This is a genomic window from Methylobacterium aerolatum (assembly GCF_022179085.1).
GTDB classification, from domain to species: domain Bacteria; phylum Pseudomonadota; class Alphaproteobacteria; order Rhizobiales; family Beijerinckiaceae; genus Methylobacterium; species Methylobacterium aerolatum.
Genome location: NZ_BPQE01000011.1, coordinates 54,910 through 112,049, shown reverse-complemented (window position 1 = coordinate 112,049; position 57,140 = coordinate 54,910). Strand labels below are relative to the sequence as shown.

Below are 57,140 nucleotides of genomic sequence, written 5' to 3'. Positions count from 1 at the left end.
GGCTTCCTCGGCATCGGCGCGAAGTACGTCGCCATCGATCCGTCGGCGGTGAAGGTCAGCCGGGGCGACAACGACACCCTGAAGGCCGTGATCGACACCACCAAGGATCAGCTCCGGGCCGCGCCGGAATACATCTACCTCGGCAAGGAGAAGCCGAAGGACGCACAGGCGACCACGCCGGCCACCGCTCCGGGCCGCCCGCAATAGGGCGAAACGCCCGGCGTCGACGCGCCCGCTTGCGGGGTGGGCGCGTTCGGTGCACTTCCCCGGCCTGTCCGTGCCGGGGTTCCTTTGCACATGCGCCGCGCCCTCCTTCCGCTCCTCGCCTTCAGCCTCGGGCTCGTCGGCATCACGGCGGCCGCCTTCATCATGCTGCGGCCCGAGGCCGTGCCGGTGGCGACCGCCGCCGTGGGCGGCCCCTTCACGTTGACCGATCAGGACGGGCGCACCGTCACGGAGAAGGACTTCGCCGGGGCGACGCACCTCGTCTTCTTCGGCTTCACCCACTGCCCCGACGTGTGCCCCACGACCCTTCAGCAGATCTCCGACGTGCTGGCGGCGCTGGGGCCGAAGGGCAAGGACATGAAGGTCGCCTTCATCACCGTCGATCCCGAGCGGGACGACCCGGCGAGCCTGAAGACGTACCTGTCGAGTTTCGACCCGCGCATCACCGGCTTGACCGGCACACCCGAGCAGGTCTCGGCGGTGGAGAAGTCTTTCCGCGCCTATGCCCGCAAAGTGCCGGACAAGAACGGCGAGTACGTGATGGAGCACACGGCCATCGTCTACGTGATGGACGCGAAGAACCGCTTCCTCGGCGCCCTCGACATCTCCCGCACGCCCGACAAGACGGCGGCCGAACTGTCCAAGCGGATGTGACGTCCGCCTTCGTCATTGCGAGCGCGGAGAAGCAATCCAGGGAAACGCCCCATCCATCGAGGTTTGGCTGCACTGGACTGCGTCGCTGCGCTCGCAATGACGGCGAGGGGTTCAGGGCCGATCGGTGCCCGCCTTCAAGAACGCGATCAGCCGCGCGGCCCCCTCCTCCGGCGGGCCGGAATTGTCGATGGTCAGGTCAGGCGCGACGCTCATCGTCCGGGCGAGGCGAGCCGCGAGGTCGCCGTCCTCCGCCCGGCCGCGGGCGGCGAGGCGGCGGGCCAGGATGTCCGGCGGCGCCGTGACGGCGACGACCGTGGTGCCGGGAAAGCGCGCCCGTGCCTCCTCCACGATCCGGCGGGAGACGTTGCTCACCACGATGCGGCCGTCGCGGGCCAGCACGCCCGCCTCGTCGGGCAAGGCGTAGCCGAGGCCGTGTGCCCTCCAGCTCAGCGCGAACCGCCCGGTCGCCTCGCCCTCGGCGAAGGCGTCCTCCGCGAGGGCGATGTTGTCCTCGTCGGCGGAGGGGGGCCGCGTGACGAGGCGGCGGGGGAAGACGAAGCGTCCGTCCCCCGCCAGGGTGTCCCGCGCGAGGCGGATCAGGGTGTCCTTGCCCGCCCCGCTCGGACCGACGATGAGGACGAAGGGCATCAGGCCACCCGCATCCCGGCGCGCCACACCTCGCGCATGACGGGCAGGCCGTCCGCGAGGCGCACCCGGGCGAGGTCGGCGCGCAGGCCCGGCCGCAGGGCGCCCCGGTCGGTCAGGCCGGTGGCGCGGGCGGGGTTGGCGGTCACCGTCGCGACGGCGGCGGGCAGGCCGATGCCGGGTACCCGCTCCGGAATCATGAATGCCGCCATGGCGAGGCTCGCGGGCACGTAATCCGAGGACAGGATATCGAGGAGGCCGGCCTCCGCGAGGTCCTGCGCCGCCACGTTGCCGGAATGCGAGCCGCCGCGCAGGAGGTTGGGCGCCCCCATCATCACCGTGATGCCCCGGCCGTGGGCGGCCTCCGCCGCCTCGCGGGTGGTGGGGAACTCGGCGAGCGTCACGCCCTCGCTCGCCGCGAGGCCGACATCGGCGAGCGTCGTGTCGTCGTGGCTCGCGAGCGGAATGGCCTTCGAGCGGGCCAGGGCCACGAGGGCCGGACGGTTCACGGCGTTGAGGGCCGTGCCCTTCTCGATCTTCCAGGCGGTGGCCTTGCGCACCTCGTCCAGCGAGCGCCCGCCCCGCGTGGCGTAGGTCTCGTACTTGCCGATGTCCCGGAACTGACGCTGGCCCGGCGTGTGGTCCATCAGCGAGATCAGGTCGATGCGGTGGCGCTCGGCGAAGGCCTCGACCGTGGGGATCACGTCCTCGGAGGGCAGTTCGCAGCGCAGGTGGGTGCGGTGGTCGGCCCGGAGCAGATCGCCGCTGCGGGCGGTGTCGAGGGCGTCGGCGAGGGCATCGAGTTCGGAGCCGAGGCCGCTGCCGTCGGGGTCGCTGCCGGCGCGCAGCGAATCGAACACCGTGGTGATGCCGGACGCCGCGATCTGCGCGTCGTAGGCGAGCACGGCGCCCAGCGGGTGCCAGCGCACCTTCGGCCGGGGCGCATAATGGCTCTCCAGATGGTCGGTGTGCAACTCGACGAGGCCGGGGATGAGGTGGTCGCCGCCGAGGTCGAGGCCGCGCTCCGGCGCCTTCCCCTCGCCGATCTCGGCGATGCGCCCGTCCACCACCGCGAGCCAGCCGTGCTGCACCCGGTCGGGCAGGACGAGGGCGGCGTTCTCGATCGTGAAGTCGGTCATGGGAGTCCCGTTGCCTCTCTCCTCCGTCATTGCGAGCGGAGCGGAGCAATCCAGGACGGCGGGGCACCGCCGACCATGGCGCCTCCCTGGATTGCTTCGCTCCGCTCGCAATGACGACGTGTCATGTCCCTGGCCTCACGCCGCCCGCGCGGTGCCGAATTGCGTGACGTCGATGATCCGGCCGCCGATCGCCTCGCGCATCCCGGCATCGTGGACGATGCCGAGGATCGCCGCGCCCGCCGCCCGGCGCTCCGCGATGAGTTCCGCCACCACGGCGCGGTTGGGCGCATCGAGGGAGGCGGTGGGCTCGTCGAGGAGCAGGATCGGGCGCGGCGCGATCAGTCCGCGGGCGATGTTCACGCGCTGCTGCTCGCCGCCGGAGAAGGTGGCAGGCGGCAAATTCCACAGCCGCTCCGGCAGGTTGAGCCGGGCGAGCAGATCGCCCGCCCGCGCGCGCGCCTCGGCGTCCGGCAGGCCGCCCTCGCGGCCCGCCGCCTCAACCACGTCCCGGGCGGAGACACGGGGGATGACCCGCAGGAATTGCGAGACGTAAGCGATGGTCCGCTGCCGCAGGGCCAGCACCTCCCGGGGGGAGGCCGAGGCCACGTCCACCACCCGCCCGCCGTCGCGCACGAGGATCGCGCCGGAATCGCAGCGGTAATTGCCGTAGGCCATGCGCACCAGGGAGGATTTTCCGGTGCCGGAAGGTCCCCACAGCACGGCGCATTCGCCGGGGGCGACGGAGAAGCTCGCGCCCGCCACCACCGGCAGCACGGTGCCGCCGCGCAGGTGCAGGGTGAAGCTCTTGGCGACGTCGCGGAATTCGAGGGCGGCTGTCATGCGGCGAGCACCGAGGAGACGAGGAGTTGGGTGTAGGCGTCGGCGGGGTCGTCCAGAACCTGATCGGTGAGGCCGGTCTCCACCACCCGGCCCGCCCGCATCACGGCGATGCGGTGGGAGAGGAGCCGCGCCACGGCGAGGTCATGGGTGACGATGATCACCGCCAAGCCCAGCTCCCCGGACAGCCGCCGGATCAGGTCGAGGAGGCGCGCCTGCACCGACACGTCGAGGCCGGAGGTCGGCTCGTCCATCAGCACGAGGCGCGGCGCGGTGACGAGGTTGCGGGCGATCTGCAGGCGCTGGCGCATCCCGCCGGAGAAGCGCGTCGGCGGATCGTCGATCCGGTCGGCGGCGATCTCCACCCGGTCGAGCCAGTTGAGGGCGCGGGTGCGGATATGTCCGTAATGGCGCTCGCCTAGCCCCATCAGTCGCTCGCCCACGTTGCCGCCGGCCGAGACCCCCATGCGCAGTCCCTGCGCCGCGTCCTGGCGGACGAAGCCCCAGTCGGTACGGGACAGCGCCCGCAATTCGGCGGGGCCGATCTCGTGGAGCGCCCTCACCCGGCCCTCCCGGTCGCGGTAGCGGATCTCGCCGGAATCCGGGGCCAGCTCGCCCGCGAGCATCGAGAGAAGGGTGGATTTGCCGGAGCCCGACTCGCCTACGATCGCCAGCACCTCGCCTTCGGTGACGTCGAGATCGACGCCGGCGCAGGCCGTGCGGCCACCGTAGGTCTTGGTCAGGCTTTGGGCGGAGAGCAGGGGCGTCATCGCGCGTCCTCCCGGCGGGTCTCGCAGGCATCGGTGTCGGAGCACACGAACATCCGGCCGCCCGCGTCGTCGGTGACGACCTCGTCGAGGTAGTGCCCCTTGGCGCCGCACAGGGCGCAGGGCTCGCTGAAGGTCTGCACGCGGAACGGGTGATCTTCGAAATCGAGGCTCCTGACCGTCGTGTAGGGTGGCACGGCGTAGATGCGGCGTTCGCGGCCCGCACCGAAGAGTTGCAGCGCCGGGCAATCGTCCATCTTTGGGTTGTCGAACTTCGGCGTCGGCGACGGGTCCATCACGTAGCGGCCCGCAACCTCGACCGGGTAGGCGTAGGTGGTCGCGATGTGGCCGTGGCGGCTGATGTCCTCGTAGAGCTTCACATGCATCAGGCCGTATTCGGCGAGCGCATGCATCTGGCGCGTCTCGGTCTCGCGCGGTTCGAGGAAGCGCAGGGGCTCGGGGATCGGCACCTGATAGACCAGCGTCTGCCCCTCGGTGAGGGGGGCCTCCGGGATGCGGTGGCGGGTCTGGATGACGGTGGCCTCGGCGGTGCGGGTCGTGGTGGCGACGCCCGCCGTCCTGGCGAAGAAGCGGCGGATCGAGACGGCGTTCGTCGTGTCGTCGGCGCCCTGGTCGATGACCTTGAGCACGTCCGACCGGCCGAGGATCGCCGCCGTCACCTGCACCCCGCCCGTGCCCCAGCCGTAGGGCATCGGCATCTCGCGGGAGGCGAAGGGCACCTGATAGCCCGGCACGGCCACCGCCTTCAGCAGGGCGCGGCGGATCATCCGCTTGGTGCCCTCGTCCAGGTAGGCGAAGTTGTAGGTGGCCGGCGCCGACGACTTCCCTCCCCCCTCTACGGGGGAGGGTGGCCCCCGGAGGGGGTCGGGAGAGGGGAGCGACGGTGCAGGACGAAGCTCATCGCCGTCCGCCGCGCGACGCCCTATCCTCAAGCCGGGCTCCCCTCTCTCCCCCTGCTGCGCAGGGTACCCTCCCCCGCAGAGGGGGGAGGGAGAATCGTGCGTGTCGCTCATTCCGCAGCCTCCCGCGCGTCCTCGAACTCGGCCCGCATCCGGCGAACCAGCTCCAGCTCGGCCTGGAAATCGACGTAGTGGGGCAGCTTCAGGTGCTCCACGAAGCCCGTCGCCTGGAGGCTGTCGCAATGGGCAAGGACGAATTCCTGGTCCTGGGCCGGGCTTACGATGGGCTCGCCCAGCTCCTCCGCCCTTAGCGCCCGGTCCACGAGGGCCATGGCCATGGCCTTGCGCTCGCTTTGGCCGAAGGCGAGACCGTAGCCGCGGGTGAATTGCGGCGGCACCGCGCGGGAGCCCTTGAACTGGTTGACCATTTGGCACTCGGTCACCGGCACCGTCCCCAACGGGACGGGGAAGCCCAGTTCCTCCGGCACGAACTCCACCGCCACATGGCCCACCCGCACCTCGCCCACGAAGGGGTGGGTGCGGCCGTAGCCGCGCTGGGTCGCGTAGCCGAGGGCCAGGATGAAGCCCTCGTCACCCCGGGCGAGCGCCTGGAGCCGTGTGGCCCGGTCGCAGGGATAGTCCACCGGCTCGCGGGTGATGTCGCCGAGCGGCGCGCCGTCGTCCGGCGGCGAGGATTCGATCAGACCGTCACGGCCGAGGAGATCGGTGACGCGGGGCGTGAGGGCGGCATCGGCGCGGGGCTCGGCCTCGGCGGCGGGCTCGGGGTCGCCTTGCTCGGCGAGGGCGAAATCCACGAGGCGATGGGTGTAATCGAAGGTCGGCCCGAGCACCTGCCCGCCGGGCAGATCCTTGAAGGTCGCAGAAATGCGGCGGGTCAGCGTCATCGCTCCGGTGTCGAGGGGGACCGAGGCGCCGAAACGCGGCAGCGTCGTTCGGAAGGCGCGCACGAGGAACACCGCCTCCACCACGTCGCCCCGCGTCTGCTTGAGGGCCAGCGCCGCGAGGTCGGGATCGTGGAGCGAGCCCTCGGCCATCACCCGATCGACCAGCAAGGCCATCTGCTCGCGGATCTGCGCGACGGTGAGTTCCGGCACCGTGGGGTCGCCCCGGCGGACCTCCGCGAGGAGCCGGTGCGCGTTGTCGATGGCGGCCTCACCGCCCTTCACGGCCACGTACATGGCTTATGGCTCCACGAGGGTCGAGCGCGGCAGCCCGGCGACCCGGCCGGGAGCGGTGAGAAGGGCGTCTATCCCGAGGGGAAAGGCGGCATGGTTCTGCCGCAGCGCCTCGGGCCAGCCCGCCGGCATCGGCGCCAGGGCGATCGAAGCGGTGCCCCGGATACCAGGCCCCGCCAGGCGGAGATGAGATCCCGCCAAGCGCAGGCCATCGCCATCCTCGATCCGGTCGAGGGCGAGGATCACGGTCGTCGAGGTGTCCGGGTAGGCGGGCGTGCCCTGCCCGAAGGCGGCGAGCGGCGGACAGTGCGCGGGCTCGCGCACCAGGGCGAAGGCGGCGTGGGCCGGATCGCCCGTGAGCGGCGCGCCGGTGTGGAAACGCAGATATGCGGCCACATCCGGGGCGTCGGCGAGGACGGGGTCGAGCCAGACGGGCGTGTCCCGGTCGGTGAGCGCCAGGGCAATGGCGGCGAGTTCCGGCGTCAGCGGCGCGGGCGGGTCGAGGCGGGCGGGGATCGGCTGGATCGTTCCCGGCCGGGCCAGGGCGTCGAGCACGGCGCGGAAGACACCCTGCGCATCGTGGACGGGGTCGGCGAAGCCGGGGCGCAGCATCTCAGTCCTCCCCGCGGGCCAGCGTCAGGAAATCGACCCGCGTCGCCGCCGTGCGGCGGGCCTGCGCCACTGTCGCCTCAGCGGTCCGCCGGGCGATCCCGGCCAGGGCCGCCTCGACGCCCCGGCGGTCGCCCTCGCCCTGCCACAGGGCATCGAGGATGGCCGCGACGCGGGCCCGTCGACGGTCGCGGCCGAGATGGTAGGCGAAGCCGGTGCGGCCATCCGCCAGCCGCACCGCCGCGCGGGTGACGCTGACCTCACCGAGGTTGAAGGGCCGCCCGTCGCCCCCGATCCGGCCCGTAGCCATTACCAGCCCAACTTCCGGCAGGCGGATGTCCTCGGCCTCGGGCTCGCCGCAGGCCGTGACCGCCTCGGCCAGTTCCGCCTCCGTGGCGGCGGCGCAGAGCGCCATCACCGCCCGGCGGGATTCGATTTCGGGGTCCTGCACGGTTCCCCGGTTCCTGTCCGGCATCGTCGCCTCCGATGTTGTCTATAGGTATAGACAACTAGCGCCGCCGCTTCAAATGAAGTTTGTATGACGGCCGGACGGGGGCTACGCCTCGCTCCCGTCCCGGGCTGCCGAGCGAAGGTGTCCCACGCCTCTCGCTCATCGCGAGTGGAGCGGAGCGGTCCGGGGAATCACCCGGTTTCGAGGCGTCCCGTGTCCCTCGATTGCCTCGCTGCGCTTGCAATCACGGATCGGCTAAAGGGTGGGACATCGGGCGATGGCCTCACAGTGCAGGAGCTGATGTGCACGAGTCGATCGACGCGTTGAGCCGGGGCGGCGGCTTGGCCGCTTGGCGGCAGATCGCCGACGCCCTGGAAGGTGAGATCGCCACGGGAGACCTCGCGCCGGGTGCGCAATTGCCCACCGAGGCGGCGCTCGCCGCACGGTTCAGCGTCAACCGCCACACCGTCCGCCGGGCCCTCGCGACCCTGGCCGAGCGCGGTCTGATCCGCGCGAGCCAGGGGCGGGGCACCTTCGTGGAGGCCGCCCCCCTCGCCTATCCGATCGGCCGACGCACCCGCTTCTCCGAGATCGTGACGGGCGCCGGGCGCGAGCCCTGGGGCGACCTGATCACCCATCGCGAGATCGCGGCCCCGCCCGAGTGCGCGGCGATGCTGGCGGTGCCGGAGGGCGCGCCGCTCCTCGAACTCCTCACGGTCCACCGGGCGGACGGCGTGCCGCTCTCGACCGCGCGGACATGGTTGCCGCTCCCCCGCTTCGCCGGCTTCGCGCCCGCCTACGAGCGATCCGGCTCGATCACCCGGGCGCTCGCCGCCTGCGGCGTGCCGGACTACACCCGCGCCTCCACGCGCATCCGCGCCCGCCTCGCCGACCCGGCCGAGGCCGCGCGGCTCGACCTGACGCCGGGGCGGGTCGTCATCGTGGTGTCGAGCGTGAACGTCGATGGCGAGGGCGTCCCGGTTCAGGCCAACCGCGCGGTCTTCGCGGCCGACCGCGTGGAGGTGGTGGTGGGAACCTGACCGGCCGTCCTCGCGAGCGCCGCGCAGGGGTCCGGGACTACGCCGCGTTCGCCGGCCTCCCGCCGCCCCGGATGTCGTCGTAGCGCTCGGGCGGAGGGGGGGCAGGACAGCTCACCGCCCTGGGCCGCCGATGATCGCCCGGCGCAGGCGGCCGGAGACCCCGTCGATCACCGCGACGGTGACGAGGATCATCAGCACCAGGAAGGCCACCTGCTGCAATTCCAGCACCCGGATCAGTTCGGTGAGGTACTGGCCGATGCCGCCCGCACCCACGATGCCGATGATCGTTGCCGAACGGGTGTTCGACTCGAAAAAATACAGCACCTGGCTCGCCAGCACCGGCAGCACGCCGGGTATCAGTCCGAAACGGATGCGGTGGAGCGCGGAGCCGCCCGAGGCCACGACCCCCTCGCCGGGGCGCCGGTCGCCCGTCTCGATCGCCTCCGAGAACAGCTTGCCGAAGGCGCCGAAATCGGAGCACGCGATGGCGAGCGCCCCGGCGAAGGGGCCGAGCCCCACTACGTTGATCCAGATCAGGGCCCAGATCAGCACGTCCACCGAGCGCATTACGTCGAGGCCCCGGCGGACGGTGAAGCGGGCGAAGGGGTTAGGCACCACGTTGCGGGCAGCGAGGAAGGCGACCGGAAAGGCGAGGAGCGCCGCCGCGAGGGTGCCGACGAAGGCGATTCCGAGGGTCTCGGCCAGGGCCTGGAGGAAGACGCCGAAGCGGCCGCCTGCGCTCGGCGGCAGCATCTCCAGGGCGAAGCCGCCGAGCCGCCCAAGGCCATTCAGGATGCGGACCGGCGAGAAGTCGAGCGCCCACAGTCCGTAACCCGCCAAGCCGACGACGCCCGCGAGCGTCCCGGCGACCCGGAGGCGGCCGGCCCAATCGGTGCGGAACTGCTCGGGGTGGCGAAGACGCAGGGCATCGAGGTCGGCCAGGGCCGTGGCGCGCAGGGTGCCGGGGCGGCGCTCGCTCATCGCATCCCCTCCCCGCCGATCAGGTGATGGCGCAGCTTCTCCGTGGAGAGATCGATGGCAAAGACGGTGAGGACGATCATCAGCAGAATCGCGCTGACATCCGAATAGTAGAAGTTGCGGATCGCGATCAGCAGTTCCTGCCCGATCCCGCCCGCGCCGACGAAGCCCATCACGCCCGCGCCACGCACGTTGATCTCGAAGCGCAGCAATCCGTAGGAGGCGAAGTTCGACAGAACCTGCGGCAGCACGGCGAAGCGGACGGTCTCGACCCAGCTCGCCCCGGTGCCGGTGAGCCCTTCGACGGGCTTCATGTCGATGTTCTCGACCACCTCGGAGAACAGCTTGCCCAGCGCCCCCGTGGTGTGGATGGCCAGCGCCAGCACGCCGACCATAGGGCCGAGGCCGAAGGCGATGACGAAGATCAGCGCGAAGACGATCTCGGGCACCGTCCGGCAGATTTCGAGGAAGCGCTTGGCCGCGAAACGGATCGCGGAGCTGCGCACGAGGTTGCCCGCCGCGACGAAGCAGAGCACGAAGCCGCCGAGCGCCCCGAGCAGCGTGCCGAGATAGGCCATCATCAGGGTTTCGCCGAGCAGGGAGAGCCATTTCGGCAGGCCCCAGTACCATTCCGCCAGATCCGGTCCGATCCGGTCCGGCCGCAGCACCGGCACGATCTGCTGGATGTAGGCGGTGAACTTGCCGAAGTTGGCGGCGAGCACCAGCGGCCGCACCTCGGCTGCATGGCAACTCAGCGCCAGCGCCACCGCCAGCAGGGCGAGGCCGAGCATCGTCCGGCGGCGTGCATCCGCCCGCGCGGCGGCGTACCTCCCGGCCAGGGCGGCGGCTCGTTGGGGTGGGAGAGCTGTCAGGCGGCGCAAGGCTCGCTCACGGTGTGCGGGTGAAGCTCCCCTCCCCACGAGGGGGAGGGGCAAACCAGGCTCAAGACTTGCGCCGCTGCTCGTCGTTGAACTTCAGCATGTCGATGATGGGCTGGTAGTCCTTGAGCGTGACGGGTGTGAGCCCCTGGTCCTTGCCGTCGGAGAGCCGGTCGAAGGCGGCCTTGTCCTTCATGGGCAGTTCCTCGAAGGCGGTGCGGATCCGCGTCTTCAGGTCCTCCGGCAGGCTGTCGAGCATGGCGAACGGACCCTCGGGGAGGAAGTCCGACTTGAACACGACCCGGAAGTCCGATTGCTTCATCGGAGTGCCGTCGGCGTTCTTGAGCAGGCCCTTCGTCGCCATGCGCGTCACGACGGTGTCGGTCTCGGAGTTCCAGAGGTTCGCGGCGGCGTCGGCGGTGCCCTGGGTCAGGGCGAGGACGGCGTTCTCGTGGCTGCCGGCGAAGAAGGTCTTGCCGAAATGCTTCTCGACCTCGAACCCTGCCCGCTTCAGGAAGAAGCGCGGCGCTTGGTTGCCGGAGGTCGAGTTCGGATCGACGAAGGCGAGGTTCTTGCCCTTCAAGTCCTCGATCGTCTTGTAGGGGCTGTCGGCCTTCACGTAGATCACCGAGTAGTATCCGGAGGCGCCGGTCTCGTGTTTCTGGTTGACGATCGGGTCGATCTTAACGCCGGTCATCACGGCGCGGGCGAAGGAGGCCGGACCGTAGAACGCCACCTGGATGTTGCCGGCGCGCTGGCCCTCGATCACCGCCGCGTAATCATTGGCGACGCGCAGCTTCACCGGCACGCCGAGGCTCTTGGTCAGGTAGTCCGTCAGGGGGGCGTACCGGTCGGTGGTGCCGGAGGCGTTCTCCACCGGGATCACGGCAAGCGTCAGTTCGGGATACTGCGTCTTCCAGTCGTCCGCCGCGCGGGCCGCGCCGCCGAGGAGCCCGAATGCCAGGGCGCCGGCCATCATCCGTCTCGTGATCATCGTTCGTCTCCGTTCGCAGGTCGTCGCCCCGGCTCCGACCGGGCGCGTCACGGGGCGTTTTCTCTGGGCGAACCGGCGTCTGGCGGCCGGATCGTGGGGCCTCAGCCGCCGATGGCGGCCTCGCGCACGGCGGCGGCGGCCGGAGCGGGCAGACCGGGCAGGGCCGCCGCCTGCTCGGCACGGCGCTGCGGCTCGTCGTCCAGCACCTCGCCGGCCTCCAGGCCGTAGAGGCGGCGGGCGACCTCTTCGGTCAGGTCGAAACCGCTGCCGTCGAAGACCACGCGGCCCGCGACCAGGCCGACGAGGCGGTCGCAATAGGCGCGGGCGAGGTCGAGGGAGTGGAGGTTGCACACCACGGTGATGCCGTAGCGCTTGTTCACGTCGGAGAGCGCGTCCATCACCAGCCGCGTGTTGCGCGGATCGAGGGAGGCGACGGGCTCGTCCGCCAGGATGATCTCGGGCTCCTGCACGAGGGCGCGGGCAATGGCGACGCGCTGCTGCTGGCCGCCGGAGAGCTGGTCCGCGCGGATGCCCGCGAACTCGCCCATGCCGAAGCCGTCGAGGGCGGCGAGCGCCATGGCCCGGTCGGCCTCCGGCCAGAGCCGCAGGAGCGAGCGGTGGCTCGGCACATGGCTGAGGCGGCCCATCAGAACGTTGGTCATGACGTCGAGGCGGCCGACGAGGTTGAACTGCTGGAAGATCATCGCGCACCGCGCCCGCCAATCCCGCAGGCGGCGGCCGTTCAAGGCGGTGACGTCCGTCGCGCCGAACAGGATGCGCCCGGAGGTAGGCTCCGCGAGGCGGTTCAGGAGGCGCAGCAGGGTCGACTTCCCGGCGCCCGACCGCCCGATGACCCCGACGAAGCTGCCGGGCTCGATGCGCAGCGACACGCCGTCGAGGGCGCGGCGGTCACCATACTGACGCGTCAGGTTTTCGACGACAAGCATCCAGGCATCCGCTGAAGCAACGCCGCCCGTAGACACAGCTTGCACGACATTTGAATGACGATTGCCGGCGAAGTATTTTTGGGTTTTTTGGCCCCGCGAACCCCTCCGTCATTGCGAAGACAGTGAAGCACTCCAAGGATGCGGAACCTCGTGGGCGACGGCGCCTCCCTGGATTGCTTCGCGTTGCTCGCAATGACGGCCGTATCAGTCGTCGCCTTGGCCGAAGGGGGCACGCGCCAGGAGCCGGAACGGTTTGCCCTTCTCCTGGCGCAGGACGCCGAGCGCGGCGATGGTGAGCGGACCGGCGCCACTTCGCGCGTAGGCCTCCGCCAACCGGGTCCGCCACCCGTTCAGCGCATCCTCCGGCAGCGCGTCGGTCAAGGTCATGTGGAAACGGAAGTCCTCGAACACGTGCGGGTAGCCCCAGCGATCGAGGAGCGCCCGTCCCCGGGAGGTCAGTTGCTCCGGCCTGCGCTTGGCGATCTCGGCTTCCGAGAGGGGCGACCGCAGGGGATCGAGGGCGGCGACGCATTCCGCGGCCAGCAGGCCCAGCGCCGGAGGTGCGGCCACCGGCACCAGGGCCAGGAAGCGGCCCAGCGCGGCGACGGTGAGTTCCCCCACCGCCACGGGCGGGTGGGCGGCGGCCAGCCGACGGACCGCGCCGAGGAGGTCGCCCTCACCGATACCGGGCGCGAGGCGCATCGGCGCCTTCAGCGTCGCGTGAAAGCCGTAGACGCGGGGCGCGGTGGTGATGCCCGCGAGACCGGGCAGGTCCGGCGGATGGGCGACGGCCTCGCCGGTCACGTTGTCGATGCCGAGCACCGACCGGCCGAAGGTCTCCAAGGCCGAGCCCGGCTCCGGCAGGGCATAGATCGCGTAGCGGGGTTCGCTCATATCGCTCCCGGACCGGTGGTCACGCCGTCATGGCGTCACTGCGGTGTGTCACGCGGCGCCCGCAGCAAGGCCTGCCCCATGCGCAGCCGCGCGCCCTCGCGCAAGGCCGGTTCGAGGGTATAGCCGGGGGGCGCCAGCACGACGATGGTCGAGCCGTGCTCGAACCAGCCCATCTCCGCGCCCCGCGCGAGGTCGGCACCGCTGGCGATGGTCCGCCCACCCGTGGCCCGCAGGTCGCCGCCTTCGGCCAGGAAGCCGAGCTTCAGCCCGGCGACGAGGATCGCCGCCACGGGCACCAGGGTCATCGCCGCGCCGTCGGGCAGGCGCACGCGGATCACCGCCCGCTCGTTGCGGCAGAACAGGGCTTCCACCCGCTTCAGGGCGATGGGGTTCACGTTCCACGTATCGCCCCAGAGATGGCGGACCGACTCGACCCGCAGGTCGGCGGGGGCGTGGAAGCGGTGGTACATGCCGGCCGTGAGCCGCAGCGTCGCGTAGGCGCAGCCCTCGTGGGCGCGGGCGAGCGCCTGATCCTGCACGAGGTCGGCCAACCGGTAGGAGCTGCCCTTCACCTGCAGCACCTGCCCCGCCTCCACGATCCCGTGAGCGCCGAGGATCGCATCGCAGGGGCTCACCGCGACCGCCGGATCAGGGTCCACGCTCCTGGCACCGGGGCGCAATTCGCGCACGAAGGCCGCATGCAGGCTCGCGAAGCGCTGCTCCTTCGCGTCGGAGAGATCGACATCGCAGAACAGCCGCCACAGGGCGATGGAGGCATCGCGCACCCATGGCTGCTCGATCCGGCTGATCCGGCCCATCGCCTGCGTCGCGAGGCGGCGGGGCAGGCGGTTGGTGAGGAGGAAGTTCAGGTCCTCCTGCGCGCCGAGGCGGCCGAGGGTTGTGCGGAGCGTCATCATCCCGTGAACCAGTCCGGTTAGCCGCGTCCGCCATGGACGCGCTTCTCACATCCGTCTCGGCCGCCGCAGCGGTCGCCCTCGCCCTGCCGTTGACGGTACGGCGCTTGCAGCTCTCGCGGGCGAAACACCCTTCGCTCACCGGCCACGCCCGGATGGCGAGGCGAATCGCCCGCCAGATCCCGGCTTATGCCTACGATTCACGACAGTTCTTCCGCGCCGACGACGCGCCGGAGGCCGTCGCCGCCGCCCGCGAGGCCGGCTTCGCGCGGCTCTCGGACCTGTTCCGCACGCGCTTCGCGACGAGCCGGGCCGAGACGGAAGCCGCGCGGGCCGGACTGTCCGACTTGCAGTTCACCGGCCTCTACAGGGTGCCGTTCCAGTTCGCCGGGCCGGTGCGGCAGAACCTCGGCAGCGGCGCCTTCATGGCCGCCTCGAACGGGGTGACGATCACGGACCTCGACGGCAACGTCTTCTACGACCTCGCCGGGTCCTACGGGGTGAACCTGTTCGGCGTCGATTTCTATCGGGAGTGTCTGGAGGACGGGGCGGCCCGCGTCGCGGATCTCGGGCCGGTGCTCGGCGCGCTCCACCCGGTTGTGGCGGGTAACGTCGCCCGCCTGAGGGCCGTGTCGGGCCTCGACGAGGTGTCGTTCCATATGTCCGGCACCGAGGCGGTGATGCAGGCCGTGCGCCTCGCCCGCTACCACACCGGCCGGCGGCGGATCGTCCGGTTCTGCGGCGCCTATCACGGCTGGTGGGGCGACGTGCAGCCGGGCATCGGCAACCCCGTCGCCGCCAACGACACCCTGACCCTCGCCGAGCTCTCGGACCGGACGCTGCAGGTGCTCGCCACCCGGCGCGATGTGGCCTGCGTCCTCGTGAACCCGCTCCAGGCCATGCACCCGAATGCCGGCGCGCCCTCCGATTCGGCCCTCGTCGACAGCGCCCGGCGCGCACAGTTCGACCGCACCGCGTACACCGAATGGCTCGCGAGGTTGCGGGAGGTCTGCACCCGGCGCGGCATCGTCCTGATCCTCGACGAGGTCTTCCTGGGTTTTCGCCTCGCGAAGGGTGGGGCGCAGGAGTATTTCGGTGTGAAGGCCGACCTCGTGACCTACGGCAAGACGCTCGGTGGCGGCTTGCCGGTGGGCGTGCTCTGCGGCCGGGCCGACCTGATGCGCCGCTTCCGCGAGGACCGGCCGGTGGACATCTGCTTCGCGCGCGGCACCTTCAACGCGCACCCGCAGGTGATGGGGGCGATGAGCGCCTTCCTCGACCGGCTGGAGACGCCGACAGTCGCCGCCCTCTACGATCGCCTCGACGCCACCTGGGACGGGCGGGCCGCGACACTCAACCGGCGCCTGGAGGCGGAGGGGCTGCCCGTCCGGGTCGCCAACTTCCAGACGGTCTGGACGGTGCTCTACACACGGCCGTCCCGCTACAACTGGATGCTGCAGTTCTACCTGCGGGCGGCGGGGCTGCACCTGTCCTGGGTCGGCACCGGCCGCCTGATCTTCAGCCTTGCCTACACGGAGACCGATTTCGCCACCGTCTCCGAGCGCTTCACCGCCGCCTGCGCCGCCATGCAGGCCGACGGCTGGTGGGACGGGCCGGAGACCACGAACAAGGCCATCCGCCGGGGGGTGTTGAAGGAAGCCCTGCGGGTGCGCCTGGGGCTGGCGCCGCGGGGGTAAGTTTTCTGGCTGACTTCGCGAGCGTGAGCGAAGCGATCCAGGGCGGCGCCCCGTTCTGAGGCGTCCCGCATCCCTCGATTGCCTCGCTTCGCTCGCAAAGACGAAGAAGGCACCGCCCCCCACCTCTACGGCAAGGGGCGGTGCCGGACTCTCAGGCGTGGTGCTCGGCCTGCTCTTCCTCGTCGATGATCTGGCCCTGAAGCAGCTTCATCGGCGCCCTGTGGTAGAGCTTGATGTCGTGGAACGGGTCGGTCAGGATCTTGGTCGCCCAGACGATCCCGGTCTGCACACTCTGCTGGAGGCAGAGTTGGCCGACGCGGAACAGCAGGCCGCCGAGCGCCAGCCACAGCCAGATCCAGCCGACATTGTGGATGACGCCGCTCAGGTCGGCCGCCGGGGTGAGCAGGCCGAAGAGGCTCGGGTCAAAATAAAGCGGCGCGGGCGACAGCACCCAGATCGACAGCAACACGACCTTGCGTTGCAGGTTGTAGCCGACCTTGATCTCTTCCTTGTGCTCGTGCGTCGCGTGGTTGACGTGGTCGTAGCCCTTCGGCTCGAAGAACAGGTGCCCCGCTTGGCGGCTGGTCATGGCGAGCAGCCAGCCGACCAGGGCCGCCTTGGCGGGGTCCTTGAAGGCCAGCGCGTAGGCCGCCAGGAAGCAGATGGCGCTGACGACGTGCAGGCTCTGGTTGATCAGGTTGTGATGGTAGTAGCGATGGTCGTCCCAGCGCTGTACGCGCAGCGCCTCACGGAAGCTGGCCATGGGTCGAAACTCCGGTCTGTCGGGGCGGTGAAGAGGGTGGGACGGGCGGTTCAGCCCGTCTTGCGCATGCGGATGAGGGAGAAGTGCCCGAGCGGCGGCAGCTCGCGCCGCTCGACGATGGCGATGCCCGGCGCGGTGGCGGCCCAGTTGGCGTAGCGCGCGAAGGAGAATTCGGTCCGCCAGCCGAGGCGGCTGGTCAGCGGCATCAGGGTGTGCTCGATGGCCCGGCGCAGGCCGCGCTCGGCACCGATGCGAGTGGTGATGACGATCTCGCCGCCGGGCCGCAGGACGCGGGCGAATTCGTGGAGGGCGGCCTCGGGGTTGGGCACCGCCGTAACGACATACTGCGCCACCACCACGTCGAAGGAGGCGTCCGGCAGGTCCAGGCGCTCGGCATCCATCACGGCCAACCGCTCGACGTTGCGCAGGCCGAGGCGGTCGACGCGGTCACGGGCCTTCTCCAGCATCGGCGCCGAGATATCGATGCCGAAGACGCTGCGGCACTTGGCATAGGCCGGGAGCGACAGGCCGGTGCCGACGCCGACCTCCAGCACCCGCCCCCCGACCCGCACCGCCGCCGCCGCGGCGAGGCTGCGCCCGCGGGCGAAGACCGGGCCGAAGACGAGGTCGTAGACCGGCGCCCAGCGGCCATAGGCCCGCGCCACCCCGTCGCGATCGAGCGCCACGCCGAGCGATCGCTCCCGGGAGGAATCCCGGCTGTCCAATCCGAGTGCCACGTGTCGAAACCTTCCCTCAGGCGGTGGCGGCGGGCGTCCCATGCCCTCGCCTCCCGGATGCCGGCTTCGGCGGAGAGACAAAGCGGGCCGACCCCGTGAGATCCGAAGCCGACAGTCGATGTATGGTTGATTTTTGTAGCTTCTGTGACACCGTGCACGGCCTGCCGCACTATTCGATGAGGCGTTGCGAAATTTTACTAGCCGGCTCAAGGATCGATTACGGTCCTATGGCGAGCACATCGACGCAAATTGCTCCAATTGAGCGGCTACATCCGCGCCTCAGCCGGCAAAAGACTAGACGCCGTCATTGCAAGCACAGCGAAGCAATTCAGGGACGCGCGATAGGCGGAGATGGTCCGCTCCGCTCGCAGTGACGGGGGCGGGCGCTACAGCGTCAGCACGTCCACCGCCGCGCCGAGCCGCGCCTGCGCGATCTCGGCCACATGGCGATGGTGCGTGAACAGGATCGGCTGTACCGCCCCGCCGATCGCCGCCAGCGCCTCCAGCCCGTGGGCGGTGCGGGCGTCGTCGAAGGTGGAGAACAGGTCGTCGCCGATGAAGGGCGCGGGCTCGGCGCGGCCGGCATAGTCCTCCAGATGGGCGAGCCGCAGGGCGAGGTAGAGCTGGTCGCGGGTGCCCTCGCTCATGGCCTCGATGGAGACAAGACCGCCGCCGCCCGTGCCCGAGGCGCGGCGGCCGACGAGGCGAGGCGTGTCGTCCTCGTCGTAGCTCTGGGCGAGCCCGTCGAAGGCGCCGCCGGTCAGGCGAGTGAACAGGGCGCCGGCGCGGGTGATGAGCGGATCCTGCTGGCCGGCCCGGTGCTTGGCCACCGCCGCGCCGAGCATGAGCCCGGCCAGCCGCAGCACCGCCCAGGAGCGGGCGGAGTCCTGCATCTGCGCCTCGGCGCCCTTGCGCTCGGCGAGCGCCAGCTCCGCGCCGGTGCCGCCCTCCAGTTCGGCCCGCTTGGCGAGGTCGCGCTCCCGGTCGGAGTAGACGACGCGGCTGCGCTCCTCGATCTCCTCCGCCTCGGCGGCGAGGCGAGCGAGCCCGGCCTCGATGGCCTCGGGCGGCGTCTCGGCCAGGCCGGCGCGCAACTCCGCCTCGGGCAGGCCGTCGCCCGCCGTGGCGAGGTCCCGTGTCCGCAGCCGGGCGAGATCGGCCCGCAACCGGGCGCGCCCGTCGAGGCGGGCGTGCAGGGCCGCGAGATCCTCCAGGGAAGTCTCCCCCGCCCCCGGCAGACGCTCGGCGAGCAGGCGGGTGAGGCGGTCGCGGGCGGCGACGGCGTCGCGCCCGGCTTCGTCGGCCGCGTGCCCGGCGCCCTCCGCGAGGCGGGTCAGCTCCGTGCGGCGCACCGCCTCGGCCTGCGCCGCCTGGAGCCGGGCGTGCAGCGTGCGGATGCCCGCGCCGGGGGACATCGCCGCGAGATCGGGGGCGAGATCCGCGACGAGCCCCGCGACCGCGGCATGGAAGGTGTCGCGGTCGCGTCCGAGCCCCCGCACCCTCCGGGTGAGTTCGGTATGGCGTGCGAGGGCGTCGGGCACCTCCCGCCACGCGGCCAGGGCGCCCTCGGCCTCGTCGAGACCCGCGCCGCCGGGCAGGGCCAGCAGACCCAGCACCTCGTTCCAGGCCGCCCGCCATGCGGCGCGGCGGGCCTCCGTCTCGGCCCGCGCGGCCTCCTGGCGCTCCACCGCGAAGTGGGCGGCGGCCAGCCGCCCGGTCGCCTCGCGCCCCGCCTCCCACCGGGTGGCGAGGTCGGCGACGTGCCGCTCCAGGCCGTCGAGCAGGGCGGCGGGATCGAGGCCGGGCAACACGGCGAGACCGCTGCGCTCGGCAAGGTCGGCGAGGGGCCCGGCCGCCGCCGCGATGTCGCGGGCCAGCCGGTCGCGGCTGATCCGTTCCTCGGCGAGATCCTGCTCGGCGCCGATCACCGCCTGCGCCTCCACGAGCCAGCGGGCCATCTCGACGGGCGGCCCCGGCCGAATCCCCGCCACCTGCCACGCCTTGCGCCACGCGGCCTCGGCCTGGGCAATCTCGGCCTCGGCCTCGGTCAGCGCCGCCGCCTCCTCCTCCACCTCGGCGAGGGCGGCGGCGTGGCGGCGCTGGTCGGCGGCATGGGCCGCGACCCGCCCGGCGTCGGCGGCGCGGGCATCGGCGAACCGGTCCGCCGCCTCGACGGCCCGCTCGAACCCGACGAGCGCCTCCGGCAGAGCCGCCTCACCGGACAGGAGGGCGTCACGAAGGGGCGCGAAGGCGGCGGCGCGGGCGGCGCGCAGGGCGTCCAGGCGCTCCTGCGTCGGCACGGCGGCATCGGCCTCGCGCTCCTCCAGCCGGGACTGGATCTCGGCAGCCCTGCGCCGGGCGGCCTTCACCCGGTCGGCGGTGCGCCCGCGCTCCCGCTCCGCCTCGTCGAACAGCGTCTGGAACCGGCCGACGGCCTCCGCCGACGGCAGCGGCGTCCGCGCCAGGGCCGCCGGATCGGTCACGGGCGGCGAGAGGCGCCCGGCACGGTCCCGCAGGAGGTCGCCCGCCCGCCGGACCCCATCCTCGAACTCCCGGTGGCGGGCGATGGTCTCCCTCAGCCGCGCGAAGGGACGCAGCAGGTCCCTCAGGGGGGCGGGATCGATCATCGGGCCCGCCGCCTCGCCCTCGCGGACCAGCCGGTCGCGCTCGGCGAGCGCCGCGTCCGCCTCGCGGGCGGCCTGCACCTCCGCCGCGTCGAGGGTGCGGCCCTCGCGCAGGAGGCGCTCGATCCGGGCGCGAGCGGCGTCGGTGGGCAGGCTCCCGGCCAGCGCGTCGCGGTCGCCGAGGCCGACGCGGGCGCAGAGCCGGTCGAGGTCCCGCGCCGCCCGGTCCGCCTCCCCGGCGAGGCGCGTCAGGTCGGTCCCGTCCTTCTCGTACCGGTCGATCCCCCGGAACGCCTCCAGGATCTCTTCGGCCCGCCCGGCGAGGGGGGCCACGGGGGGAAGCGCCTCGACCTCGGCGCGGGCACGCGCCAGGGCCGCCGTGGCGCGGAGGGCGTCGGCCTCGGCGGCCCGGCTCTCGGCGAGGGCCGCGCCGAGGCGCGCGATCCAGGCGGCATCCGCCTCCACCGCCTCCGGCTCCTCCGCGAGGCGGGCCTCCAGCGCGTCGATCTCCGCGAGCACGGGGCCGACGCGCTTCAGCCGCTCCAGCCGGGCGCGGCCCGCGGCGATGCGGCCGCGCTCGGTGCGCAGGGCATCCAGATCGGCGGCGGCGGCGGCGATGCCGTCGTTGAGGGCGCGCCACTCCGCGGTGGAAACCCCCGAGTCCCGCTCGGCCTTGCGTGCCTCCTGCCAGCGGTCGAGGGCTTGGTAAAAGCTGCGGTGCCCGGCCTTGCGGGGGGTGAAGATCGCCTCGGCCTCGCCGTCGAGCTGTGCCTGCAACTCGGTGAGGCCGCGAAGGCCCGAGCCCGCCGCGAACAGGCTGGCGCCCACCTCTCCCTCGACCTCGACCATCTCCCGGCCGCCCCGCCGCAGGGCCTCGGCGTCGAGGCCGAAGGCGCGGCAGAAGACCGGGCGGGTGAGGCCGCCGAGGTAGGGGGCAAGGGCGTCGTCCGGCAGCGGCGCCTCGTCGGCGTCGATCAGCGTGCGGAGGTTGCCCTTGCGGCGGCGGAACACGAGCCTCTGCCCGTCGGCGCGGGCGATCTCGGCCCCGACGCGCATCAGCGGCATGTCGTGGAGGAAGGCGTAGGGGGTCGATTTGCCGAAGCCGAAGAGCAGGTCCGTCACCGCCGAAAGCGCGGTGCTCTTGCCCGCCTCGTTGGCGCCCAGCACCACGTGGAGCCGCGCGTCCGGCCGGAAGCCGAGCACCCGGTCGGTGAAGGCGCCGTAGCGTTCGAGGTTCAGGCTGAGGAGGCGCATGAGCTCAACAGGTCCGGCCCGAGAGGCGTCCGAGGACGAGGGCCTGGGCCTCCGCGCACAGGGCCTCGAACTCGCCCTCGAGATCCGCCTCCTCGGCGGCGCCCGCGGGCATCTTTCGGACGATCTCGCCGAGCGCCGCCTTGGCCCGCTCGCGGAACTCCGGATCCCGGTCGAGACCGGCCATCAGCGCCGTGGGGTCGAGGGTGACGGTCGAGGCCGGCACGGCCTCGCGCGGGCGGCGGGTCTCGACCTTCAGCCGCTCCAGCCAGATCTCCTCGTGGACGCGATGGGCCGCCGCCTGGACTTCGGCCGCCAGCTCGTCGCGATCCGCGCAGAGCCGATCGTGGGCGGCGCTCTCGCCGGTCAGGTGAACGCGCACCAGCACGAGGCGCGAGGCCGCGACGCCCGCCAGCGGCCGCAACGCCGCCTCCACCCGCTCCAGCGCCGCCGGCATCGCGGCGACCTCCGCCAGATCGACGGACGCCGTCTCGAAACGGGCGCGGTCGAAGACGACGTGCTCGACGGCATCCACTTGGCCATCCTCCACGGAGACCAGCACGGCACCCCGGGGCCCGCATTCGCGCACGCTCCGCCCCTGGAGGTTGCCGGGGAAGACGATCCAGGGGTCGCGGGAGAGTTCCTGATACTCGTGGATGTGGCCGAGCGCCCAGTAGGCGTAGCCCCGCCGGGCGAGGTCGGGGATCGAGCAGGGCGCGTAGGTGGCGTGGGCGGCGTGGCCGGTGCAGGAGGTGTGCAGCACGCCGAGGTTGAACCAGCCCGGCAGGGCGGGCGGGTAGGTCAGCGAGAGGTTCTCCTCCACCGCCCGGTTCGGGAAGCTGCGCCCGTGGATCGCCACCCGGTGCGCCTCCAGCTTGTGGGTCGAGGCCCGTGTCGTGGAGAAGACGTGGACGGATTGCGGCAGGGTGATCGACTTGGTGATGACGCTCTCGGCATCGTGGTTGCCGCGCACCATCACGACGGGGATGCCCGCCCGGTCCAGCCGGGCGACCTGCCGGGCGAAGAACAGGCCGATCGAGGCATCCGCCCAATCGCCGTCGTAGATGTCGCCCGCGATCACCACGAAGGCCACCGCCTTCTCGATGGCGAAGGACACCAGATCCTCGAAGGCGCCCCGCCCCGCCGCAGCGAGCCGCCGGGCCAAATCCGCATCGCGCCCGGCCAGTCCGGTGAGCGGACTGCCGAGGTGAAGGTCGGCGGCGTGGACGAACTGAAAACGCGACATCCGGGTCCTGGGCGGCGACCGGTGTTCTTAGGACGTTCCGATGCGGGGGCTCAAGGTGGGGGTTGTGGACAGGCCGCTCGCGGAGTCGGTGGTACCGGCTATTAGTTTTACATTGTCGTCGTCCATGGGAAGGCATCGTGCCTGTCGCCAAGATCGATCGGACGATCGGCACGCTCGACGTGACCACCCTGCGAGAGGTGGCCAGAGCCATCTCGTTCTTTCTGGATCTCTGAGACCAAGTTTCGTCACGCCGCCGCGCGCCCTCCGTCATCGCAGATGAGGCGACGCGATCAGGGGCAGCGGGGCCGCCGCGGACGCGGCGCATTTCGGGATTGCGTCGCCGCACGCGACGTGACGGGAGAGTGGTTCGCCCTTCGCCGGCTACGGCACCACCGGCCGGGGGATGATCTCCGCCACCGGCACCTGCGCCACCTCCGGCGGGCCCGGCGGTGCGGGTTGGGGCGGGAAGGCGCCCTCCCAGCCGCCGCCGAGGGCCTTCGACAGGGCGACGAAGTCCGTCGACATGCCGGCGGTGGCCTGGGACAGGTTGGTCTCGGCCTGCAACACCACCTGCGCGTTCTGCAGCACCGTCGTGAAGATCTCGACCCCCTGCGTGTAGCGGGCGCGGGCGAGGTCGAGGCCCCGGCGGGCGTCGCCCACCTGCCGGGCCAGGCGGGCGCGGCGGCCCGCATCGCCCTGGAGGGAGGCGAGCGCGTTGACGACCTCGTGCCAGCCCTGGAGCACCGCTTTCTGGTAGGCGATGGCCGCCTCCTGCTGGCGGGCCTGCTGGAGCACGAGGTTCGAGCGCAGCCGACCGCCCTCGAAAAGCGGAATCGAGAAGGACGGCCCGATATTCATGTATTGCAGCGAGGAGCCGCGGAAAACCTTCAGTGGATCGATGGCGTTCACGGTGGGGCTGGCGGTCAGCGTCACCCGGGGAAAGAACTCGGCCTCCGCCTCGCCGATATCGGCCACCGCCGCGTGCAGGGTCGCCTCGGCCTGACGGATGTCCGGGCGGCGGCGGATCAACTCGGAGGGGATGCCCACCGGCACCCTCGGCGGCACCGGCGGGATGCCCCGTCCGCCCGTGAGGTCCTGCGCGAGCGACAGGGGAGGCTCCCCGAGCAGCAGCGAAATCGCGTTGATCTGCTGGATCTCCTGCTGCTGCAGTTGCGGGATCTGCGCCTGGACCGCCTCGACCTGCGAGGCGGCGCTCGCCACATCGAGCCCCGTCACGAGGCCCTTCTGCTGGCGGATGCGGACGACATCCAGGATCTGCTGGTTCACCCGCACGTAGGTCTGGTAGATTCGGATGAGGTCCTGCGTGCCGCGCAACTGCACATAGTCACGCGCCAACTCCGCCTGGGCCGAGACCAGGGCGCCCCGGCGCTGCTCGGCAGAGGCTTCGGCCTGGGCCTGGGCCGATTCCACCGAGCGCCGCACCCGGCCCCAGAGGTCGAGTTCCCACGAGGCGTCGAAGCCGAGGGTGTAGCTCTCGAAGCCGTTGGTCAGCGGCGCCGTGGGATCGGTGCCGCCGGTCAGGCCGCCGAGGGAGCCCGAGAGCAGGCCGATCGTGCCGTTCCTGCTGAACTGCTGCCGGTAGGCCGAGCCAGTGCCGGAGAGTGTCGGCAGGGCCGCCGCCTGGCTGGTGCCGAGCTGCGCCCGGCTTTGGAGCAGGCGGGCGGTGGCCGTCTGCACGTCGAGGTTCTGGGCGGCGATCCGGGATTCGAGCCCGTCGAGGACGGGATCGCGGAAGGCGCGCCACCACTCGACGTCCGGCGGGGCATCGGTGGTGCGATGGAGGAGCGGCAGCGACGTGTGCACGGCCCGCCCCGGCGCGGGCTCGACATAGGTGGCCGACGCCGCGACCGAAGGCACGGGCCGTACGAAATCCGGCCCGACGACGCAGCCGCCGAGGAAAGGTGCGACGCCCCCTACCGTCATTGCGAGCGCAGCGAAGCAATCCAGGGCAGCGCGACGTCGCACGGCGTGGCGGATCCCTGGATTGCTTCGCTGCGCTCGCAATGACAGGGACATCGGGGACCGATTCGATCGGCTCTTCGGCATGCGGATCGCCATGTCAGTGCCCTCCGCCACCGCCGCCCTTGGCGGTCTTGGCCGAGATCAGGAAGCAGAACGGCACCACGAGGAAGGCGACGATCGCCGTGTATTGGAAGACGTTCCCGTAGGCGAGGATCGAGGCCTGCTTCTGGTACATCTGGTAGGTGTGCGCCACGGCCTCCTGATGGACGGAGCCGGCCGCCCGGCCGAGCGATCGCAGGGTTTGCTCGCTCTCCTGGATGAGCGCGGTGTAGCCCTGCCGCAGCGGCGTCATGAAGCCGGACAGATGCGCCTGATCCGCTTGCCGCCGCTCGGTGACGGCCGCCGTCGAGAGGGAAATCCCCAGTGAGCCGAAGACGTTGCGGAACATGGAGAACAGCGCCGCCCCGTCGCTGCGGTAGTGCTGCGGCAGGGTGAGGTAGGCGATGGTCGAGATCGGGACGAAGAGGAAGCCCAGCGCCGCCGTCTGCAGGGAGCGCATGATCACCAGAGTCTTGAAGTCGATATCGGGCGTGAGCTTGCTCGAATACATCAACGCTACGCCCATCAGGGAGAAGCCGAACATCACGAGGTAGCGGGTCTGCACCACCTTCATCAGTTGCCCGACGATGGGGATGAGGATGATCACCACCACCCCGCCCGGCGAGAGGATGAGCCCCGATTGCAGGGCCGGGTAGCCAAGCACGTTCTGCGCGAATTGGGGGATGATCACGGCGCTGGCGTAGAGGGCGAAGCCCATGGCGCCGATGAGGATGCAGCCGATGGCGAAGTTCTTGTCGCGGAACACGTCGAGGTCGATGATCGGCTTCTTGGCCGTCAGCAGCCAGCAGATGGCGAAGAACACGCCGAGCCCGCCGATGATCGTCATGGTGACGATGAAGGGCGAACCGAGCCAGCCGTCGTCCTCGCCCCGGTCGAACACGATCTGGAGGCACCCGATGCCGATGACGATGAGGGACAGACCGATATAGTCGATCCCGCGCTTGCGGTTCTTCTTGGCCTGCTCGTGCGGCGGATCCTCCACGAGGATGAAGTTGAGGATCACCGCCAGGATGCCCACCGGCACGTTGACGAAGAAGATCCACCGCCAGTCGAGATGCTCCACGAGGTAGCCGCCCAGCGTCGGCCCCAGGACCGGGGCCACGACGGTCGCCACCGCCGTCACGCCGAAGGCCGCCCCGCGCTTGGCCGGGGGGAAGGTGTCGAGGATGATGGCCTGCTGGCTCGGCTGGAGGCCGCCGCCGAAGAACCCCTGCATCAACCGGAACACGATGATCTGCCCGAGGCTCTGGGAAAGGCCGCAGAGCAGGGACGCCACCGTGAACATGCCGATGCAGATGAGGAAGTAGCGTTTCCGCCCGATCGTGTCCGAGAGCCACCCGGCGATGGTGAGCACGATGCCGTTGGCCACGAGATAGGCGGTGAGCGTGTAGGTCGCCTCGTCGCTGGAGGCCGCCAGCGAGCCGGCGATGTAGGGCAGCGCCACGTTGACGATGGTGGTGTCGAGGATCTCCATGAAGGCCGCCATCGTCACCACGACGGCGATCAACCACGGGTTGGCTCGGGGCTTCCAGGCTTGGTCCACCGCGCCGCTCACTTGAGCATCACCGTCGGCTCCGCGCTGATGCCGAGCGGCAGCGGCTCGTCCTTCTTGAGGCCGGAATCGATCACGATCTTCACGGGCACCCGCTGGACGATCTTGATGAAGTTGCCCGTGGCGTTCTCCGCCGGAAAGGCCGAGAATTTCGAGCCGGAGCCCCGCTGGATCGAATCGACGTGGCCCTGGAGGTCGAGGTCCGGATAGGCGTCGATGGCGATCGAGACCTTCTGGCCCGGCCGCATGCCGTCGAGCTGCGTCTCCTTGAAGTTCGCCGTCACCCACATGTCGGTCGTCACGAGCGACATGACCTGCTGGCCGGCGGAGATGTAGTTGCCGGCATTCACGTTGCGCCGCGTCACCCAGCCGTCCTGCGGGGCGCGCACCACCGTCCACTCGACGTTGAGCTTCGCTTGGTCGAGGCGCCCTTCCGCCTGCTCGATCTGCCCCTGGATCTGGCTGAGCTGATCCTCCGACTGGCCGATGTTCTGCTTGACCGGCTCCGCCTGGATGACCCGCGCCTGGGCCTGCTCCACCTGCGCCTTGGCCTGGGCGAGGTTCGCGGCGGTGGTATCGACCTCCTGCTGGGTGGTGGCGAGCTTCGGCAGGCTCTTCTGCCGGTCGTAGTTCGCCTGCTGGAGCTGCAGGTTGGCCTTCGCCGAATCGAGATTGGCCTTCGCCAATTCGAGGGCGGCCGGGAAGTTCTTGCGGGCGATCTCCACGCCGAGCTTCTGGCTGTCCGCCTGCGCCTTGGTGGTGTCGAGCTGCCCCTGCGCCTGCTCCTGCGCGAAGGCGTACTGCCGGGCGTCGATGTGGAACAGCGGGTCGCCCTTGTGGACGAACTGGTTGTCGGTCACGTCCAGGCTGACGACTTGGCCCGCGACCTGCGGCGCGATGGTGACGATGTTGCCGTCGGTATAGGCGTCGTCCGTGGAGGCCTTCCCCCTGGTCGAGAGCCAGTAATAGACCCCGCCGCCAATCATCGCGAGGATCACGACCGCCGCGATGCCGATGACGAGGGGCCGGCGGGACTTGCGCCGGGCCTCGCCCTCGTCGTTTTGCCCGCCCTCGTCCTTCTGCGCGCCCTTTTCCCCTTTCGAGTCCTCGCCCTCGGAGGACGGGCGCTTGCCGCCCTCGTCCTGCCGCCGCTCGGAGGACGGGCGCGCGCCCTCGTTCCGCCCGGCGGGACGGCCGTCGCGGTCTGCGTCCTCACGGTCCCGGTCGTCGCGGGCGGCCCCGACGTCGAGATAGTCCCGGCGTCGGTAGCTCGGCCGGTCGCGACCCGGCCGCTGCCCGAACGCCTCGTCGTCCTCGCGCATGTCGATTGCTCGTTCCCGATCCCGCGCCCTCGGCGGCGGAATTGACTGGTCCGCGGGACGGGCGGCGATTGCCCCTCCCTAACCGAACCGATAAGTACGGTTATAAGATGAATCGGATCGGATGATGTCAACGGCGGGCGACACTCCCCACAGGCATCGCCCGCCACGGGTGCCCCGGGGGCAACGGCGCCGTCACGAGATCTTGATCGTGGCGGAACGGGCCTTCCTCGGCCAGGGATTCACCGAGACCACGATGCAATCCATCGCGGCGGCGGCCGGTGCCTCGAAGGAAACCCTGTACCGCCACTTCAAGAGCAAGGACGACCTGCTCATCGAGATCGTCCTCGCCCGGACGGCGGAGCTCCGGCGTGCCCTTGACGGAGATGTCGATAGCGGCGCCGGCATGGCGGCGGTTCTGACCCATCTCGGGCGCAACCTCCTGACGGCGGTGACGACGCCCGATACCGTCGCCCTCCTGCGGATCGTGATCGCGGAGACGGTCCGCAACCCGGACCTCGGCCTCTCCCTCTACACGGCGGGCCCCGAGCGCACGAACCGGCTGCTGACGGGCTATCTGGCGGCGGCCAAAAGCCGCGGCGAGTTCCATGGGGACGATGCCGCGCTGGCGGCCTCCCTGTTCCTCGGCTCGGTCCTCGGGAACGAACCCCTCGTCGGCCTGCTGCGTCGGCCGAAGCATCCGATGACGGCGAAGGCCATCGAGGCGCGGGTGGGCGAGGCGGTGACGCTCTTCATGACCCGCTATGCGGCGACGCCGCCAGGCGCGGCGGAGGCGGCACCTTCGCGGACGGGGTAGCAGGCTGCCGCACACCACTCGCCGTCACTGCGAGCGCAGCGAAGCAATCCAGAATAGCGCCAAGATCGAGAAGCGGCCCTCCCGCCCCTGGATTGCTTCGCTGCGCTCGCAATGACGGTAGCGGCGGCTTCAGAATTACCCCGCCGGAAAGCCCTGGGCCGAGAGCCACTCCGCCACCGCCCGTTCGACGGCCTGTTGCGGGCTTGGCTTCGGCTCCGGCTGCGCGGCGATCCACGCCGCGACGGCGGCCATCAGCGGTGCGGGGAGGACGAGGGGCGCGCGTGCCTCGGCCTGGGCCCTGAGGACGGCCTCGGCCGCGATCTGCGCGATGCTCGCTGCAATCTTCTCCATGGTCGGAACCCAGTGAGGAACGCCGTCGTCGGTGTCGTACTCTTATGCGCCGGGAAGCCCGCGCCGGTCCATCGGCGCTCCGGTCGCGCCGTCTGTCCCTGCGGACGGGAGAAACGTCGCCGTCTGAAAGGTGCGCGCCGATGCCCGTCTTGCCAGGGCCGACCGTTCCGGCGACACCCGCATTCTGGATCGGATCCAAAGAGAAGAGCGGGGGCGGGAAACGATGGGCGGTCACGAGCCCGAAACCGAGGCGGAGGCGTGCGAGCGCGTGCGCGCGGCGGCGGCGAAGGCGGAACGGCTGCGGATCGTCGGCGGCGGCACCAAGGCCGGCCTCGGCCGCCCGGCGCAGGACGAGGCGACGCTCTCGGCCCGGGGTCTCACGGGCATCACGCTCTACGAGCCCGCCGAGATGGTGATCGGCGCCCGCGCCGGCACGCCGCTCTCCGAGGTCGAGGCGCTCCTCGCCTCCCGCGGCCAGATGCTGACCTTCGAGCCCGCCGACTACCGCGGCCTCTACGGCACCACGGGCGAGCCGACGATCGGCGCCGTGGCGGCGATCAACAATTCCGGTCCCCGCCGCATCAATGCCGGGGCGGCCCGCGACAGCCTGATCGGCGTGCGCTTCGTCAACGGCAAGGGCGAGGCGATCAAGTCGGGCGGCCGGGTGATGAAGAACGTCACCGGCCTCGACCTCGTGAAGCTCATGGCCGGGGCGCACGGCACGCTGGGCCTCCTCACCGAAGTGATCTTCAAGGTGCTCCCGGTCAACGAGCGGGTGGCGACCCTGGTGCTCACCGGCCTCGACGACGCCCGCGCCGTCGAGGCCCTGGCGGCGGCCCTGGGCTCGCCCTTCGAGTTGACCGGCGCGGCCCACCTGCCCGCCGGGATTGGCGGGGGCGAGGCGCGGACGCTGATGCGCCTCGAAGGATTCTCGGACTCGATCGCCTACCGGATCGGGGAATTGAAGCGCGTGCTGAAGCGCCATGGCGCCCCCGGCGTGATCGAGGGCGAAGAGGGCGCCGCCCTGTGGCGGGCGGTGCGTGACGCCGCACCGCTCGCGGAGCCCCCCGGCGAGGCCCTGTGGCGGATCTCGACCGCGCCCTCCAAGGGCCCCGCCGTGGCCGCCGCCATCGGCGCCCGGTGCCCGGCCCGGTGGTTCTACGACTGGGGCGGCGGCCTGATCTGGCTCGCCACCCCCGCGGCGGGGGATGCGGGCGCCGGGGCCGTTCGCGACGCCGTGCGCGCCCATGGCGGCCACGCCACCCTCGTGCGGGCGCCCGATGCGGTGCGCGCCGCCGTGCCGGTCTTCGAGCCGCAGGCCGAGGCGCTGATGCGGATCAGCGCGGGCATCAAGGCGGCCCACGATCCGGCGGCAATCTTCAATCCGGGCCGGATGTATCCGGGCGTGTGACCAGTTTTCCCCTCCCCCGCGAGGGTGAGGGAAGGGACCTAGGATCGACCCGTGCAGACCAACTTCACCCTCGCCCAACTCGCCGACCCCGCCATGGCGGCCTCGGAGAAGATCCTGCGGACCTGCGTCCATTGCGGCTTCTGCACGGCGACCTGCCCGACCTACCTCCTGCTCGGCGACGAGCTCGATTCCCCCCGCGGGCGGATCTACCTCATCAAGGACATGCTGGAGGGCGGCAAGCCGGCGAGCGCCGAGGTGGTCCGGCACGTGGACCGCTGCCTGTCCTGCCTGTCCTGCATGACCACCTGCCCCTCGGGCGTGCACTACATGCACCTCGTCGATCATGCCCGCACGCATATCGAGAAGACCTACGACCGCCCCCTGGGCGACCGGCTGCTCCGGGCGGTGCTGGCCTTCGTGCTGCCCTATCCCGGCCGGTTCCGCCTCGCCCTCTGGGGCGCCAAGCTCGGACAGCCCTTCCGGGGCGTGGTGGCGCGGGTGCCGCAACTCGGCAACCGCCTCGCGGCGATGCTCGACCTCGCGCCCGCCACCATGCCCGGCCGCAACGCCTTCGACCGCCCCGGCACCTTTCCGCCCCGCCAGGGCAAAGCCACCAAGCGCGTGGCCCTGCTGCGCGGCTGCGCGCAGAGCGTGCTGCGGCCGGATTTCAACGAGGCGGCCATCCGCCTTCTCAACCGGCACGGGGTCGAGGTGGTGCAGGCGCAGGAGGGCTGCTGCGGGGCGCTGACCCACCACATGGGCAAGGAGCATTCGGCCCACGCCCACGCCAAGCAGGCGATCGACGCCTGGGACGCCGAGATCGCCAAGGGGCTCGACGCGATCCTCGTCACCGCCTCCGGCTGCGGCACGACGATCAAGGATTACGGCTTCATGTTCCGCGAGGACCCGGCCTATGCCGAGAAGGCGGCCCGGGTCTCGGCGCTGGCCAAGGACGTGACCGAGTTCGTGGCCACCCTCGACCTCGGGGCGCCGACGGTGGAGAGCGACCTCGTCGTCGCCTACCACTCCGCCTGCTCCATGCAGCACGGCCAGGGCATCCGCACGGAGCCGAAGGCGCTCCTCACCCGCGCCGGCTTCACCGTGAAGGAGGTGCCGGAGGGCCATATCTGCTGCGGCTCGGCCGGAACCTACAACATCCTCCAGCCCGAGATCGCCGGGCGGCTGCGGGCGCGCAAGGTCGCCAACATCGAGCGCATCCGGCCCGACGTGATCGCCACCGGCAACATCGGCTGCGCGACGCAGATCGGAAAGGGCACCGCCATCCCCATCGTTCACACGGTGGAACTCCTGGACTGGGCGACGGGCGGCCCGAAGCCCGCCGCGCTCACGGCCGTCCCCCCCCGCCTGGAGGCGGCCGAGTGACAATCGCGTGACCCATTCTTGCGAGGGGACGGCGCATTCGTGCGGGCGCCCCTTGCCAAACCGCGGCCACGGTCAGTAATGGTATCGACCCCTTTCCGGTCACGCCGGTCGCAACTGCGACTCGCGGACGCGGCCGAATTCTATAGAAGGCGGACGCGGCGTTGCAGCGGGTATTTCACCCGCGCAGGCGACGGCGGACCATTTGACCGACCGGACAGGTGTCGGACGTCGCGGCGGAGTTCGCCGCACTTTGGAATTCACGGCCGGCCCTTAAGACCGGTCGAGATGCTTTCGCGAGGTCGGGAGAAGATGGAGGGACGCACAGCACCGCTTGCCGCTGCTCGTGCCCCGCTCGCACGCACGGCGCCCCGCGCCGTCCTCGCCATCCGCCCGGCCATTTTCAACCCCAGGCGCCCAGGGCGCCATCAGGCGGTTGACGGCACAATCCCATCCCCCTTCCCCGTGGCCTCGGCAACGAGGCCGGCCCCGCGCCCGGCTGAATCGCCGCCGGGCAAGGCGCCGCCGGGGCTCCGGGCACGGAGCGAGACGTCGGCCGCCATGCCGAGAGTTCGTCATGGCCAACAAGATGCTCATCGACGCGATGCACCCGGAGGAGACCCGGGTCGTCACGGTCCAAGGTTCTAAGGTCGAGGAGTTCGACTTCGAATCCGCCAGCCGGCGACAGCTGCGCGGCAACATCTATCTCGCCAAGGTCACGCGCGTGGAGCCGTCGCTCCAGGCCGCGTTCGTGGAATACGGCGGCAACCGCCACGGCTTCCTCGCCTTCAACGAGATCCACCCCGACTATTACCAGATCCCGCTGGCCGACCGGCAGGCCCTTCTGGAGGAGGAGGCCCGCGAGGCCGAGGAGTACCGCGAGCGCGAGGAGCGCCGCCGCCGCTCGCCACGCCGCTCCCGTGGGCGCCGGGCCGAGGCCCGCTCGCGCCGCGACGAGACCGTGAGCGCCGAGGACACCACCGAGACCCTCTCGGGCGAGAACCCGGCCGTTGCCCCGGCCGAGGGCGCGGCCCCCGTCGCGGGTGAGGAGTTCCGCGCCGCGGATATGCCCGACACCCTGAACGACAACGCGGAAGCCGTGCGCGAGGAACTCGCGGGCGAAGGCGTGTCCGCCGCCGAGGCCGAGCCTGCGACCGGCGAGCCCGTCGCCGCCTCGACCGAACTCGACGCCGAGATTCCCGCCGAGGCGCGGATCGCCCTCGCCGAGGAGCTGACCGCCGCGGACGAGCCCGAGGCCGCCCCGGCCGAGGCCGCCGACTCCGTGTCCGCCTCGGACGCGCCCGAGGCCGCCCCGGCCGAGGCCGCCGACTCCGTGTCCGCCTCGGACGCCGAGGAGGAGGAGTCCGATTCCGACGAGGAGGATGAGGACGACGAGGACGGCGACGAGGACGAGGACGACGAGGACGAGGGCGAAGACGACGAGGGCGAAGACGACGAGGGCGAGGAGGATTCCGACGATCCCGACGCCGAGCCCAAGATCGCCCAGGTCGGCGGCAACGGCGATGCCCTCGCCGAGATCCCGGATCGGCCCCGCGCCCCGCGCCGGCACTACAAGATTCAGGAGGTGATCAAGCGCCGCCAGATCATCCTCGTGCAGGTGGTCAAGGAGGAGCGCGGCACCAAGGGCGCGGCCCTCACCACCTACCTGTCGCTGGCCGGCCGCTACTCCGTGCTGATGCCCAATACCGGGCGCGGCGGCGGCATCTCCCGCAAGATCACGTCCGCCGCCGACCGCAAGCGCCTCAAGGAGGTCGTGGCCGACTTGGACGTGCCCGAGGGGATGGGCGTCATCCTGCGCACGGCCGGCGCCTCGCGCTCGAAGCCGGAGATCGCCCGCGATTTCGAATACCTGATGCGCCTGTGGGAATCGGTCCGGGCGTTAACCCTGTCCTCGATCGCCCCCAGCCTCGTCTACGAGGAGGGCTCGCTCATCAAGCGGGCGATCCGCGACCTCTACAACAAGGATCTCGACGAAGTCCTCGTGGCAGGCGACGACGCCTACCGTGAAGCCAAGGACTTCATGCGGATGCTGATGCCCGACCAAGTGAAGGTCGTGAAGCCCTACCGCGACACCACGCCGGTCTTCGCCCGCTTCGGGGTCGAGGCGCAGCTCGACGCGATGTTCTCGACCCACGTCTCCCTCAAGTCGGGCGGCTACCTCGTCATCAACCCGACCGAGGCGCTGGTCTCGATCGACGTGAACTCGGGCCGCGCCACCCGCGAGCACGACATCGAGGACACGGCCCTCAAGACGAATCTGGAGGCCGCCGAGGAGGTCGCCCGGCAGTTGCGCCTGCGCGATCTCGCGGGCCTCATCGTCATCGACTTCATCGACATGGAGGAGAAGCGGAACAACCGCGCCGTCGAGAAGAAGCTGAACGACTGCCTGAAGAACGACCGCGCCCGCATCCAGGTCGGGCGGATCTCGCCCTTCGGCCTGATGGAAATGAGCCGCCAGCGCATCCGCACCGGCCTGCTCGAATCGTCCTCCATCCCCTGCCCGCATTGTGGCGGCTCGGGCTTCGTGCGGGCGACCGCCTCCGTGGCGCTGCACATCCTGCGCTCGATCGAGGAGGCGCTGCTCAAGTCGGCGGCCTACAACCTTATCCTGCGCACCCGCACGGAGGTGGCGCTCTACATCCTCAACCAGAAGCGGGCGCACCTGCACGAGATCGAGATGCGGTTCGGCGTCACCGTGACCATCGCCGCCGACGAGCGCCTGCCCCCGACCTCCGCCTTCCAGCTCGACCGGGGCGAGCCCGCCTACCGGGCCGAGGGTCCGGTCACCGGCGTGCGCGCGACCGCGATCTCCCCGGCCATGGAGTTCGAGGACGACGACACCGAGATCGAAACCGGCGAAGCGGAGACGGTGGACGAGGCCGAGGGTGAGGTCGCCGCCGAGGGCCGCGACGACACCCGCGACGACACCCGCGAGGAGGGCGACGGTCGCCGCCGCCGCCGTCGCCGCCGCCGCCGTGGCGGTCGCTCCGACGGGCAGGAGGGCCGCGAGGCCGGATCCGACGCGGAGTCGGATGAGGATGAGGGCGAGGACGACGCGGCCGAGCCCGCCACCGTCGAGGCGGAGGCCGAGGCCGGCGCCGAGATCGCGGATGCCACCCCCGGCGAGGGCGAGGACGAGAAGGGCCGGCGCCGCCGTCGCGGACGCCGGGGCGGTCGCGGCCGCGCCGAGCGCGGCGGATCGCGCGACGGCGAGACCGGGTCCGAGGAAGCGGCCGCCACGGCCGAGGCCGGCCTCTCCGCCGAGGAGCCGGTGAGCGCCGAGGTGCTGGAGGCCGTCGAGGCTGCGCCGATGCATCCCGCCGTGGCCGAGGCCGAGATCCCCGTGACCGCCGAGCAGGTCGCCGAGGCGTCCTCTCCCGCCGAGGCGTCCGCAGCGGAGCGGGCCGACGCCGCGCCCGAAGCGCCCGCCGCGCAGGGTGCCCCCGCCGAGGCCTTGGCCACCACGCCCCCGGCCGAGCCGGTGGCGGTAGTTCTGAGCCCGCCGTCGGACCCGAACCGTCCGAAGCGGGCGGGCTGGTGGTCGCGCACCAAGGCGGCCCTCACCGGCGAGTAGGGCCGCTGTCAAATCGCTCCGGGGGCCGGTGTTTCTGGCTTCCGCGATATGACCGATATTCGAGCAGCGCGGGAAACCCACCGCGATGCTCACTTTTGAGATGAACCATTCGTTTAATAACAACCTGCGATAGTGCGGCTTCCAGATTGCATTGTCGCGGGACAGCCGGATGTTCACGCTCGCCAAAAAAAAGACAGCTGCTCGCCAGGAGGTATCTCCGGCGACCGTGGTGGAAACGCCCGTAGCCGCCGTGAGCGCGGCGCCGGTGGTCGTGCCGATCGACCGCGAGGCCGTCGCCCTCCCCGCCCGTCTGTCCGCCGCCGCGTCGGAGGCCGGCACCTCACTCGGCTGGATGGCCTTCGACGCCACCGGCATGGCCGAGCAGGCGCGCCTGATGGCCGCCGCCACCGAGGAACTGGCCGCCACCACCCGCGAGATCGCGACCCGGTCGGCTGACATGGCCGACAGCGCCGAGGCCGCGAGCACCGGGATCGGCTCCTGCGCCGAGGATCTCCACCGGGCCTCCGACGGCATGCGCCGCATCGAGGGCGGAACCGACGAAATCGGCCGCCGCCTCGACGGGTTCTCGCAGGCCGCCGCCCGCATCGAAGAAATGGCCGGCGCCATCGCCGCCATTTCGGGCCAGACCAACCTGCTGGCGCTGAACGCCACCATCGAGGCCGCCCGCGCCGGAGCCGCCGGTCGCGGCTTCGCCGTGGTCGCCGCCGAAGTGAAGGCCCTGTCAGCGCAGACGGCCCGCGCCACCGACGAGATCCATCAGCGCATCAAGCATCTTCGCGACGAGATGACCGCCATGCGGGAGGCGGTGACCGAGAGCCGGGACGCGGTGAAGGCCGGCTCCTCCGCCATGACCCAGGCGAGCAGCCGCCTCGCGAACGAGAGCGGCAAGGTCGCGACGGTGGCCGCCGAGACCCGCGCCACCTCCGCCCTCCTCGACCAGCAGATCCAGGCGACGAGCGAGATCGCCGAGAGCGTCGGCCGCGTCGCCGCCGGCGCCGGGAAGGCGGGCACCGAGATCGGCGATGCCATCGCGCGGATCGATCGCATCGAGGCCCTCAGCCAGACCCTCCTCGCCCGCCACAGCAGCGAGCTGCCCGAGATGCGCGTCGCCCGCCTGCCTGCCGACTGCGCTGCGTGGCGCCGCCGCCTCGCCGCGGTGTTGGTTGGCCAGCGCCCGGCCGACGTCGATCAGGGCATGGTTCCCTCCGACCCCGCCTACCCGGCCGCCATCGAAGCCGCCCTCGCCGAGGCCCGGACGCAGTGCAAGGCGATGATGGGGCACGTCACGGCCTCGCGCTGGGACGAGGCGACGGCCGCCTTCCAGGCCTTCGAGTCCGCGATCGCGAAGGTTCAGACCGCCGCCTGACGCCCACTCCGCGATCACGATCCCTGACGGCGGTTGAGGACGCTTGACTCGAAAGGTCTCGGCAGGCCGTCAGACCATCACCGTCATGGCAAGCGAAGGCGAGGCCATCTGGGGACTCGCCACCTCGGCGAGCGTCCCGCCGCCACGGATTACCTCGTTCCTCACAATGACGGTGAGGGTGTCGGCAATCTCGACGACCTTTCTGGCGAGACACGCGGGACGAGGGAGTTGATGAGAGGACCCGGCTTCTCGGCCGGACCCTCAAGCCACCTCCCCTTCCCCATCCCGCAGGTAATCCTCGACCTTTTGTCCCGCGCCCTCGCCCGCGCGGAGCACCGTGTAGAGGAAGGGCACCAGCAGGAGGGTCGCGGGCGTCGCGAAGGCGATGCCGCCCATCACGGCGCGGGCCAGCGCCGCGTTCTGCTCGCCGCCCTCCCCCGTGCCGAGCGCCATTGGGATGAGCCCCAGGAACATGGCCGAGGCGGTCATCAGCACCGGCCGCAGCCGGGTCTCGCCCGCCGCGATGGCGGCCTCGGCGGCGCTGCACCCGGTCGCCTCCCGGTGCTCCTTGGCGAATGTGACGAGCAGGATCGAGTTCGCCGAGGCGATGCCCACCGACATGATCGCCCCGAAGATCGAGGGAATCGAGAAGGTGGTGCCGGTGACGAACAGGCCGGTGGTGATGCCGCAGAAGGCGATGGGCAGGGCGGCGATGACCACGAACGGGTCGCCCCAGCTCTGATAGTTCACCGCCATCAGCAGGTAGACGGCGATCAGCGCGATGCCGAGGCCGATGCCGAGGCGGAAGAAGGCCGAGCGCATGTTCTCGATCTGCCCGCGCACGGTGATCTTGTCCGGCGCCTGCAGGTTCTTCTGCTCCTCCTGCACGATCCGGTCGATCTCCCGGGCGACGGAGCCGAGATCCCGGTCCTGCACCGAGGCGAAGATGTCGAAGGTCGGCTGGATGTTGACGTGGTTGATCACCGTCTGCGTCGGCACCCGGCGCAGGTCCGCGACGCTGGAGAGCAGGGTCAGCACTCCCGGCCCGGCCCCCGGCGTGGCCGCGGCGCGCACGAAGAGCGGCGTGTTGCGCAGGTCGGTGAGCGACGCGTTCCGGTATTCCGGGGTCTGCACCCAGAGCTGGTACGGGATGCCGGTCTTCGGGTCTGGCCAGAAGTTCGGCGTGACCTGATAGCTCCCGGAGAGGGAGATGTTCATGTTCTGCGCCACCGATTGCTCGGTGAGCCCGAGTTCCGAGGCGAGACGCCGGTCCACATCCACGTAGAATTGCGGCACGTTGACGATCTGCTGCAGATGCACGTCCACGAGGCCCTTGGTCTCGCGCAGGCGGCGGACGATGGACTGCGCGACCTCGAGGTCCTTCTCCTTGTTGCGCCCTGAGACCTGCACGTCGATCGGCGTGATGACGCCGAAGTTCAGGATCTGGGTGATGATGTCGGCCGGCTGGAAGTAGACGATCAGATCGGGGAAGCGCCGCATCAATTCGGCGCGCAGGCGCTTCTTGTAGCCCGCCACCGACCCATGGCCTTCCTTCAGGCTGATGAGCATCTGCCCGTCGTTGTACGAGACGAAGGAGCCATCCGAGAAGGCGAAGTTGTAGTTGATCGACGGCACGCCGATATTGTCGAGGATCTGCTCCAGTTCGGCCTCGGGGATGATCTCGCGCACCACGTCCTCGACCTGCGCGAAGACCTGTTGCGTCGTCTCGATGCGCAGGCCCGCGCGGGCGCGCAGGTGCATGGTCATCTGGCTCGATTCGATTTCGGGGAAGTAATCCTGCCCCGTGAACACGAAGAGCGTGCCGCCGAGCGCCAGGACGGCGGCGGTGACCATGGCGGTCACGGCCCGGCGGCGCAGGATGGCGTGCAGCAGCCCGACATAGCTCCGGTGGAACCGGGTGAAGCGCCGCTCGAAGCCCCCGTGGAACGCCTTCGCGAACCGGAGAAACGGAGCGGTGACGGCGCCGAAGGCCCGCCCGATCCGCGTCTTGCGAGGCGCCGCCGCCGTCTCGTGGCGATCCTTGGCGTGCTTGGCCGCGTATTCCGGCGCGACGATCACGTCGATCAGCAGGGGCACCAGCGTCCGCGACAGCAGGTAGGAGGTCAGCATCGCGAAGACGACGGCGAGCGCCTGCGGCGTGAACAGGTATTTCGGCGTGTCGGTGAGGGCGAAGACGGCGGTGAAGGCGGCGCAGATCGAGAGTGTCGAGATCAAAGCCGGCTTGGCGATGCCCGCCGCGCCGTGGACGACGCTCTCCCGGAACTCCTCGCCCTCCTCGAACAGGCGGTAGGTGTTCTCGATGGCGACCGTCGCATCGTCCACGAGGATGCCCACGGCCAGGGCGAGGCCGCCGAGCGTCATCACGTTGATGGTCTCCCCGAGGGCCGCCAGCACCGCCAGGGAGGTCATGACGCAGAGCGGGATCGAGATCAGGACGACGACCGTCGAACGCCATGAGCCGAGGAACAGCAGGATCGCGAGGCCGGTGAGCGCGGCCGCGATCGCCGCCTCGTGCAACACGCCTTCGATGGCGTTCGAGACGAAGACCGACTGGTCGAACAGCAGCTTGATGTTCATGCCCTCCGGCGCGGCGGCATGGATCACCGGCATCGCCGCCTTGACGTTGTTGACCACGTTGAGCGTCGAGGCGTTGCCGTTCTTGATGACCTGCATCAGCACGGCCTGGCTGCCGTCCGCCCGCACCACGTTGATCTGCGGCGGACCGCCGTCGCGGACATAGGCCACGTCCCGCACCAGTACCGGCTGCCCGGCGACCACCTTGATCGGCGCGGTGTTGAGCGCCTCGATCGACGGCGGGGTGGCGTTGAGCTGGATCGGGTATTGCTGCTCGCCGATCTTCGAGAGGCCCGAGGGGACGGTGAGGTTCTGCGCCGTCATGGCGTTGGTGACGTCGAGCGGCGTGAGGCCCAGCGCCTGGAGGGCGTTGAGGTCGAGATCGACCATGATCTGACGCGGCGCTCCGCCGAAGGGCGCGGGCAGGGTCGATCCCGGCACCTGCGCCAGCGTCTGGCGGATGCGGTACTGCGCGTAATCGTAGATCTCGTTCAGGCTCTGGCGCGCGGAGGACAGGGCGAGCTGGATCACCGGCACCGACGAGGCGGAGTAGCGCACGATCACCGGCGGCTGGATGCCCGGCGGCATGGCGGCGCGGATCGAGTTCGTGGAGGAGACGACCTGCGCGATGGCGAGGTTGATGCTCACGCTCGGGTCGAAATAGATCCTCTGGACCGCCGTCCCCTGAAGGGTGGTCGATTCCATCCGCCGGATGTTGTTGACGTTGTTGGAGATGCCGAACTCGGCATAGGTCGTGACCCGGGTCTCCATCTCGGGCGTGGACAGGCCCGTATAGGTCCAGACCACCACGACGACGGGAATGTCGACGACCGGCAGCACGTCCTTCGGGGTCACGATGATCGCGCCGAGGCCGCCGAGCATCATGAGCACCGCCAGCACGTAGGTCGTGATGCGGAACTTCAGGGCGTAGAGGACGAGGCCCATGCGATCTCCCGGCCCTGCGAGCAACCGAGATGAGCTACCACACCCGCCCTCGTAAGCACTCGACTTCTGTCGCCGCAGCCGCCATTAAAGTTGTTTCCGCCAGAAACGCGATCGTCGTGCAAGCGCGGCGAAGCAATTCAGGGACACGCTTCGTTCGGAGATGTCCCACTGTCCTGGATTACTTCTTCCTACTCGCGAAGAGGAGGGACGCTCACCGCAGCAGCGCCGATTTATCCACTTCGAGCGCGTTGGCGATCTCATCGAGCGCCGTGTGCTCGACGTCGCTGATACCGCCCAGGTCGGCGACGTCGGCGGCGATCAGGAAGACGTCCTGACGCTGCTCGATCGGCCGTTCGGCGATGGCCGCGGCGGCGCGCAGGTTCTCGATGCGCCCGGCGCGGGTCTTGGCGCGGCTGATCGCCTCGTAGAGTTCCTGCTCCACGCGGAGCGTATCGTAGGACTTCTCGAGGATCGGGTTGGCGCGGATGCCGAGGATGGCCGCCTCGACCTCCTCCTCCGCCACGTCGCCATCGGCCACGATGACGTTGGCCGCCGACGAGACGGCCGCCTGGAGGAACAACGCGTCGCCGGCATACGACATGATCGTCCGACCGAAGCGGAGGATCGCGTCCTGGAAAATGCTCATGCCCCTCTCCCGTTTGCGCATTTCCGGCCGAGGTGGATGCCGGTCCGGCGTGAGACAATGCGGCAAGATCGATAGGAGAGGCCGTCGCGTGCGGGCGCTTGCGCGCGGACGACGACCTCCCTTCGAGTTGGCCGGGAGACGGGCACGCGAGTCAAGGTGCGGTTGCGCCTCGGCGGGAAGTGTACACGCCTCAGCAGCAGCGGAAGCCGGAGGTGTTGCCGACGCCGAAGCGGGCGTTCTCCCGGTTGCGGAAGAACTCCGTCTCGGTCATCGGCTCCCGGTCGGGATGGGTCCGGCGGATGTGCTCGGCATAGGCGCCGTAATCGCCCTGCCCCACCATCATCCGGGCGCCGTCGCAGACGCATTTCGTCAGGGTCCGCAACTGGTCCCGGAAGCTCTGCGCGCTCGCCATCGGCTCACTCCGCGGGGATCATCTTGGGATCGGTCTCGAGCGCGGTCCAGCGGTCGGCTCGCAGGGCCTTCACGCAGGCCAGGACGCCGAACACCGCGATCGCGACGACGAGGGCGATGAACAGGCAGGCGAGCACCGCGTCGATCCGGTCGTTGAGGATGATCTGGCTCATCTGCTCGGGCGTCTTGGCCGGGGGGAGGAGCTTCCCCTCGGCGGCGGCGGCGCCGTAGCGGTTGGCGTGGGCGAGGAAGCCGATCTTCGGGTCGGCGGAGAAGATCTTCTGGTAGCCCGCCGTCAGCGTGCAGATGCACAGCCACGCCGTAGGGATGATGGTGACGAAGGCGTATTTCTCGCGCTTCATCTTGAAGATCACGACGGTGCACAAGGTCAGTGCCACCGCCGCGAGCATCTGGTTCGAGATGCCGAAGAGCGGCCACAGGGTGTTGATGCCCCCGAGCGGATCGGTGACGCCCTGGTAGAGGAAGTAGCCCCAGGCCCCCACCGAGATACCGGTGGCCACGATGCTCGGGCCCCAGGCGTCGGTCTTCTTGAAGGCCGGCGCCACGAGCCCCACGAGGTCCTGCACCATGAAACGGCAGGCCCGCGTGCCCGCATCCACCGCCGTGAGGATGAACAATGCCTCGAACAGGATGGCGAAGTGGTACCAGAAGGCCATCATCGCCTTGCCGCCGATGGCCGAGGAGATGATGTGCGCCATGCCGACGGCGAGCGTCGGCGCGCCGCCGGCGCGGGAGATGATGGTGTGCTCGCCGACATCCGCGGCGGTCTGGGTGATGACCTCCGGCGTCGTCGCGAAGCCGAGCTTCGTCACGGCCGCGGCGGCGGTCTCCGGCGTGGTGCCGAGCAGCGCGGCGGGCGAGTTCATGGTGAAGTACACGCCCGGATCGATCACGCAGGCCGAGACCAGCGCCATGATCGCCACGAAGGACTCCATCAGCATCGCGCCGTAGCCGACGAAGCGCGCGTCGAGCTCGTTGGCGATGAGCTTCGGCGTGGTGCCCGAGGAGATCAGCGAGTGGAAACCCGAGACCGAGCCGCAGGCGATGGTGATGAACAGGAACGGGAACAGGCTGCCCGCCCAGACCGGGCCGGTGCCGTCCACGAACTTGGTCATCGCCGGCATCTGCAGGTTCGGCGCCACGAAGGCGATGCCGAGCGCGAGGCCGACGATGGTGCCGATCTTGAGGAAGGTCGAGAGGTAGTCGCGTGGCGCGAGCAGCAGCCACACCGGCAGCACCGAGGCGACGAAGCCGTAGCCGATCAGCATCCAGCAGAGTTGCGTGGCGGTGAAGGTGAAGGCCGGGCCCCAGACCGGGCTCGACGCCACTTGGCCGCCGCCGACGATGGCCGCAATCAACAGGACGAAGCCGAGGATCGAGACCTCGCCGATCTTCCCCGGCCGGATGTAGCGGGTGTACAGGCCCATGAAGATGGCGATCGGGATCGTCGACATCACCGTGAAGGTGCCCCACGGGCTCTCGGCGAGCGCCTTGACGACGATCAGCGCCAGCACCGCCAGCAGGATGATCATGATGAGGAAGGTGCCGAACAGGGCGATGACGCCCGGCACCGGGCCGAGCTCCGAGCGGATGAGTTCGCCGAGCGAGCGCCCGTCGCGCCGCATCGAGACGAACAGCACCACGAAGTCCTGCACCGCACCGGCCAGCACCACGCCCGCCAGGATCCACAACATGCCGGGCAGGTAGCCCATCTGCGCCGCCAGCACCGGGCCGACGAGGGGACCCGCCCCCGCGATGGCCGCGAAGTGGTGGCCGAACAGCACGCTCTTGTTGGTGGGGACGTAATCGAGGCCGTCGTTGTGGCGCAGCGCCGGGGTGGCGCGCTTCGCATCGAGCTTCATCACCTTGTCGGCAATGAACTTCGAGTAATACCGGTAGGCGATGAGGTAGACGCAGACCGCCGCGACGACGATCCAGAGGGCGTTGACGGCCTCGCCGCGCTCGATCGCGACGATGGAGAGGGCGGCGGCGCCGAGCGCCCCGACGAGGGCCCAGGGCCCGTGCTTCTGGATGGCGCTCATTCCGGAGCCTCCCCGACCCACGTGTCTGCCGACCCTCACGGGGCCTGTCATCTGGCCGCCTTGTGCCGCAAATTTTTCACCGTGCAAAGATTTCCCGACGGGCCCTCCGGGACATTCCCGGTGGCCTTGTCTGTCAGCGGGCGGGGCGCCCGCCGCCGCCTTTGAATTTTGCATCCGGGGCGGCGCGGCGCGGTATCGCCGGGGCGGGCTTGCGCTATAGGTCCGCCATCAGCCGCCGACCGGCGGTCGAGGGATCGCGGGCCGCATGGACGGACCCTGCGGCGTTCGGGTGGAGACGGATGATGGCGAAGGTCGCTTTCCTGGGACTCGGCGTGATGGGCGGCCCGATGGCCGGGCACTTGGCCAAGAAGGGCCACGACGTCACGGTCTACAACCGCACCGGCGCCAAGGCCGAAGCCTGGGTGAAGGCGAATGGTGGCGCCCACGCGGCGACGCCGCGCGAGGCCGTGAAGGGCGCGACGATCGTCTTCGCCTGCGTCGGCAACGACGACGACCTGCGCAGCGTGGTGCTGGGGGACGACGGAGCCCTCGCCGGCATGGAGAAGGGCGCCGTGTTCGTCGATCACACCACCGCCTCGGCGGAGGTGGCGCGCGAATTGTCCGAGGCCGCGGCGGCGAAGGGCCTCGGCTTCATCGACGCGCCGGTCTCCGGCGGCCAGGCGGGCGCCGAGAACGGCGTCCTCACCGTGATGTGCGGGGGCGAGGCCGAGACCTACGCGAAGGTCGAGGAGGCCATCAAGAGCTTCGCCCGCGCCTGCCGCCTGATGGGTCCGGCGGGCTCCGGCCAGCTCACCAAGATGGTGAACCAGATCTGCATCGCCGGGCTGGTGCAGGGGCTCTCCGAGGGCGTCCACTTCGCCAAGCGCGCCGGCCTCGACGTCGAGGCGGTGCTCGACGTGATCTCCAAGGGTGCCGCCGGCTCCTGGCAGATGGAGAACCGCGGCAAGACCATGAACGAGGGCCGGTTCGACTTCGGCTTCGCCGTCGATTGGATGCGCAAGGACCTCGGCATCCTCCTCGACGAGGCCCGCCGCAACGGCGCCAAGCTGCCCGTCTCGGCGCTCGTCGACCAGTTCTACGCGGAGGTCCAGGCGATGGGCGGCAACCGCTGGGACACGTCGAGCCTGGTCGCGCGCTTGGAGCGCTGAACACGTCGTCGGGCCTGATCGACGGGCCGCCTTCTCCTGCCCCGCCCCCTCATCCCGAGGCGAGGAGAAGGTGCCCGAAGGAGGGTTCCCGGAGGCTCCACGATCCCCGGAGATCTCCTCCGGGGCTTCCGCTGTGCTCCGGCACCTCGGTGTCCGGTCGGAAAGGTCGTCGCGCCCTCCGTCATTGCGAGTGCAGCGAAGCCATCCGGGGATGCGACACGGTCGTAGACGGCCCGTTGCCCTGGATTGCTTTGCTTCGCTCGCAAGGACGCGGAGGGCGTTATGGGCCACCGGGACCTTTCCGGCCTGACCCTCGAAACGAAAGCCAGTGGCAGGTTTCCGGTCACAGCCCGAAAAGTGGCGTCGATCAGCTGTCGCTGCCGAGGCCCAACCCATGGATCAGGTCCGTGAGCGGGCTCGGGCGCCGCTCCTGGGCCTGCGCCACGGGGGCCGTTGCCGACGTCGCGGGCGTGGGGCGGGCGAGCGCCGCGTCGCGCTGGTGCGCTTGGCGTTGTGCCACCCGGTGGCGGCGGGCCGATGAGACCTTGCGCCGGGACTTGGCCGGCTTGGCCTCGACGGCCTTCTCCGGCGATTGCGCCGTGCCGGAGGTCCAGGCCACCGGGAGGGTGTCTCGCGCCTCGATCACGGGCTTCGTCTCCGGGAGGGTCGTGGACGCCTCCGCGGCAGCCGGGGGATCGACCCAGGCGCTCGCTTGCTGAACCACCGTCGCAGCCGGCCGCGACGGGTACGTCGTGCGCTCGAAGTTGCCCGGATGCAGGATATGCGCTGCGGCGACGAGGCCGAAAGCTGCAATCGCTGTCGTGGCGATGGTGGACTTGAAGTGTTCCATAGCCGCAAAACGTGCGGCCAAGCTTTCGGTTCCGCTGAAGCCGGACGACGACTTACATCCCCGTAGGCGGAGGGCGCCGCCCTCCGCCGAAACGAGGTTGCTACTTCATCACCACCACCTGCGCATCGCCGTGGCGGCGCTGCACGCTCACGGTCACATCGCCGTCGTAGCACTGGAAACGCAGGTCGAGGCGCGAGTCCCTGAGCTTGACGTTGTAGAGCGTCACGCCGTCGAGGAAGTCCGGCAGGATCGGGTTCTTGAGGAGAACCCGGTTCTGGTCGTGGTCGAGTTCCAGGCCGAGGCAGGCGGCGAGGAAGGCGAAGGGGGCCGCAGCCGCCCAGGCCTGCGGGCTGCAGGCCACCGGGTAAGAGACAGGCCCGCGCTGCCGCCGCCGCATGAAGCCGCAGAACAGCTCCGGCAGGCGCTTCTGGTCCTGGTAGAGGGAGGTGTCGAACATGCCCTGGAAGATCCGCGCCGCCCCGGCCTTCAGGTCGTAGCGGGCCAGCCCCATGGCCACGATGGCGTTGTCGTGCGGCCAGATCGAGCCGTTGTGATACGACATCGGATTGTAGCGCGCCTCGCCCTTGGCGATGGTGCGCACGCCCCAGCCGTTGAACCCGTCGTTGCCGAGCAGGGTCTCGGCGACCCGCGCCGCCCGCTCCGGCTTGGCGATGCCGGTGAACAGGGCATGGCCGGCATTGGACGAGCGCACGGCGCATTGCTTCTTGGCGCCGTCGAGGGCCAGCGCGTAGGTGCCGATCTCCTCGTTCCAGAACGCCTCGTCGAACCGCTCGCGCAGGTCGTTCGCCGCCTGGGAGAGACGCTCGGCCATGGCGTCGTGGCCCAGCAGGCCCGCGAGGCGCGCCATGCCGTGCTTGGCGGCATAGACGTAGCCCTGCACCTCGCAGAGCGCGATCGGCCCCTTCGCGAGGTGTCCGTCCGTGTGGAAGATCGAATCGTGGCTGTCCTTCCAGCCCTGGTTCTCCAGGCCCTTCTCGGTGTCGCGGGCATATTCGACGAAGCCGTCGCCATCCCGGTCGCCGTACTTGTCCATCCACTCGAGGGCGAGTTCGAGGGCTGGCCAGATGTCCTTGACCGTCTGGAGATCGCCGGAGACGAGATAGTATTCGTAGGCCAGCATCACGAAGAGCGGCGTGCCGTCGATCGTCCCGTAATAGTGGCGGAACGGCACCTCGCCGAGCATGGCCATCTCGCCGCGCCGGGTCTCGTGCAACACCTTACCGGGCTGGGCATCGGCGGCGGGATCGACGGTTTTGGCTTGCGTCGAGGCGAGGTAGCGCAGGACGCCCCGGGCGAATTTCGGATCGATCCAGAGGGCCATCATCGCGGTGATGATGCCGTCCCGCCCGAACACCGTGGAATACCAGGGGATTCCGGCGAAGGGGTAGATGCCCTCGGGCGTGCGGCTCGCCAGCATGTAGAGGTCGGCCGTGGCCCGGCACAGGCCCTCGTTGAACTGGTCGTTCGAGGAGATGATCGTGGTGATGCCCGCCGTGAGCGTACGCAGGTCGCGCCGGGAATCACGATAGGCGCGGGCGAAAATGGTGCCCTCGCCGAGCCCCTTGGGATGGCGGGGCGAGCCCCCGCCGTTGGCGACCTGGGTCAGGCGCGCCGCCGCATCCTCGCCGGTCATGGCCTCGGACGGGGGCTTGGTGAAAGCCCGGTGTGATTCGAACACGACGCGGATGAAGATCGAGGTCTGCGCGCCGGGCGACAGGGAGACTTCGAACTCCGCCTTGCCGGGCTCGAGCGAGAGGGGCTTCGGCCCGAAATGCAGGCTCGTGGTGCGCACCACATCGTCGAGGCCGACGTAGCGGAACTGTACCTCGGTGGGGCTCGCCAGCTGCACCCCGCGCTTGCCGCGCTCCTTGCGGTCCGTGCCGCGCACCTCGAACAGGTCGCGGTAGTCGGCGTCGAAGGCGATGCTCACGCGCAGGCGCCGGTGCTTGGTATCGTAGGAGCGCAGGCCGATCCGGTCGTAGCAGGCGCCCCGGAACAGGAACTTCGTGCGCTCGATCGCCACCGTCTCGCGGGGGATCGAGGTCTCGTCATGGGCGTCGAGGCGGATGTCCGGCGTCGTCATGTCGACGCTCAGCGCCCCGTTGTCGTCCTGCATGACGGAGGACAGCATCAGGGGGCGCTGGCCCTCGATCTTCACTTCGAGCCGCGACAGGTAGCGGGTGTCCTGGAAATACAGGCCCTCCGGCCCCGGCAGGACGCCGATGTCGCCGTAGGAATCGAGCACGCCGAAGGCCTCGCCGAACTTCAGGGAGCGGAGCGGCCGCTCGACCAGGGAGGTCTGCGCTTCGATGTGATAGGTCGGCAAAACCTCGTCCGCGTCCTGGAATCCCACACCGAGGACGGAGGACGAGGCTTCCATCGCCGTGTTCTCGGCGGTGTTCGTCGCGAGGTCAGTCTTTGCCGCCATGCGGGCATCTCCGGGTGCGTGTCGGGACGAATCGAGAGGGCCGCCGCATCGTGTAGGATGCGGCGGCCCTGTCAAAACCAGTCGGATGAGTCGCTTTCGCGACGCTAGGCCGGGCGGCGGGTGCTTCGCAAGCCCGGTGCCGCCCCTAAAAGCGCGCGGCTCAGGCGGGCATCGCCGCCGCCGGCATGGCCGGGCGGGACGAGCCGTTGATGTCCACGGCGTGCGGCTTGAAGCTCGCCTTCGGCAGGCGGATCACGTCGGCCGAACGGGAGAGGAGCGCCTCGTAGACCGCGACGTACTTCTTCACCATGCATTCGGCGGTGAAGCGGGTCTCGAAGTGGCCGCGCACCCCGGCCCGGCTCATGGCCTTCACCTTGTGAACGGCCGCCACGGCGTCGTCCATGCTGTTGCACAGGACGCCCGACACGCCGTCGGCGATGACTTCCGGCACCGAGCCGTTGCGGAAGGCGATCACCGGCGTGCCGGCCGACATCGCCTCGATCATGACGAGGCCGAAGGGCTCCGGCCAATCGATCGGGAAGGCGAGCGCGATGGCGTTGCCGAGGAAGTCCTTCTTCTGCTCCTCGTTGATCTCCCCGATGTACTCCACCAGCGGGTGATGGGTCATGGGCTCGATCACCTCGTCCCAGTAATCCTGGTCGGCCTTATCGACCTTGGCGGCGATCTTAAGGGGCGTGCCGGAGCGAATCGCCATCTCGATGGCCCGGTCGGGGCGCTTCTCGGGAGAGATGCGGCCGAGGAAGGCGAGGTAGCCGCCCTTCGCCTCGGGGTAGTACGGGCAGTTCTGGGCCGGCAGGCCGTGATGGATCGTCGACGCCCAGTTGACGTTCGGCGGCATCGGCAGCCGCTGGTTGTCGGAGATCGACACCAGGGGCATCCCGGTGAAGGTGCGGTAGACCGGCATGAAGTCCGGCACGTCGAGGCGGCCGTGCATCGTGGTGACGCACTTGTGATTCATGTCCTCGAACATCGGATACTGAAGCAGATCGATGTGGAAATGAAGAATATCGAACTCGCTGGCCCGGCGATGCACATGGTGCAGCATGGCGAGATGGCTCGCGGTGTGGTCGCGGTAGCCGAGCAAACGCAGGCCTTCGGGCGTGCAGGCCGCGAGCTTCGCCGAAGTCTCCGAATCGCCGCTGGCGAACAAGGTCACGTCATGGCCCTGGCGCACGAGTTCTTCCGTGATCCAGCTGACGACGCGCTCTGTACCGCCGTAGAACTTCGGGGGGACCGCCTCCGAAAGCGGAGCAATCTGGGCAATGCGCACGAAGTGTCTCCTTGGTGACCGACTTTACGCGGTGAGTAGACCGCGCGGCCTGAGCGGGACATGAATGAAACCGACAGCCAAGGTTATCGTTCCGGACGGGGCTCCGACACCGGGTTGCGGTGCGAGAAGCAGTTCCATCCCCGGTATCCTTCCAATGCAGCGCACAATGACACCGGGCACGCGGCGGTCGCGCCAAGCGCGCTGCGTGCTCCATCGATCCGCGTTATCAATGCGGTGTCGCGGAAAACGTTGCCGTCGGGGAATGTTTCTGGCATAAGCCCGGCCGCGTCGAACCGCCCGGCCGATCAAGGGCTGCCGTGGCGGTTCATGCTGCTCCAGAAGCATCATCGCGCAAACCCACCCGGTCCTCGCGGGCCGAGCAGGCGTTTCGCGCACCACGGAGAGCCAAATGCCCAAGCTGAAGACCAAATCGGGCGCGAAGAAGCGCTTCAAGATCACCGGCACCGGCAAGGTGATGTACGCCCAGGCCGGCAAGCGCCACGGGATGATCAAGCGGACGACGAAGCAGATCCGCAACCTGCGCGGCACGACGACCCTGTTCGAGGGCGATGCCGCCAACGTGAAGAAGTATTTCCTGCCGAACGCACGGTAATCCTTCTCACCAGCCGATACTGACTTCAGTCGAATCCAGGAGATAACCGATGGCCCGCGTCAAACGCGGCGTGACCTCTCACGCCAAGCACAAGAAGGTTCTGAAGGCCGCCAAGGGCTACTACGGCCGCCGCAAGAATACGATCCGCATCGCCAAGCAGGCGGTCGAGAAGGGCATGCAGTATGCCTACCGCGACCGCAAGAATAAGAAGCGCACGTTCCGCGCCCTGTGGATCCAGCGCCTGAACGCGGCGGTCCGCGAGCATGGCCTGACCTATTCGCGCTTCATCAACGGCCTCTCGACCGCCGGCATCGTGGTGGACCGCAAGGCCCTCTCCGAGCTCGCGATCCACGAGCCGGCCGCCTTCGCCGCCGTGGTCGAGAAGGCCAAGGCCGCGATCCCGGCCCAGCCGGAGAAGAAGGCCGCCTGAGGCGACCTTTCTCCCCGTAGGTGACGGAAGGCGCGGTACCGGACGGTGCCGCGCCTTCGTCGTTTCAGGCGCTCCGCCGAAAATCCGTCCGCGCGACTTGCATGAATGCCAAGGGCGCGCAAAAGCACACCCGTCGGCGGCGAAGGCCCGCGCGATCCGAATGAAGCGATGACCGATCTCGACAGCCTCGAACGCGATCTCCTGGCCCAGGTGTCCGCCGCCCCCGACGAGGGCGCCCTCGACGCCGTCCGCGTGGCGGCGCTGGGCAAGAAGGGCAGCGTCTCCGAACTCCTGAAGACGTTGGGCGCCATGACGCCGGACGAGCGCAAGGTGCGCGGCCCCCTCATCAACGGCCTGCGCGACCGGGTGCAGACGGCGCTCAGCGCCCGCAAGAGCGACCTCGCGGAGGCCGCGCTCGAAGCCCGCCTCGCCTCGGAACGGGTGGACGTCACCCTGCCGGGGCGCGACGCGCCGGAGGCGAGGGGGCGCATCCACCCGATCAGCCAAGTGATCGACGAGGTCACCGCGATCTTCGCCGACATGGGCTTCGCGGTGGCCGAGGGGCCGGACATCGAGACGGACGAGCTGAACTTCACCGCCCTCAACTTCCCGCCGGGCCACCCGGCGCGGGAGATGCACGACACGTTCTTTCTGGCCCCCGACCAGGACGGCAAGCGCAAGGTGCTCCGCACCCATACCTCGCCGGTCCAGATCCGCACCATGCGGAGCCAGCAGCCGCCGATCCGCGTGATCATCCCCGGCCGCACCTACCGGCACGATTCCGACCAGACCCACACGCCGATGTTCCATCAGGTTGAAGGGCTGGTGATCGACACGGCGGCCAACATCGCCAACCTGAAATGGGTGCTCGAGGAGTTCTGCAAGGCGTTCTTCGAGGTCGATCAGGTGAAGATGCGCTTCCGGCCGTCGTTCTTCCCCTTCACCGAGCCCTCGGCGGAGGTGGACATCCAGTGCTCGCGCAAGGGCGGCGAGATCCGCTTCGGCGAGGGGACCGACTGGCTGGAGATCCTCGGCTGCGGGATGGTCCACCCGAACGTGCTGAGGAATTGCGGCCTCGATCCGGACGCCGTCCAGGGCTTCGCCTTCGGCGTGGGGCTCGATCGCATCGCCATGCTGAAATACGGGATGCCCGACCTGCGCCCGTTCTTCGAGGCCGATGTCCGCTGGCTCGACCATTACGGCTTCCGGCCCCTCGACGTGCCGAGCCTCGTGGGCGGGCTGACGGGCTAGAGCCCGCGCCGCGCCCTCGACCGTTCCTCTTCCCGAGCCGAAACCGATGAAATTCACCCTCTCCTGGCTCAAGGACTACCTCGACACCGAGGCGTCCCTGGACACGGTCGCCGAAACCCTGACCCGCATCGGCCTCGAGGTCGAAGGGATCGAGGACAAGGCGGCGACGCTGAAGCCCTACGTCGTCGCCCACGTGCTGTCCGCCGAGCAGCACCCGAACGCCGACCGGCTGCGGGTCTGCTCCGTGGACACGGGCGAAGGTGCGCCCGTGCAGGTGGTGTGCGGCGCGCCGAACGCCCGGGCCGGGATGCGCACGGTGTTCGCCCCGCCGGGCACCTACGTGCCGGGCAAGAACATCACCCTGTCGGTGGGCACCATCCGCGGGGTCGAGAGCCGGGGGATGCTGTGCTCGGCGGCCGAACTGGGGCTGGGCGAGGATCACGACGGCATCATCGACCTGACGACCGATGCCCCGGCGGGCACGCCCTACGCCGCCTTCGCCGGGCTGGACGATCCGGTCATCGAGATCAACCTCACCCCGAACAGGCCGGATTGCACCTCGGTCCACGGCATCGCCCGCGACCTCGCGGCCGCCGGGCTCGGAACCCTCAAGTCGGCAGCCCAGCCGGCCGTGCGCGGCGAGGGGCCCTGCCCCGTCGGGGTGGACCTCGCCTTCGAGCCCGCCGACAGCGGCCTCTGCCCGCTCTTCGCCCTGCGCCTCGTGCGCGGCGTGACGAACGGCCCGTCGCCCGAGTGGATGCAGGCCCGCCTGCGGGCCATCGGCCTTCGTCCGATCAACGCGTTGGTGGACATCACCAACTACGTCACCTTCGACCGAGGCCGCCCGCTCCACGTCTTCGACGCGGGGAAGGTGAAGGGAGGCCTCACCGTCCGCCGGGCCAAGCCGGGCGAGACCCTGCTCGCCCTCGACGGCAAGACCCATACGCTGACCGACGACACCGTCGTGATCGCGGACGAGAATGGCGTCGAGTCCATCGCCGGCATCATGGGCGGCGAAGCCTCCGGCTGCGACGGGGCCACCACGGACGTGCTGATCGAATCCGCCCTGTGGGATCCCGCCAACATCGCCCAGAGCGGGCGGCGGCTGGGGATCGTGACGGATGCCCGCTACCGCTTCGAGCGCGGCGTCGATCCGCTCTTCACCCTGCCGGGCCTCGATCTCGCCACGCGCCTCGTCCTCGACCTGTGCGGAGGCACGGCGAGCGAGGCGACGGTCGTCGGCGAACCGCCGGAGACCGAGCGCATCGTCGAATTCCCGTGGAGCGAGGTTCGCCGCCTCGCCGGGATCGAGGTGCCCCGCGCCGAGATGAAGGTCACGCTGGAATCCCTCGGCTTCCACGTCTCCGGCACCGGCGACCGGGTGAAGGTGCTCACCCCCTCCTGGCGCCCGGATATCGAGGGCAAGGCCGATCTCGTGGAGGAAGTGATCCGCATCGCCGGGCTCGACCGGATCGATCCGAAGCCCCTCCCCCGCCCGGCCGGGATCGCCCGTCCGCTTCTCACGCCGATGCAGCGGCGCACGCGCCTCGCCAAGCGGGCGCTGGCGAGTCGCGGCCTGATGGAGGCGGTGACGTGGTCGTTCATCCCCCACGGCGACGCGACGTTGTTCGGCGGCGGCGGGGCGACGGTGAAGCTCGCCAACCCCATTGCCTCCGACCTCTCGGACATGCGCCCGAGCCTCGTGCCGGGCCTGCTGCGGGCCGCCCAGCGCAACGCCGACCGGGCCTACCCGGACGCCGCCCTGTTCGAGGTCGGCCAGTGCTTCGCGGACGATCAGCCCGAGGGGCAGACCATCCGCGCCGCCGCCGTCCGGCGCAGCACCGCCACCCTCCTCGGCGCCGGGCGCCATTGGGACGGCGCCGCGCGTACCGTCGATGCCTTCGACGCCAAGGCGGACGCCCTCGCGCTGCTCGCCAGCCTCGGCATCCCCCTGGGCGGCCTCCAGGTCGCGGCGGGGGGGCCGGCGTGGCTGCATCCCGGCCGCTCGGGCACCCTCCGCTTCGGGCCGAAGACCGAGATCGGCTGGTTCGGCGAGGTCCATCCCCGCACGATGCAGGCCCTCGACCTGAAGGGCACCCTGGTCGCCTTCGAGATCGTCCTCGATGCGCTACCGCTGCCCAAGCACAAGCCGACCAAGGCGAAGCCGGCGCTGGCCCTCTCCGAGTTCCAGCCGCTCACCCGCGACTTCGCCTTCGTGGTCGGCCGCGACGTCCCGGCCGCCGACGTGGTGAAGGCCGCCCAGGGTGCCGAGCGCAAGCTGATCGCCGGCGTCGAAGTCTTCGACCTCTACGAAGGGCCGGGCGTGGCCGAGGGCGCGAAGTCCATCGCCATCGCGGTGCGGCTGCAGCCCACGGACAAGACCCTGACCGACGCGGAGATCGAGGCGGTGAGCGCCAGGATCGTCGCGGAGGTGTCCCGCAAGACGGGGGCGACCCTGCGGGGCTGAGACCGGCATGGATCCCATCGCGCTGCTCATCGAGGATCTCGCCGCGGCGGTGCATCTGCCCGCCGCAGCCCTGCGCAAGGCGCTGGAGCATCCGGATGCCATCGCCGACGCCACGCTGCCGGTGCTCGACAAGGCGGCGGGCGGCGCGGACCTTTCCGAGGCGGAGGCGAACCTCCTGTTCTGGGGCCTGCACGTCATGGCCCACGCCCGGGATGCCCGCGCCTACCCCCCGCTGCTCTCCCTGCTGCGGCAGGACCTGGACGTGGTGGACGGCGCCCTCGGCGACGCCGTGACCTCGACGCTGCCGCGCATCCTGGCGAGCGTCTACGACGGCGAAACGGACCCGCTCTTTCGCCTGATCCTCGACAGCAGCCTCGAGGACGCGATCCGTCAGGCGGCTCTGTCGGCGGCGGCTTTCCTGTGCCTCGACGGACGGATCCCGCGCGACGACCTGCACCGTGTGCTGGTGCGCTTCGACGACGCCAAGGCGGCCGTCGAGAAGGACCTCGGCTGGAGCGCGTGGGAAGAGGCCATCGCCATGCTCGGCTTCCGCGACCTCGCCCCACGGGTAGAGGCCGCGTGGCAGGATGGCCGGATGGACCCGGACTACAGCGATCCGCAATGGTTCAAGGACGCCCTCCGGGAGGCCGAGCGGCACCCCGACGATCCGGAACGCTTGCCCGACGATTACGGCTATCTCGACGACCCCGTCGGCGACCTCGATTGGACACGCGAGGGGTTCGGCGAGCCGCAGCGCAACCCGTTCAAGGACGTGGGGCGCAACGATCCCTGCCCGTGCGGCTCAGGCAAGAAGTTCAAGAAGTGCTGCCTGAATAAGGTGGAGGCCGAGGCGCCCTGGATGCCGCCGGTCTCTTAGGCCACCTCGTACGCAAGGCGGGACCGTATGCCGACCCACACCGCGGGGCCCGCCCCTCCCCCTCACGGTGTGAGCCTGCGCGAGGCCACCGGCGTCTGGGCGCGGATCGCCGCCCTCTCCTTCGGCGGCCCCGCCGGGCAGATCGCGGTGATGCACCGGATCGTCGTGGAGGAACGTCGCTGGGTCGATGAGGTCCGCTTCCTGCACGCTCTCAACGTCTGCATGCTGCTCCCCGGACCGGAGGCGCAGCAGCTCGCCACCTATCTCGGCTGGCTGATGCATCGGGCGCCCGGCGGAGTGATCGCCGGGGTGCTGTTCGTTCTGCCCGGCGCCGTCTCGATCATGGCGCTGTCCATCGTCTACGCGCTCTACGGCCAAGTGCCGGCCATCGGCGCCGTGTTCTTCGGCCTCAAGGCCGCGGTGCTGGCCGTCGTGCTGCAGGCGGTGGTGCGTGTGGGGCGGCGCGCCCTGCGCACCCGCGCGCAGTGGACGCTAGCCGCCCTCGCCTTCCTCGGCATCTTCGTGTTCGGCCTGCCCTTCCCGGCGATCGTACTTGGGGCGGGCCTCGCGGGGTTCGTCGCGGCCCGCGCCGGCTCGACGGCCTTCGGCGGCGGGCCGCACGGGGGCGGGGCCGAGGCGGGGAGCAGCCTCCTCGGCGACGGCCTCCCCGCCCATGCGCGGGACCGGCGGGGCGCCCTCTGGCTGGCCCTGGTCTGCCTCGCGCTCTGGCTCGTGCCGGTAGTTGCGATCCTGCTGACCCTCGGGTCCGCCGACGTGTTCTCGCGGATCGCCACCTTCTTCTCTACGATGGCGGTGGTGACCTTCGGCGGCGCCTATGCGGCCCTCGCCTACGTGGCGCAGCAGGCGGTGGAGAACTTCCACTGGTTGAGCGCCCGGGAGATGCTCGACGGGCTCGGCCTCGCGGAGACGACGCCGGGGCCGCTGATCATGGTGATGCAGTTCGTGGCCTTCCTCGGGGCCTACCGGAACCCCGGCGACCTCACGCCCTTGGTCTCCGGCATCCTCGGAGGCCTGCTGGCGACCTGGGTGACGTTCGTCCCCTGCTTCCTGTTCGTGTTCCTGGCGGCGCCCTTCGCCGAGTCCCTACGCGGCAACCGGGTCGTGGCGGGGGCGCTGGGAGCCGTGACGGCGGCGGTGGTGGGGGTGATCCTCAACCTTGCGGTCTGGTTCTTCCTCCACACGATCTTCCGGGAGGTGGTACCGCTGCGCGGCCTCGGGCTCGCCGTGGATGTGCCGGTTCCGGCGAGCCTCGATCCGGCGGCGCTCGTCCTGTCGCTCGCCGCTGTGATCGCGACTCTCCGCTTTGGCGCCGGGATGGTGACGGTCCTGGCGGGATGCGCGGCGGCGGGCATCGCCCTGCATCTCGCGGGTTACACGACGGGATAGGACCGCGGGTCGTTGCCGGTCTGCCGTCATTGCGAGCGGAACGACGCATCCAGGGCAGCGGGACGCCACCGAGCGAGCGCATCCCTGGAGTGCTTCGCTCCGCTCGCAAAGACAGCCAGGGAGACGTCGGGCCCGGCGCTAGAGCGTTTTCGGGGAAACCCGGATCATACGCCGGAACCGTCTTTGCGAGCGTCAGCGAAGCAATCCAGGGCGGCGGGACCTGACCGGACGTGGTGGATCGCTGGATTGCTTCGCTTCGCTCGCAAAGACGGTCAAGCAGGCGATCCGGATCAAACCGAAAACGCTCTAGTTCCGCCGCAGCAGCCGTTCGAAGTAGTCCAGCTCCTCCTGAGGCCGGGTCGGGTCGCCGAGCTTGCGGCGCAGCTCCTCCATGATCCGGCGGGCGCGCTGCACGGCCGATTCGTCGGCGGTGGGGACGCGGACGCGGCCGTCGCTCATCTCGCGCCCGCGGGTCGGGCGGCCGAGGGGGTCGTTGTCGCGGGCGCCGGCCTGCCCTTCCTGGCCGGGCTGCTGGCCCTCGCCCTGCTGGCCCTCGCCCTGGGCCTGGGCCATGTCCTGCATCTGTTGCGCCATGCCTTCGGCGCCCTTCTTGAGACCGTCGAGGGCGCGGCCCTGGGCATCGGCGGCGTCGCCGTCCCGGCCCTGCTTCAGGGCCTCCTCGGCCTCGCGCATGGCATCCTCGGCATCGGCGAGGCCCTGCTCGCCGCGCATCCCGTTCTCCTTCATGCGCTGCTCCAGATCCTGGAGCCGCTCTCGCAGCGCCTGCTGGCGCTCCCCGGTGCTGCCCTGTTGATCGCCCTGGCCCTGCTGCCCCTTCTTCTGACCCTGCTGGCCCTGCTGACCGGGGGAGTTTTGCTGGCCCTGCTGCTGCTGCTGGCCGCGCTGTCCCTGCTGGGGCTGGCCCCGGTTCTGCTGGCGCTGGCCCTGCTGTTGTTGCTGGCCGTCGCGGAAGGTCTCGTCGCGCAGCTCCTGCTGGTCGCGGGTCATCTTGTCGAGGTCGCGCATCTGCTGTTGCATCTGGCGGGCGGACTCGTTGCCCTTCTGGCCCTTCTGCGCCGTCTGCAGGTTCTCGAGGATGTTGCGCAGCTGCTCCATCAAGCGCTGGGCCTCGGCAGTGTCGCCGCGCTTCATCGCCTCTTCCATCTGCTGGATCATCTTGTTCAGATCGTCCGACGTGACGGTCTTCGAATTCTGCTGATCGCCCTTCTGGCTCTGCTGCTGGTTGGGCTCTTTGCCCTGCTTCTGGGCCATCTCGTTCAGGAACTTGTCGAGGGCCTGCTTCAGGTCCTGCGTCAGCCGCTTGATCTCCTCGTCGGGGGCGTTCCGGTCGATCG

The 57,140-nt window shown here is 70.3% G+C and carries 46 protein-coding genes (2 of these 46 only partly in view); 16 read left to right on the top strand and 30 right to left on the bottom strand.

The window, feature by feature from the left end; translation table 11 throughout:
* Positions 1 to 207: the final stretch of a PRC-barrel domain-containing protein gene (locus MFF06_RS07360; protein ID WP_238202495.1), read on the top strand. The gene continues 321 nt to the left of window position 1, outside the view; 207 of the gene's 528 nt are visible here — the last part of the coding sequence; its start codon lies beyond the left edge, outside the window; its stop codon occupies positions 205 to 207.
* Between the two features lie 90 nt (positions 208 to 297).
* Positions 298 to 879, top strand: a complete 582-nt coding sequence (locus MFF06_RS07355) for an SCO family protein (RefSeq protein WP_238202494.1) — start codon at positions 298 to 300, stop codon at positions 877 to 879.
* A 111-nt stretch (positions 880 to 990) separates the two neighbouring features.
* On the opposite strand, the gene phnN is transcribed toward MFF06_RS07355, so the two are convergent.
* The 8 genes from phnN to phnG form a co-directional block, all read right to left on the bottom strand.
* Positions 991 to 1,527 carry a phosphonate metabolism protein/1,5-bisphosphokinase (PRPP-forming) PhnN gene (gene phnN / locus MFF06_RS07350; RefSeq protein ID WP_238202492.1) on the bottom strand — a complete coding sequence of 179 codons (537 nt, stop codon included), beginning with the start codon at positions 1,525 to 1,527 and terminating at the stop codon, positions 991 to 993.
* Complete coding sequence (locus MFF06_RS07345) at positions 1,527 to 2,663, bottom strand: alpha-D-ribose 1-methylphosphonate 5-triphosphate diphosphatase (RefSeq protein ID WP_238202490.1); 1,137 nt, start codon at positions 2,661 to 2,663, stop codon at positions 1,527 to 1,529. The genes phnN and MFF06_RS07345 overlap by 1 nt, the downstream gene beginning before the upstream one ends.
* 135 nt (positions 2,664 to 2,798) lie before the next feature.
* Positions 2,799 to 3,503: a phosphonate C-P lyase system protein PhnL gene (gene phnL / locus MFF06_RS07340; RefSeq protein WP_238202488.1), complete on the bottom strand. Its 705-nt coding sequence runs from the start codon at positions 3,501 to 3,503 to the stop codon at positions 2,799 to 2,801.
* Positions 3,500 to 4,270 (bottom strand): phosphonate C-P lyase system protein PhnK, encoded by a 771-nt coding sequence (phnK, locus tag MFF06_RS07335; protein ID WP_238202487.1) that lies wholly within the window; start codon positions 4,268 to 4,270, stop codon positions 3,500 to 3,502. The genes phnL and phnK overlap by 4 nt, the downstream gene beginning before the upstream one ends.
* Positions 4,267 to 5,055, bottom strand: coding sequence for an alpha-D-ribose 1-methylphosphonate 5-phosphate C-P-lyase PhnJ (locus MFF06_RS07330; RefSeq protein WP_238202486.1), 789 nt, complete (start codon positions 5,053 to 5,055; stop codon positions 4,267 to 4,269). Before MFF06_RS07330 ends, phnK begins: the two co-directional genes overlap by 4 nt.
* A 242-nt stretch (positions 5,056 to 5,297) precedes the next feature.
* Positions 5,298 to 6,386 (bottom strand): carbon-phosphorus lyase complex subunit, encoded by a 1,089-nt coding sequence (locus tag MFF06_RS07325; RefSeq protein ID WP_238202485.1) that lies wholly within the window; start codon positions 6,384 to 6,386, stop codon positions 5,298 to 5,300.
* Between the two features lie 3 nt (positions 6,387 to 6,389).
* Positions 6,390 to 6,995, bottom strand: a complete 606-nt coding sequence (phnH, locus tag MFF06_RS07320; RefSeq protein ID WP_238202484.1) for a phosphonate C-P lyase system protein PhnH — start codon at positions 6,993 to 6,995, stop codon at positions 6,390 to 6,392.
* 1 nt (position 6,996) lies between these two features.
* On the bottom strand, positions 6,997 to 7,467 hold the full coding sequence (phnG, locus tag MFF06_RS07315) for a phosphonate C-P lyase system protein PhnG (RefSeq protein WP_238202483.1): 471 nt from the start codon (positions 7,465 to 7,467) through the stop codon (positions 6,997 to 6,999).
* A 278-nt stretch (positions 7,468 to 7,745) separates the two neighbouring features.
* On the opposite strand from phnG, the gene phnF reads away from it, so the two are divergent.
* Complete coding sequence (phnF, locus tag MFF06_RS07310) at positions 7,746 to 8,483, top strand: phosphonate metabolism transcriptional regulator PhnF (RefSeq protein WP_238202481.1); 738 nt, start codon at positions 7,746 to 7,748, stop codon at positions 8,481 to 8,483.
* A 111-nt stretch (positions 8,484 to 8,594) separates the two neighbouring features.
* On the opposite strand, the gene phnE (MFF06_RS07305) is transcribed toward phnF, so the two are convergent.
* The 6 genes from phnE (MFF06_RS07305) to asd all read right to left on the bottom strand — a co-directional run bounded on the left by phnE (MFF06_RS07305) (position 8,595) and on the right by asd (position 14,088).
* On the bottom strand, positions 8,595 to 9,464 hold the full coding sequence (gene phnE, locus MFF06_RS07305) for a phosphonate ABC transporter, permease protein PhnE (RefSeq protein WP_238202479.1): 870 nt from the start codon (positions 9,462 to 9,464) through the stop codon (positions 8,595 to 8,597).
* Positions 9,461 to 10,342, bottom strand: a complete 882-nt coding sequence (gene phnE, locus MFF06_RS07300) for a phosphonate ABC transporter, permease protein PhnE (RefSeq protein ID WP_238202478.1) — start codon at positions 10,340 to 10,342, stop codon at positions 9,461 to 9,463. Before phnE (MFF06_RS07300) ends, phnE (MFF06_RS07305) begins: the two co-directional genes overlap by 4 nt.
* A 61-nt stretch (positions 10,343 to 10,403) precedes the next feature.
* Positions 10,404 to 11,333: a phosphonate ABC transporter substrate-binding protein gene (gene phnD, locus MFF06_RS07295; protein WP_238202477.1), complete on the bottom strand. Its 930-nt coding sequence runs from the start codon at positions 11,331 to 11,333 to the stop codon at positions 10,404 to 10,406.
* Positions 11,334 to 11,434: 101 nt separating this feature from the next.
* The gene (gene phnC, locus MFF06_RS07290; protein ID WP_238202476.1) at positions 11,435 to 12,280 is read right to left on the bottom strand and encodes a phosphonate ABC transporter ATP-binding protein; all 846 of its coding nucleotides are present in this window, start codon (positions 12,278 to 12,280) and stop codon (positions 11,435 to 11,437) included.
* A gap of 204 nt (positions 12,281 to 12,484) precedes the next feature.
* Entirely contained in the window at positions 12,485 to 13,174 is a 690-nt protein-coding gene (locus MFF06_RS07285; RefSeq protein ID WP_238202475.1) for a DUF1045 domain-containing protein, read from the bottom strand.
* Between the two features lie 35 nt (positions 13,175 to 13,209).
* Complete coding sequence (gene asd / locus MFF06_RS07280; RefSeq protein WP_238202474.1) at positions 13,210 to 14,088, bottom strand: archaetidylserine decarboxylase; 879 nt, start codon at positions 14,086 to 14,088, stop codon at positions 13,210 to 13,212.
* A gap of 35 nt (positions 14,089 to 14,123) precedes the next feature.
* On the opposite strand from asd, the gene MFF06_RS07275 reads away from it, so the two are divergent.
* The gene (locus MFF06_RS07275) at positions 14,124 to 15,785 is read left to right on the top strand and encodes an aminotransferase class III-fold pyridoxal phosphate-dependent enzyme (RefSeq protein WP_238202473.1); all 1,662 of its coding nucleotides are present in this window, start codon (positions 14,124 to 14,126) and stop codon (positions 15,783 to 15,785) included.
* A 151-nt stretch (positions 15,786 to 15,936) separates the two neighbouring features.
* On the opposite strand, the gene MFF06_RS07270 is transcribed toward MFF06_RS07275, so the two are convergent.
* From MFF06_RS07270 to MFF06_RS07240, 7 genes are all read right to left on the bottom strand, one after another.
* Entirely contained in the window at positions 15,937 to 16,548 is a 612-nt protein-coding gene (locus MFF06_RS07270) for a hypothetical protein (RefSeq protein ID WP_238202471.1), read from the bottom strand.
* A gap of 50 nt (positions 16,549 to 16,598) precedes the next feature.
* Positions 16,599 to 17,234, bottom strand: a complete 636-nt coding sequence (locus tag MFF06_RS07265) for a class I SAM-dependent methyltransferase (protein ID WP_370876711.1) — start codon at positions 17,232 to 17,234, stop codon at positions 16,599 to 16,601.
* A gap of 437 nt (positions 17,235 to 17,671) precedes the next feature.
* A complete protein-coding gene (locus tag MFF06_RS07260; RefSeq protein ID WP_238202467.1) occupies positions 17,672 to 21,163 on the bottom strand; it encodes a YhaN family protein in 3,492 nt (1,163 codons plus the stop codon).
* A gap of 4 nt (positions 21,164 to 21,167) precedes the next feature.
* Complete coding sequence (locus MFF06_RS07255) at positions 21,168 to 22,406, bottom strand: metallophosphoesterase family protein (protein ID WP_238202465.1); 1,239 nt, start codon at positions 22,404 to 22,406, stop codon at positions 21,168 to 21,170.
* 381 nt (positions 22,407 to 22,787) lie between these two features.
* Positions 22,788 to 24,392: an efflux transporter outer membrane subunit gene (locus MFF06_RS07250; RefSeq protein WP_238202464.1), complete on the bottom strand. Its 1,605-nt coding sequence runs from the start codon at positions 24,390 to 24,392 to the stop codon at positions 22,788 to 22,790.
* A gap of 94 nt (positions 24,393 to 24,486) precedes the next feature.
* Positions 24,487 to 26,064 (bottom strand): DHA2 family efflux MFS transporter permease subunit, encoded by a 1,578-nt coding sequence (locus MFF06_RS07245; protein ID WP_238202462.1) that lies wholly within the window; start codon positions 26,062 to 26,064, stop codon positions 24,487 to 24,489.
* Positions 26,061 to 27,383 carry an HlyD family secretion protein gene (locus MFF06_RS07240; RefSeq protein ID WP_238202461.1) on the bottom strand — a complete coding sequence of 441 codons (1,323 nt, stop codon included), beginning with the start codon at positions 27,381 to 27,383 and terminating at the stop codon, positions 26,061 to 26,063. The genes MFF06_RS07245 and MFF06_RS07240 overlap by 4 nt, the downstream gene beginning before the upstream one ends.
* A gap of 208 nt (positions 27,384 to 27,591) precedes the next feature.
* On the opposite strand from MFF06_RS07240, the gene MFF06_RS07235 reads away from it, so the two are divergent.
* Positions 27,592 to 28,197: a TetR/AcrR family transcriptional regulator gene (locus MFF06_RS07235; protein ID WP_238202460.1), complete on the top strand. Its 606-nt coding sequence runs from the start codon at positions 27,592 to 27,594 to the stop codon at positions 28,195 to 28,197.
* Between the two features lie 135 nt (positions 28,198 to 28,332).
* Here the strand turns inward: MFF06_RS07235 and MFF06_RS07230 are convergent, their stop codons facing one another.
* On the bottom strand, positions 28,333 to 28,548 hold the full coding sequence (locus MFF06_RS07230; protein WP_238202459.1) for a hypothetical protein: 216 nt from the start codon (positions 28,546 to 28,548) through the stop codon (positions 28,333 to 28,335).
* Between the two features lie 223 nt (positions 28,549 to 28,771).
* Between MFF06_RS07230 and glcE the strand changes: the two genes are divergently transcribed.
* The 4 genes from glcE to MFF06_RS07210 all read left to right on the top strand — a co-directional run bounded on the left by glcE (position 28,772) and on the right by MFF06_RS07210 (position 36,321).
* Positions 28,772 to 29,959, top strand: coding sequence for a glycolate oxidase subunit GlcE (gene glcE / locus MFF06_RS07225; protein ID WP_238202458.1), 1,188 nt, complete (start codon positions 28,772 to 28,774; stop codon positions 29,957 to 29,959).
* Positions 29,960 to 30,010: 51 nt separating this feature from the next.
* Positions 30,011 to 31,342 (top strand): glycolate oxidase subunit GlcF, encoded by a 1,332-nt coding sequence (gene glcF / locus MFF06_RS07220; RefSeq protein WP_238202457.1) that lies wholly within the window; start codon positions 30,011 to 30,013, stop codon positions 31,340 to 31,342.
* A 574-nt stretch (positions 31,343 to 31,916) separates the two neighbouring features.
* Positions 31,917 to 34,934 (top strand): Rne/Rng family ribonuclease, encoded by a 3,018-nt coding sequence (locus MFF06_RS07215; protein ID WP_238202456.1) that lies wholly within the window; start codon positions 31,917 to 31,919, stop codon positions 34,932 to 34,934.
* Positions 34,935 to 35,163: 229 nt separating this feature from the next.
* Positions 35,164 to 36,321 carry a methyl-accepting chemotaxis protein gene (locus tag MFF06_RS07210; RefSeq protein ID WP_238202455.1) on the top strand — a complete coding sequence of 386 codons (1,158 nt, stop codon included), beginning with the start codon at positions 35,164 to 35,166 and terminating at the stop codon, positions 36,319 to 36,321.
* 261 nt (positions 36,322 to 36,582) lie between these two features.
* Here the strand turns inward: MFF06_RS07210 and MFF06_RS07205 are convergent, their stop codons facing one another.
* From MFF06_RS07205 to MFF06_RS07190, 4 genes are all read right to left on the bottom strand, one after another.
* Positions 36,583 to 39,861, bottom strand: coding sequence for an efflux RND transporter permease subunit (locus MFF06_RS07205; protein WP_238202453.1), 3,279 nt, complete (start codon positions 39,859 to 39,861; stop codon positions 36,583 to 36,585).
* A gap of 211 nt (positions 39,862 to 40,072) precedes the next feature.
* Positions 40,073 to 40,507: a tellurite resistance TerB family protein gene (locus MFF06_RS07200; RefSeq protein ID WP_238202451.1), complete on the bottom strand. Its 435-nt coding sequence runs from the start codon at positions 40,505 to 40,507 to the stop codon at positions 40,073 to 40,075.
* A 190-nt stretch (positions 40,508 to 40,697) separates the two neighbouring features.
* A complete protein-coding gene (locus MFF06_RS07195; protein WP_238202449.1) occupies positions 40,698 to 40,919 on the bottom strand; it encodes a YbdD/YjiX family protein in 222 nt (73 codons plus the stop codon).
* A 4-nt stretch (positions 40,920 to 40,923) separates the two neighbouring features.
* A complete protein-coding gene (locus MFF06_RS07190; RefSeq protein ID WP_238202448.1) occupies positions 40,924 to 42,981 on the bottom strand; it encodes a carbon starvation CstA family protein in 2,058 nt (685 codons plus the stop codon).
* A 302-nt stretch (positions 42,982 to 43,283) separates the two neighbouring features.
* Between MFF06_RS07190 and MFF06_RS07185 the strand changes: the two genes are divergently transcribed.
* Entirely contained in the window at positions 43,284 to 44,150 is an 867-nt protein-coding gene (locus tag MFF06_RS07185; RefSeq protein ID WP_238202447.1) for an NAD(P)-dependent oxidoreductase, read from the top strand.
* Positions 44,151 to 44,517: 367 nt separating this feature from the next.
* On the opposite strand, the gene MFF06_RS07180 is transcribed toward MFF06_RS07185, so the two are convergent.
* The 3 genes from MFF06_RS07180 to MFF06_RS07170 form a co-directional block, all read right to left on the bottom strand.
* Positions 44,518 to 45,000, bottom strand: coding sequence for a hypothetical protein (locus tag MFF06_RS07180; protein WP_238202446.1), 483 nt, complete (start codon positions 44,998 to 45,000; stop codon positions 44,518 to 44,520).
* Positions 45,001 to 45,100: 100 nt separating this feature from the next.
* The gene (locus tag MFF06_RS07175) at positions 45,101 to 47,449 is read right to left on the bottom strand and encodes an amylo-alpha-1,6-glucosidase (RefSeq protein ID WP_238202445.1); all 2,349 of its coding nucleotides are present in this window, start codon (positions 47,447 to 47,449) and stop codon (positions 45,101 to 45,103) included.
* Between the two features lie 160 nt (positions 47,450 to 47,609).
* The gene (locus MFF06_RS07170) at positions 47,610 to 48,740 is read right to left on the bottom strand and encodes a glycosyltransferase family 4 protein (protein WP_238202444.1); all 1,131 of its coding nucleotides are present in this window, start codon (positions 48,738 to 48,740) and stop codon (positions 47,610 to 47,612) included.
* A 409-nt stretch (positions 48,741 to 49,149) separates the two neighbouring features.
* On the opposite strand from MFF06_RS07170, the gene rpmI reads away from it, so the two are divergent.
* The 6 genes from rpmI (at position 49,150) to chrA (ending at position 55,785) form a co-directional block, all read left to right on the top strand.
* Entirely contained in the window at positions 49,150 to 49,353 is a 204-nt protein-coding gene (rpmI, locus tag MFF06_RS07165; RefSeq protein WP_007561407.1) for a 50S ribosomal protein L35, read from the top strand.
* Positions 49,354 to 49,402: 49 nt separating this feature from the next.
* Positions 49,403 to 49,783 (top strand): 50S ribosomal protein L20, encoded by a 381-nt coding sequence (rplT, locus tag MFF06_RS07160; protein ID WP_238202443.1) that lies wholly within the window; start codon positions 49,403 to 49,405, stop codon positions 49,781 to 49,783.
* 168 nt (positions 49,784 to 49,951) lie between these two features.
* On the top strand, positions 49,952 to 51,034 hold the full coding sequence (gene pheS / locus MFF06_RS07155; RefSeq protein WP_238202441.1) for a phenylalanine--tRNA ligase subunit alpha: 1,083 nt from the start codon (positions 49,952 to 49,954) through the stop codon (positions 51,032 to 51,034).
* 46 nt (positions 51,035 to 51,080) lie between these two features.
* Positions 51,081 to 53,501, top strand: a complete 2,421-nt coding sequence (gene pheT, locus MFF06_RS07150) for a phenylalanine--tRNA ligase subunit beta (protein ID WP_238202440.1) — start codon at positions 51,081 to 51,083, stop codon at positions 53,499 to 53,501.
* Positions 53,502 to 53,508: 7 nt separating this feature from the next.
* Positions 53,509 to 54,378: a DUF1186 domain-containing protein gene (locus MFF06_RS07145; protein ID WP_238202438.1), complete on the top strand. Its 870-nt coding sequence runs from the start codon at positions 53,509 to 53,511 to the stop codon at positions 54,376 to 54,378.
* A gap of 27 nt (positions 54,379 to 54,405) precedes the next feature.
* Positions 54,406 to 55,785, top strand: coding sequence for a chromate efflux transporter (gene chrA, locus MFF06_RS07140; RefSeq protein WP_238202436.1), 1,380 nt, complete (start codon positions 54,406 to 54,408; stop codon positions 55,783 to 55,785).
* 306 nt (positions 55,786 to 56,091) lie between these two features.
* On the opposite strand, the gene MFF06_RS07135 is transcribed toward chrA, so the two are convergent.
* A protein-coding gene (locus MFF06_RS07135) for a TIGR02302 family protein (protein WP_238202435.1) crosses the window boundary here: on the bottom strand, positions 56,092 to 57,140 show its final stretch. The gene runs 1,573 nt beyond the window's last position; 1,049 of the gene's 2,622 nt are visible here — the last part of the coding sequence; its start codon lies off the right edge, out of view; it ends in the stop codon at positions 56,092 to 56,094.

What these genes read in the sequence shown, in the direction of transcription:
- MFF06_RS07355 (WP_238202494.1), top strand. Translation starts at nt 298, where the DNA reads ATGCGCCGCGCCCTCCTTCCGCTCCTCGCCTTCAGCCTCGGGCTCGTC.
- phnN (WP_238202492.1), bottom strand. Translation starts at nt 1,527, where the DNA reads ATGCCCTTCGTCCTCATCGTCGGTCCGAGCGGGGCGGGCAAGGACACC.
- MFF06_RS07345 (WP_238202490.1), bottom strand. Translation starts at nt 2,663, where the DNA reads ATGACCGACTTCACGATCGAGAACGCCGCCCTCGTCCTGCCCGACCGG.
- phnL (WP_238202488.1), bottom strand. Translation starts at nt 3,503, where the DNA reads ATGACAGCCGCCCTCGAATTCCGCGACGTCGCCAAGAGCTTCACCCTG.
- phnK (WP_238202487.1), bottom strand. Translation starts at nt 4,270, where the DNA reads ATGACGCCCCTGCTCTCCGCCCAAAGCCTGACCAAGACCTACGGTGGC.
- MFF06_RS07330 (WP_238202486.1), bottom strand. Translation starts at nt 5,055, where the DNA reads ATGATCCGCCGCGCCCTGCTGAAGGCGGTGGCCGTGCCGGGCTATCAG.
- MFF06_RS07325 (WP_238202485.1), bottom strand. Translation starts at nt 6,386, where the DNA reads ATGTACGTGGCCGTGAAGGGCGGTGAGGCCGCCATCGACAACGCGCAC.
- phnH (WP_238202484.1), bottom strand. Translation starts at nt 6,995, where the DNA reads ATGCTGCGCCCCGGCTTCGCCGACCCCGTCCACGATGCGCAGGGTGTC.
- phnG (WP_238202483.1), bottom strand. Translation starts at nt 7,467, where the DNA reads ATGCCGGACAGGAACCGGGGAACCGTGCAGGACCCCGAAATCGAATCC.
- phnE (WP_238202479.1), bottom strand. Translation starts at nt 9,464, where the DNA reads ATGAGCGAGCGCCGCCCCGGCACCCTGCGCGCCACGGCCCTGGCCGAC.
- phnD (WP_238202477.1), bottom strand. Translation starts at nt 11,333, where the DNA reads ATGATCACGAGACGGATGATGGCCGGCGCCCTGGCATTCGGGCTCCTC.
- phnC (WP_238202476.1), bottom strand. Translation starts at nt 12,280, where the DNA reads ATGCTTGTCGTCGAAAACCTGACGCGTCAGTATGGTGACCGCCGCGCC.
- MFF06_RS07285 (WP_238202475.1), bottom strand. Translation starts at nt 13,174, where the DNA reads ATGAGCGAACCCCGCTACGCGATCTATGCCCTGCCGGAGCCGGGCTCG.
- asd (WP_238202474.1), bottom strand. Translation starts at nt 14,088, where the DNA reads ATGACGCTCCGCACAACCCTCGGCCGCCTCGGCGCGCAGGAGGACCTG.
- MFF06_RS07275 (WP_238202473.1), top strand. Translation starts at nt 14,124, where the DNA reads ATGGACGCGCTTCTCACATCCGTCTCGGCCGCCGCAGCGGTCGCCCTC.
- MFF06_RS07270 (WP_238202471.1), bottom strand. Translation starts at nt 16,548, where the DNA reads ATGGCCAGCTTCCGTGAGGCGCTGCGCGTACAGCGCTGGGACGACCAT.
- MFF06_RS07260 (WP_238202467.1), bottom strand. Translation starts at nt 21,163, where the DNA reads ATGCGCCTCCTCAGCCTGAACCTCGAACGCTACGGCGCCTTCACCGAC.
- MFF06_RS07255 (WP_238202465.1), bottom strand. Translation starts at nt 22,406, where the DNA reads ATGTCGCGTTTTCAGTTCGTCCACGCCGCCGACCTTCACCTCGGCAGT.
- MFF06_RS07240 (WP_238202461.1), bottom strand. Translation starts at nt 27,383, where the DNA reads ATGCGCGAGGACGACGAGGCGTTCGGGCAGCGGCCGGGTCGCGACCGG.
- MFF06_RS07230 (WP_238202459.1), bottom strand. Translation starts at nt 28,548, where the DNA reads ATGGAGAAGATTGCAGCGAGCATCGCGCAGATCGCGGCCGAGGCCGTC.
- glcE (WP_238202458.1), top strand. Translation starts at nt 28,772, where the DNA reads ATGGGCGGTCACGAGCCCGAAACCGAGGCGGAGGCGTGCGAGCGCGTG.
- MFF06_RS07215 (WP_238202456.1), top strand. Translation starts at nt 31,917, where the DNA reads ATGGCCAACAAGATGCTCATCGACGCGATGCACCCGGAGGAGACCCGG.
- MFF06_RS07205 (WP_238202453.1), bottom strand. Translation starts at nt 39,861, where the DNA reads ATGGGCCTCGTCCTCTACGCCCTGAAGTTCCGCATCACGACCTACGTG.
- MFF06_RS07200 (WP_238202451.1), bottom strand. Translation starts at nt 40,507, where the DNA reads ATGAGCATTTTCCAGGACGCGATCCTCCGCTTCGGTCGGACGATCATG.
- MFF06_RS07195 (WP_238202449.1), bottom strand. Translation starts at nt 40,919, where the DNA reads ATGGCGAGCGCGCAGAGCTTCCGGGACCAGTTGCGGACCCTGACGAAA.
- MFF06_RS07190 (WP_238202448.1), bottom strand. Translation starts at nt 42,981, where the DNA reads ATGAGCGCCATCCAGAAGCACGGGCCCTGGGCCCTCGTCGGGGCGCTC.
- MFF06_RS07185 (WP_238202447.1), top strand. Translation starts at nt 43,284, where the DNA reads ATGGCGAAGGTCGCTTTCCTGGGACTCGGCGTGATGGGCGGCCCGATG.
- MFF06_RS07180 (WP_238202446.1), bottom strand. Translation starts at nt 45,000, where the DNA reads ATGGAACACTTCAAGTCCACCATCGCCACGACAGCGATTGCAGCTTTC.
- MFF06_RS07175 (WP_238202445.1), bottom strand. Translation starts at nt 47,449, where the DNA reads ATGGCGGCAAAGACTGACCTCGCGACGAACACCGCCGAGAACACGGCG.
- rpmI (WP_007561407.1), top strand. Translation starts at nt 49,150, where the DNA reads ATGCCCAAGCTGAAGACCAAATCGGGCGCGAAGAAGCGCTTCAAGATC.
- rplT (WP_238202443.1), top strand. Translation starts at nt 49,403, where the DNA reads ATGGCCCGCGTCAAACGCGGCGTGACCTCTCACGCCAAGCACAAGAAG.
- pheS (WP_238202441.1), top strand. Translation starts at nt 49,952, where the DNA reads ATGACCGATCTCGACAGCCTCGAACGCGATCTCCTGGCCCAGGTGTCC.
- pheT (WP_238202440.1), top strand. Translation starts at nt 51,081, where the DNA reads ATGAAATTCACCCTCTCCTGGCTCAAGGACTACCTCGACACCGAGGCG.
- MFF06_RS07145 (WP_238202438.1), top strand. Translation starts at nt 53,509, where the DNA reads ATGGATCCCATCGCGCTGCTCATCGAGGATCTCGCCGCGGCGGTGCAT.
- chrA (WP_238202436.1), top strand. Translation starts at nt 54,406, where the DNA reads ATGCCGACCCACACCGCGGGGCCCGCCCCTCCCCCTCACGGTGTGAGC.